Annotated in this window: 48 protein-coding genes (2 of these 48 running past the window's edge); 20 read left to right on the top strand and 28 right to left on the bottom strand. The window is 60.0% G+C overall.

Features of this window, described 5'->3' with window-relative positions; translation table 11 throughout:
- Window positions 1–562 carry the beginning of a heavy metal translocating P-type ATPase gene (locus C5F53_RS04505; RefSeq protein ID WP_105260092.1) on the bottom strand. Its footprint begins 1733 nt before the window's first position, so only the first 562 of its 2295 coding nucleotides appear in the window; it begins with the start codon at window positions 560–562; its stop codon lies beyond the left edge, outside the window.
- Between the two features lie 74 nt (window positions 563–636).
- Here C5F53_RS04505 and cadR point away from each other — a divergent pair, with 74 nt between their 5' ends.
- Window positions 637–1068 (top strand): Cd(II)/Pb(II)-responsive transcriptional regulator, encoded by a 432-nt coding sequence (cadR, locus tag C5F53_RS04500; RefSeq protein WP_105260091.1) that lies wholly within the window; start codon window positions 637–639, stop codon window positions 1066–1068.
- A gap of 133 nt (window positions 1069–1201) precedes the next feature.
- Here the strand turns inward: cadR and C5F53_RS04495 are convergent, their stop codons facing one another.
- Window positions 1202–1435, bottom strand: coding sequence for a thermonuclease family protein (locus tag C5F53_RS04495; protein ID WP_201740786.1), 234 nt, complete (start codon window positions 1433–1435; stop codon window positions 1202–1204).
- A gap of 89 nt (window positions 1436–1524) precedes the next feature.
- Here C5F53_RS04495 and C5F53_RS04490 point away from each other — a divergent pair, with 89 nt between their 5' ends.
- The 3 genes from C5F53_RS04490 to C5F53_RS04480 are packed head-to-tail and all read left to right on the top strand — an operon-like array spanning window position 1525 to window position 3731.
- Window positions 1525–1965 carry a LexA family transcriptional regulator gene (locus tag C5F53_RS04490; protein WP_105260090.1) on the top strand — a complete coding sequence of 147 codons (441 nt, stop codon included), beginning with the start codon at window positions 1525–1527 and terminating at the stop codon, window positions 1963–1965.
- 37 nt (window positions 1966–2002) lie between these two features.
- Entirely contained in the window at window positions 2003–2425 is a 423-nt protein-coding gene (locus tag C5F53_RS04485; RefSeq protein WP_105260089.1) for a DUF1810 domain-containing protein, read from the top strand.
- Window positions 2426–2432: 7 nt separating this feature from the next.
- Window positions 2433–3731 carry a Y-family DNA polymerase gene (locus C5F53_RS04480; protein ID WP_105260088.1) on the top strand — a complete coding sequence of 433 codons (1299 nt, stop codon included), beginning with the start codon at window positions 2433–2435 and terminating at the stop codon, window positions 3729–3731.
- 139 nt (window positions 3732–3870) lie between these two features.
- Here C5F53_RS04480 and C5F53_RS04475 read toward each other — a convergent pair whose 3' ends face one another.
- The 5 genes from C5F53_RS04475 to C5F53_RS04460 form a co-directional block, all read right to left on the bottom strand.
- A complete protein-coding gene (locus C5F53_RS04475; RefSeq protein ID WP_105260087.1) occupies window positions 3871–4527 on the bottom strand; it encodes an inovirus Gp2 family protein in 657 nt (218 codons plus the stop codon).
- Between the two features lie 814 nt (window positions 4528–5341).
- Window positions 5342–6793: a YfjI family protein gene (locus tag C5F53_RS04470; protein ID WP_105260086.1), complete on the bottom strand. Its 1452-nt coding sequence runs from the start codon at window positions 6791–6793 to the stop codon at window positions 5342–5344.
- A 227-nt stretch (window positions 6794–7020) separates the two neighbouring features.
- Window positions 7021–7278 carry an AlpA family transcriptional regulator gene (locus C5F53_RS04465; protein WP_105260085.1) on the bottom strand — a complete coding sequence of 86 codons (258 nt, stop codon included), beginning with the start codon at window positions 7276–7278 and terminating at the stop codon, window positions 7021–7023.
- Window positions 7279–7801: 523 nt separating this feature from the next.
- On the bottom strand, window positions 7802–8647 hold the full coding sequence (locus C5F53_RS20055; RefSeq protein WP_146097293.1) for a hypothetical protein: 846 nt from the start codon (window positions 8645–8647) through the stop codon (window positions 7802–7804).
- 346 nt (window positions 8648–8993) lie between these two features.
- Window positions 8994–10250 (bottom strand): tyrosine-type recombinase/integrase, encoded by a 1257-nt coding sequence (locus tag C5F53_RS04460; protein ID WP_370446701.1) that lies wholly within the window; start codon window positions 10248–10250, stop codon window positions 8994–8996.
- 325 nt (window positions 10251–10575) lie between these two features.
- On the opposite strand from C5F53_RS04460, the gene C5F53_RS04455 reads away from it, so the two are divergent.
- A complete protein-coding gene (locus C5F53_RS04455) occupies window positions 10576–11565 on the top strand; it encodes a tripartite tricarboxylate transporter substrate binding protein (RefSeq protein ID WP_236635208.1) in 990 nt (329 codons plus the stop codon).
- Between the two features lie 71 nt (window positions 11566–11636).
- A complete protein-coding gene (locus tag C5F53_RS04450; protein ID WP_105260082.1) occupies window positions 11637–12227 on the top strand; it encodes a hypothetical protein in 591 nt (196 codons plus the stop codon).
- A 452-nt stretch (window positions 12228–12679) separates the two neighbouring features.
- Here the strand turns inward: C5F53_RS04450 and C5F53_RS04445 are convergent, their stop codons facing one another.
- The 12 genes from C5F53_RS04445 to C5F53_RS04390 all read right to left on the bottom strand — a co-directional run bounded on the left by C5F53_RS04445 (window position 12680) and on the right by C5F53_RS04390 (window position 25700).
- Entirely contained in the window at window positions 12680–13312 is a 633-nt protein-coding gene (locus C5F53_RS04445; RefSeq protein WP_105260081.1) for an FABP family protein, read from the bottom strand.
- A gap of 78 nt (window positions 13313–13390) precedes the next feature.
- On the bottom strand, window positions 13391–14695 hold the full coding sequence (locus C5F53_RS04440; RefSeq protein WP_105260080.1) for a tryptophan--tRNA ligase: 1305 nt from the start codon (window positions 14693–14695) through the stop codon (window positions 13391–13393).
- A 32-nt stretch (window positions 14696–14727) separates the two neighbouring features.
- On the bottom strand, window positions 14728–15396 hold the full coding sequence (locus C5F53_RS04435) for a site-2 protease family protein (protein WP_201740785.1): 669 nt from the start codon (window positions 15394–15396) through the stop codon (window positions 14728–14730).
- A 40-nt stretch (window positions 15397–15436) separates the two neighbouring features.
- On the bottom strand, window positions 15437–16060 hold the full coding sequence (locus C5F53_RS04430; protein ID WP_105260078.1) for an L-threonylcarbamoyladenylate synthase: 624 nt from the start codon (window positions 16058–16060) through the stop codon (window positions 15437–15439).
- 36 nt (window positions 16061–16096) lie between these two features.
- Window positions 16097–16951: a 3',5'-nucleoside bisphosphate phosphatase gene (locus C5F53_RS04425; protein WP_105260409.1), complete on the bottom strand. Its 855-nt coding sequence runs from the start codon at window positions 16949–16951 to the stop codon at window positions 16097–16099.
- A gap of 22 nt (window positions 16952–16973) precedes the next feature.
- Window positions 16974–17639, bottom strand: coding sequence for an RluA family pseudouridine synthase (locus tag C5F53_RS04420; RefSeq protein ID WP_370446700.1), 666 nt, complete (start codon window positions 17637–17639; stop codon window positions 16974–16976).
- Window positions 17623–19830: a PAS domain-containing sensor histidine kinase gene (locus C5F53_RS04415; protein WP_105260076.1), complete on the bottom strand. Its 2208-nt coding sequence runs from the start codon at window positions 19828–19830 to the stop codon at window positions 17623–17625. Before C5F53_RS04415 ends, C5F53_RS04420 begins: the two co-directional genes overlap by 17 nt.
- Window positions 19831–21465 (bottom strand): bifunctional UDP-sugar hydrolase/5'-nucleotidase UshA, encoded by a 1635-nt coding sequence (gene ushA, locus C5F53_RS04410; RefSeq protein WP_105260075.1) that lies wholly within the window; start codon window positions 21463–21465, stop codon window positions 19831–19833.
- 21 nt (window positions 21466–21486) lie between these two features.
- Window positions 21487–22797: a cytochrome c gene (locus C5F53_RS04405; protein ID WP_105260408.1), complete on the bottom strand. Its 1311-nt coding sequence runs from the start codon at window positions 22795–22797 to the stop codon at window positions 21487–21489.
- 1 nt (window position 22798) lies between these two features.
- Window positions 22799–23533 (bottom strand): c-type cytochrome, encoded by a 735-nt coding sequence (locus tag C5F53_RS04400; RefSeq protein ID WP_146097292.1) that lies wholly within the window; start codon window positions 23531–23533, stop codon window positions 22799–22801.
- 35 nt (window positions 23534–23568) lie between these two features.
- On the bottom strand, window positions 23569–25260 hold the full coding sequence (locus C5F53_RS04395; protein ID WP_105260073.1) for an AMP-binding protein: 1692 nt from the start codon (window positions 25258–25260) through the stop codon (window positions 23569–23571).
- A gap of 113 nt (window positions 25261–25373) precedes the next feature.
- On the bottom strand, window positions 25374–25700 hold the full coding sequence (locus tag C5F53_RS04390) for a 2Fe-2S iron-sulfur cluster-binding protein (protein ID WP_105260072.1): 327 nt from the start codon (window positions 25698–25700) through the stop codon (window positions 25374–25376).
- A 65-nt stretch (window positions 25701–25765) separates the two neighbouring features.
- Between C5F53_RS04390 and C5F53_RS04385 the strand changes: the two genes are divergently transcribed.
- On the top strand, window positions 25766–26311 hold the full coding sequence (locus C5F53_RS04385) for an N-acetyltransferase family protein (RefSeq protein ID WP_370446699.1): 546 nt from the start codon (window positions 25766–25768) through the stop codon (window positions 26309–26311).
- On the opposite strand, the gene C5F53_RS04380 is transcribed toward C5F53_RS04385, so the two are convergent.
- Window positions 26292–27425, bottom strand: a complete 1134-nt coding sequence (locus C5F53_RS04380; protein ID WP_105260070.1) for a beta-ketoacyl-ACP synthase III — start codon at window positions 27423–27425, stop codon at window positions 26292–26294. The two genes, C5F53_RS04385 and C5F53_RS04380, sit on opposite strands and share 20 nt — an antisense overlap.
- A gap of 167 nt (window positions 27426–27592) precedes the next feature.
- Here C5F53_RS04380 and C5F53_RS04375 point away from each other — a divergent pair, with 167 nt between their 5' ends.
- The 7 genes from C5F53_RS04375 (at window position 27593) to C5F53_RS04345 (ending at window position 42021) form a co-directional block, all read left to right on the top strand.
- Entirely contained in the window at window positions 27593–28609 is a 1017-nt protein-coding gene (locus C5F53_RS04375; RefSeq protein ID WP_105260069.1) for an NAD(P)-dependent alcohol dehydrogenase, read from the top strand.
- A 232-nt stretch (window positions 28610–28841) separates the two neighbouring features.
- Window positions 28842–29990 carry a two-component system response regulator gene (locus C5F53_RS04370; RefSeq protein ID WP_105260068.1) on the top strand — a complete coding sequence of 383 codons (1149 nt, stop codon included), beginning with the start codon at window positions 28842–28844 and terminating at the stop codon, window positions 29988–29990.
- Window positions 29991–29996: 6 nt separating this feature from the next.
- Window positions 29997–31577 carry a GAF domain-containing protein gene (locus C5F53_RS04365; RefSeq protein WP_146097291.1) on the top strand — a complete coding sequence of 527 codons (1581 nt, stop codon included), beginning with the start codon at window positions 29997–29999 and terminating at the stop codon, window positions 31575–31577.
- Complete coding sequence (locus C5F53_RS04360) at window positions 31574–37939, top strand: PAS domain S-box protein (protein WP_105260066.1); 6366 nt, start codon at window positions 31574–31576, stop codon at window positions 37937–37939. Before C5F53_RS04365 ends, C5F53_RS04360 begins: the two co-directional genes overlap by 4 nt.
- A gap of 4 nt (window positions 37940–37943) precedes the next feature.
- Complete coding sequence (locus C5F53_RS04355; protein WP_105260065.1) at window positions 37944–39557, top strand: hybrid sensor histidine kinase/response regulator; 1614 nt, start codon at window positions 37944–37946, stop codon at window positions 39555–39557.
- A gap of 1053 nt (window positions 39558–40610) precedes the next feature.
- A complete protein-coding gene (locus C5F53_RS04350) occupies window positions 40611–40973 on the top strand; it encodes a hypothetical protein (RefSeq protein ID WP_105260407.1) in 363 nt (120 codons plus the stop codon).
- A 277-nt stretch (window positions 40974–41250) separates the two neighbouring features.
- Window positions 41251–42021: an ABC transporter substrate-binding protein gene (locus C5F53_RS04345; protein ID WP_161499884.1), complete on the top strand. Its 771-nt coding sequence runs from the start codon at window positions 41251–41253 to the stop codon at window positions 42019–42021.
- A gap of 127 nt (window positions 42022–42148) precedes the next feature.
- Here C5F53_RS04345 and C5F53_RS04340 read toward each other — a convergent pair whose 3' ends face one another.
- On the bottom strand, window positions 42149–42619 hold the full coding sequence (locus tag C5F53_RS04340) for an SRPBCC family protein (RefSeq protein ID WP_105260063.1): 471 nt from the start codon (window positions 42617–42619) through the stop codon (window positions 42149–42151).
- A 93-nt stretch (window positions 42620–42712) separates the two neighbouring features.
- A complete protein-coding gene (locus C5F53_RS04335; RefSeq protein WP_105260062.1) occupies window positions 42713–43243 on the bottom strand; it encodes a hypothetical protein in 531 nt (176 codons plus the stop codon).
- A gap of 128 nt (window positions 43244–43371) precedes the next feature.
- On the opposite strand from C5F53_RS04335, the gene C5F53_RS04330 reads away from it, so the two are divergent.
- The 3 genes from C5F53_RS04330 to C5F53_RS04320 are packed head-to-tail and all read left to right on the top strand — an operon-like array spanning window position 43372 to window position 46045.
- The gene (locus tag C5F53_RS04330) at window positions 43372–44259 is read left to right on the top strand and encodes a DUF808 domain-containing protein (RefSeq protein WP_105260061.1); all 888 of its coding nucleotides are present in this window, start codon (window positions 43372–43374) and stop codon (window positions 44257–44259) included.
- Window positions 44260–44283: 24 nt separating this feature from the next.
- Window positions 44284–45228 carry a DMT family transporter gene (locus C5F53_RS04325; protein WP_105260060.1) on the top strand — a complete coding sequence of 315 codons (945 nt, stop codon included), beginning with the start codon at window positions 44284–44286 and terminating at the stop codon, window positions 45226–45228.
- A 22-nt stretch (window positions 45229–45250) separates the two neighbouring features.
- Window positions 45251–46045: an SDR family oxidoreductase gene (locus tag C5F53_RS04320; RefSeq protein ID WP_105260059.1), complete on the top strand. Its 795-nt coding sequence runs from the start codon at window positions 45251–45253 to the stop codon at window positions 46043–46045.
- Between the two features lie 438 nt (window positions 46046–46483).
- Here the strand turns inward: C5F53_RS04320 and C5F53_RS04315 are convergent, their stop codons facing one another.
- The gene (locus C5F53_RS04315) at window positions 46484–47449 is read right to left on the bottom strand and encodes a helix-turn-helix transcriptional regulator (RefSeq protein WP_201740784.1); all 966 of its coding nucleotides are present in this window, start codon (window positions 47447–47449) and stop codon (window positions 46484–46486) included.
- A gap of 172 nt (window positions 47450–47621) precedes the next feature.
- On the opposite strand from C5F53_RS04315, the gene C5F53_RS04310 reads away from it, so the two are divergent.
- The gene (locus tag C5F53_RS04310; RefSeq protein WP_105260058.1) at window positions 47622–48791 is read left to right on the top strand and encodes an MFS transporter; all 1170 of its coding nucleotides are present in this window, start codon (window positions 47622–47624) and stop codon (window positions 48789–48791) included.
- A gap of 14 nt (window positions 48792–48805) precedes the next feature.
- Here the strand turns inward: C5F53_RS04310 and C5F53_RS04305 are convergent, their stop codons facing one another.
- Window positions 48806–49708, bottom strand: coding sequence for a DMT family transporter (locus tag C5F53_RS04305; RefSeq protein ID WP_105260057.1), 903 nt, complete (start codon window positions 49706–49708; stop codon window positions 48806–48808).
- Window positions 49709–49813: 105 nt separating this feature from the next.
- Here C5F53_RS04305 and C5F53_RS04300 point away from each other — a divergent pair, with 105 nt between their 5' ends.
- The gene (locus C5F53_RS04300; protein WP_105260056.1) at window positions 49814–50809 is read left to right on the top strand and encodes a quinone oxidoreductase; all 996 of its coding nucleotides are present in this window, start codon (window positions 49814–49816) and stop codon (window positions 50807–50809) included.
- A gap of 22 nt (window positions 50810–50831) precedes the next feature.
- The gene (locus C5F53_RS04295) at window positions 50832–51743 is read left to right on the top strand and encodes an outer membrane protein (protein WP_146097290.1); all 912 of its coding nucleotides are present in this window, start codon (window positions 50832–50834) and stop codon (window positions 51741–51743) included.
- Window positions 51744–51798: 55 nt separating this feature from the next.
- Here the strand turns inward: C5F53_RS04295 and C5F53_RS04290 are convergent, their stop codons facing one another.
- The 4 genes from C5F53_RS04290 to C5F53_RS04275 form a co-directional block, all read right to left on the bottom strand.
- Window positions 51799–53457, bottom strand: coding sequence for a Na/Pi cotransporter family protein (locus tag C5F53_RS04290; protein ID WP_105260054.1), 1659 nt, complete (start codon window positions 53455–53457; stop codon window positions 51799–51801).
- Window positions 53458–53497: 40 nt separating this feature from the next.
- Entirely contained in the window at window positions 53498–54004 is a 507-nt protein-coding gene (lspA, locus tag C5F53_RS04285) for a signal peptidase II (RefSeq protein WP_105260053.1), read from the bottom strand.
- Window positions 54004–56892 (bottom strand): isoleucine--tRNA ligase, encoded by a 2889-nt coding sequence (gene ileS, locus C5F53_RS04280; protein WP_105260052.1) that lies wholly within the window; start codon window positions 56890–56892, stop codon window positions 54004–54006. The genes lspA and ileS overlap by 1 nt, the downstream gene beginning before the upstream one ends.
- Before the next feature lie 93 nt (window positions 56893–56985).
- Window positions 56986–57671: the 3' portion of a bifunctional riboflavin kinase/FAD synthetase gene (locus tag C5F53_RS04275; protein WP_105260051.1), read on the bottom strand. It continues 289 nt past the right edge of the window; only the last 686 of its 975 coding nucleotides appear in the window; its start codon lies off the right edge, out of view; it ends in the stop codon at window positions 56986–56988.

Raw genomic sequence — 57671 nt, 5'->3', positions numbered from 1 at the left:
AGGCGAGTACCGCAACTACCGCCAGAACTGCGGCCATCCAGGTGGGCAATCCTGACCACTCGACCGCCTCAGAGGAGATCGCAGCAATCCCAGCCAGTACCAATGGCCACCAAGGCTTGGCAGGCTCGGGCGTGGGCTCCTCCTGCGAGGACTCGCTGTTGGCTATTTCGGGAGTGAAACCCAACGAGCGCACTGCGGCCAGAATTGGTTCAATTTCCTTGGGAGCATGGGTCACCGTCAGTACGCGTTGCATCAGGTTGAACTCCAGCCTTGCCACACCTGGCATGCCCCCCAGCTTCTTGCGCAACAGCCCCTCTTCTGTGGGGCAGTCCATTTGCATGATGCGAATGGGCGTCTGAACACCGTCAGCACTAGTCGATGGTTTACCGAGTTGCGCCGAATGTGGAATATCCGGCGCATTATGCGTGCCGCAACAAGCGGCGACAGGGGCTGCCGATTGCGCGGGTTCAGTGGGCGAACAGCAGGAATCACTTGCATGCGCGTGGCTATGGGAATGGTCGTGGTCGTGACCATTTGAAACGTGTTTGTGGGCGTCTGACATAGGGTTTTCCGATGAAGTTGCCCAATTACACAACCTGAAGTTACTATAGAGTCAAGAGGTTTCAGGAGGTCTTTATGAAAATCGGTGAATTGGCTCTGGTTGCGCAATGCACGGTAGAAACGGTGCGCTATTACGAAAAGGCCGGACTGCTTCCTGAGCCAGCGCGCACATCGGGGAACTTTCGGGTGTACGGACCTGAGCATGTTGAACGCCTGCGTTTCATCCGCAATTGCCGGGCACTGGACATGAGCCAAGAGGAAATACACACTTTATTGGATCTGGCAGATCAGCCTGCTGACGGATGCGGTGCCATCAATGCAGTCTTTGACCAGCACATTACCCACGTTGACGAACGCATCCGCGAACTCACCCATCTAAAAAAGCAACTTAGAACACTTCGGTTGCGCTGTGTTTCAGAACAAGCTGTCGATGCCTGCGGGATCATGCAAGGCCTTGCTTCGATGGAAACTGAGGCCAAAGGTGAACGGCACACACATTTGGGTTAATTCCACGCTCTTCCTTTTCGGCCTTGCTGCTGATGTAGATTAGATGTGAAGATTTTTTACTGGGTGTGAAACACTCAGCCCAATTCAAAACTCTACTTTTTCCCTTAAAGCCTTCTTGGGCTATCTGGAATCTTTACGGAGTGATATTGCCATTCAAAACATGCGGGCCTGGATGGCCAAACGCCTGACTCTTTTCCGGTGCACCAATACCGCTGAGGCGAATCTTGTGCTGCCGTTTCGCATCATCCAACACGGTGACGGTGTCCCCATCTGTGACGCCGACGACTTTGCCGATGATGATTTCAGCGTGCGCCCATAGGCAAGTGGAAGCCAGCAAGGCGAGGAGGGCGTGTTTCCAGGTGGGCATGGTGTTGTGGGCGTTTCTCGGCTTGCTTCTATCTTGGCGCGAATGCCCCGTCATTAGGTATTCAGCAGGGATTTGAATATACTGTATTTATGTACAGTAACTGGCAGTCCTTGACCCCACTCCCTGCAACGGTCAGTTCGTTGCTGGTGCGGTTCATGGTGAACAAGGTCACTGCTGGCTTTCCATCGCCTGCAGAAGACCTGGGCGCCGAGCGCCTGGATCTGTCTGCCTTGCTGGTTCCCAATCCCCAGGCTACCTTCTTCATGCGGGCCAGTGGAGTCTCCATGGTGAACTTGGGCATCAGTGACCAGGACATTCTGGTGGTGAACAAATCCAAACGCCCGCGCCATGGCCAGATTGTGGTGGCATCGATCGATGGCGAGTTCACCGTTAAAAAGCTCTTCAAAAAGGCTGGCCGCACCAAGCTGGTAGCCGGCAACCCGACCTACCCCGACATTGTTCTCAAAGAGGAGCAAATCTTGCAAATCTGGGGCGTGGTCACCAGCGTCATCAAAGTCCTTCCCGCCTAGGGCTGGGGCGTGCAACCCACACAAAGAAAGAAGTCACATGCAACACGACCGCTTTTTAGCCGCCCAAGAACCCCTGTATGCCCACGTCCTGGAAGAGCTGCGAGCGGGGGACAAAAAAACCCACTGGATGTGGTTCATCTTCCCTCAGCTCAAAGCACTGGGTCGCAGCTCTACCGCCTTGTTCTATGGTCTGAACGACTTGGCCGATGCCAGGATGTACTTCAGCCATCCCGTTCTGGGTGCCCGCCTCAAAGAGTGCACAGCCTTGGTCCTGCAGCACCATGACAAGTCTGCCCTAGAGATCCTGCACCACCCGGACAACCTCAAGTTCCGGTCCTGCATGACCCTGTTCCAGCTAGCAGCTCCACAAGAACCCCTATTTGCTGAGGCCTTGAAGGTGTTCTTCAAGGGAGATGCCGACGACATGACCATCCAACTGGTCAACCGCATGCCGGGATGAGACTGCCATGTACGCCTTGGTCGATGGAAACAACTTCTATGTGAGTTGTGAACGGGTGTTTCGTCCCAGCCTGGAGGGTATTCCGGTGGTGATTCTGTCCAACAACGATGGCTGTGCCATTGCCCGCTCCAACGAGGCCAAGGCACTGGGTATTGCCATGGGAGCACCCTGGTTCCAGATCAAACACCTGGCAGAGCAGCACGGTCTGGTTGCTCTGTCGGCCAACTTTGAGCTCTATGGAGATATGTCCGACCGCATGATGAGCTTGGCAGCAGGCCTGGGTCATGCCCAGGAGATCTATTCCATCGATGAGTCCTTTGTGGAGCTCAGCGGGATCCGGGGGGACCTGGTGGAGAGAGCCCACAAGGTCCGGTCCCGCATCCTGCAATGGGTAGGTATTCCTTGCTGTGTAGGCATAGGCAGTACCAAGACCTTGGCCAAACTAGCCAACCACATCGGTAAAACTGCAGAGCGCAAACCCGGAAGCTATCCCAGCCATCTGGCCCAGGTCTGCAACCTCGCAGCCATGTCACCTGAAGAGCGAGACACCATATTTGCAGCCACAGCGGTTCAAGAGGTGTGGGGCGTGGGGCGCCAGATCAGCAAACAGCTGCAAGCCGGCGGTATCCAGACCGTCAAAGACCTGATCCGACTCGACCCTGCCACCATTCGCAGCCATTGGTCTGTAGTCTTGGAACGTACTGTCCGAGAGCTGCAGGGCACGTCTTGCATTGACCTGGAGCACAACCCAGCACCCAAGAAAGAGATCGCCACCACCCGGTCCTTTGGACGACCGGTCCTGGAGCTGCACCAACTGGCAGAAGCCGTCACCGAGTTCGCCTCCCGCGCTGCTGAAAAACTACGCAAACAAAGCGGACTCGCCAACCAGGTGCTGGTCTACATCCGCACCAGTCCCTTCCGACCCGATCCCCAATACAGCCGATCCATCACTACACCCCTGCGACGCCCCAGCGCTGACACTGCCTGCATTGCCAAAGCCGCATTGGACGGCCTGCAACGCATCTTCCAACCTGGCTTCAAGTACGCCAAGGCAGGCGTAATGCTCCTGGATCTCCAGCACGAAGGGCAGCAACAGTGCGAGCTGGACCTGGAGGGGGGTAGCCAGAAAGACCGCAGCACCTTGATGACAGCCCTGGACGGACTCAACCAACGCTATGGCAAAGGTACTTTGCACATGGCCAGCGCTGGGGTGGAGGGCAATAAGCGCGTCTGGTCGATGAAGCAGGAACGCAGGACGCCGCGCTACACCACCAGTTGGGAAGACTTACCGGTAGCGAAGGCGTGAATAAGGACAGATTGAAAGCTGCTATTAATATGGCATTTGGAGATAAGCCGTCTCCTAGAATCGCTGGCCCTCAGTGACCAGCTTGAGCCATTTGTGGCTGCAGCCACGCAGATCAGCTCATAGTAAATCATTCAAATAGTTAATGACGACTAGCCCCAAATCCGTGGTGGCCATCGCCAAAGCTCTTGGTGTTGACCTTGCATAGATAGCTCGCACGGTGGAAGAACGCCCCTGTGTCCGCAGGCGTATCTCTACTGAAGTGGTACACGGCGTTATCCGGAAAATGCACTATCCCACGGCAATGCTCCAGCGGCACCCTGATTGCACTTGCCCACGCTTGCTTGATGCGATGGTACATGTTCGGTAAATCAGAGTTGAAATGACCTAACCCGAAATATGCCTCGCGATTGAGTAACAGTGCTACGTGAAAATGTACGCGTCCATCGTGCCCTTGCTCACGAGTCCAGATATAGCGCACCTCCGTGTCATGAGCATATGGATTACGCAACTTAGCTCTACTTCTGTCGTGTCGAATCTTAGCCTTCATAGATTCTATAAATCGGGACATGACCTCATTACTTATTGCGTCAGGTCCAGCATACATGTTGACTGGAAAATGAAGATCAAACCGGATAGCGCAGATACGTCGGTAAGCATTCAGTGCTTGGTAGATAACTTTGTGCAACGAGGTCAAATACTGCTCAATCATATCCCCCTTGTCTCGCATTACAGGCAGACCTTGAAATGTGTCCTCGATATATAAGGACTGATTACGGTTGAATGGATTTGTGTACATGGTATTCCTTAGTAAGGGTGGAAAAGGCGAAAAGGTTATTTATCTCCTGTTTGCTTTAAAGGTACTCAAATAAAATATCGTTATACGTGTCACTAGGCACAAGATATTGCTTGTCGATAAAGTTTTTATTTATAGCGATTTGCAAATGAGCTCTAGACTTCTATTTGATAAAATATGGTTGCTTATATATAGATTCCTAATACCGAGAACGCACGTATCGATAATGATTGAATTTAGATGGGTGGTGCACCTAGAAATAGTAGGTATTGGTAAATCACTAACTCTGGAGAAATATTTATAGAGAGCACATTGGCCTTCCTTTAATTTGATCTGAATATGATGGTGATCAGTTTTTATGATGATACAAATCACTTAATTTCTCAAAAAAACTTGAAATGCTGGCATAAACATGCCGATTTAAATCAGAGCTGTACGTACTAAAAAGATGCTTGCTTTGACCCGTTCATTTACCCTCGGTGCGGGTAGTCCTTTTGGAGTCTTCACCTCTTTGTTCAAGTCGATAGAGTGGAAAGATCAACCCGGCAGTCGCGATATATCCGTAAACAGTTTCCTGTGCACGGTTGTGCTATCGTTTTCGTGACGAAGTTAAGGTGCCTCACTCGCGCCCATTTGCAGTGCAGTTCTTAGTGCCCTAAGTTTTGGGATATCTGCACAAGTCGGCATCAATACTGCTGGGACGGATTCAAAGCCTGCTGTTTCTGCTGTTAGCAGCAGAAACAGCAAGTTGGCAACGTGAGGTAATCAAAATCGCGTCGAAATAGGGCGGTTACAACATATCAAATGCCGGAATGGCTTAGCAGAAGGGAAGAGGGGGGATCGGTTGTTGTTGTAGCTGCAGGCTGCAAAAATAACTGATGACGGGTAAAATCACATCGGTTTTTCCCTGCTTTCCGATTACGACTTTTCCTGCGCTTGCAAGGGTCCAAAGCGCTCCATTGAGTCGCTCGGCATTCCGGAGTTGGTTAGGCCCGTAGGTACGAATCCGCTGCTTGGGAAGCGGAAATACGTTGTTATGTTTGCGGAATAACGTCCACAGCCAGTCTTCCAACATTTGGGCGTCGATCTGCTCTTGGGGGATCTGACTCTGACCAAACAAGTCTTTGAACTCGCAAGCGTACCAGTGGGCTATGGCACATGCGTTTTTTACGCAGTCGACCTGAATGTAATGGTCCCGACCAAGATAGTGGTGGAACAAGGCCGCGATGCGTGCGGCGTTTTCTGCGATTTTGGAGCCAAAGTCTCGTACGTCAGCGAGGTATCGGCCATCGAGCAACTCTACTTCTGTTCTATTGTAAAAATCCATCCAACAGGCATAGGCCTCTGGTGACATCTCAACTTCTTTAAACTGATTTTTACCGTTGTCAGTGCTCAGCATTTCTGAAATGCGCTCGTGAAACAATGCCAGATGCGGCATAGGAGAGGTATTTGAGCCGTAAATGAATCGAGTGCCTTGAGTGCTTGGAGGGTATGCGACAAGTTTCCGTGCCAAATACCCGATGCCGCGCGCGATTCCCCCCCTTTTTTCCATGAAGCCTAGGAATGGCTTTTCTTGGATCATGATGGATGAGGTAAGGCGAGCGTTATGGATTGCGAAACTCACACCCAGGCGGTCCTTGAAAAGGTCTCCTCCGTCCCAAAGCACATTCAGCTTGTCCATGCCTCGCATGGCATGACCACCGAATACAGTGGCACCTTCCGCAGAAATCAATAGTGCGGATGCCCAACGTTGATGAAGCCCCTCCAACATTGCCTCCATGTTGGTGTCCACATAAATGATGCGAGGTGGGCTCCACTCAACTGGCTTTTTTCCAAGATGGACTATGAGCTCCTCTTGATAGCAGTTTGCGTCCGTTCCTTCGCGGATTGCCGAGTTGATACGTGCATGAATTCCCCTATATTGAGCTTTCCAGATTGCAAGAGACGCCTCGTAACTCACCCCTTTGTTGGCAGTCGCCTCCCCAAGGCGTTTCTGATGTTGGCGATTGGCTTGCATGACTGCTCCGTCAACTGCCGTTTTGCGTTCGCCAGACTCAGCGATCAATGATAGATAGAGACTGACGGGCGATACCAAGCCCCCGCGTTTAACGTTGATGGCATGTTGGCTAGCATGGGATATCGCTGCCAAAACAGATGAGACTACCAATTCGATTGGACACTTAAATGAAAGCTGCACCTCAAACAGCACGTCGCGAAGTGGGTCAGGAAAGTTGGATGTTGGAAATGGCCGTTTATTTTTTAGAACCATAATTAATTTTTGAAAAATAAGTCGTAGTCGACTTAATTCTGATGAATAAATGCCAGTAGCTTCGATTATTGAATTTGAAGTTCTTGTACCTCTGTTTTTCTAAGATGTGTTAATCCCACCTTCGTGTTTGAATCAGAAGGAGATAGGTTTAAATGCTGTGAGTAATAAAATATGTGATATGAAATTATGGGTGAAGGGATCTAATAAATAGTTAAATTTCTGGAGGTTTAGTTTTTTGAACGATTGAGGTCAAAGGCGGGAGTTGATCTACTTGAGTTAATTCGTGACTCCAACCAAGCTTCGATTTCCGACTCGATCCAGGCCACTCGATTTGCAGAGATGCGCACCTGTTTAGGGAAGGACGGGTCGTAGTACTTGCTTGTAGAGTCCATGCGTGCGTACGTCGAGGTGCGGGAAGATGCGGTGCGCACCAAGACGGCGTTAAGTGAAAGGAGGTTGATCTTGGGTTTGATGCCGTCCGACATAGCGGCAACCAGTTGGTTACCGGCTGGGCAGCCCGCCGCATGTTGAGTAGTCACCGGATGAGGATTTGAATTTCGCATTTTTCTCCATTGCTTGCCTGATGCATGTGTGATGCGAGGCGTTGTTTCGATGGAGCGAATTCTTGAAGCGGCAACGGGGTTGCCGTCAAACGTGACCCGGGGAGCCTTGTGCCGTGGGCATTTCAGCTAAGTGGTGACAACCCCTTGTCACTGTCTACGCTGGTGCCTAGATTGGGGTCTGGTCAATGGAACGCTTGATGGGTTGGGGTTTATCTTGCCCCTTATTGCGCTGCAGTGCTTCGGTAGCTAGGCGGCAAGACCTCGAAGAGCCTTTTTGAACACTAGAGCGTTACAAGTCAGATTGCCGGCTTAGGGTAGGAGGGCGGACATTTCCCGGTGGACCGAAAGTTTGTTGATAGCTTCTCTGAACGACGTCGGGGCAAGTCTTTCCAGATCTTATCTAAAGCCTTACTAGGGCTAGTGAATAAACAACCGGTGATATGTCTCACTTGTTCGTTTGCTTATTCCAAATCTCAAAAGGACTCGTGATGATGTTCGTTGTAGGTTTTTTATTTTTATTTTGTATCGGAGCGTCGTGATTGAATTCCTCGGGTCGTGGGTTATCTTTAAATACCTGATTCATTCTAGTGACAGAGACACCAAAGTAAGCTGCCGTTTCTTTCGCTGTGGAGTTCTTCCTGTATTCACGCATTTCATTGACATTTTCAGTCGTCCAATACCTTTCACTTTTTCCCCTTGATTTTTTTGAATTAGAAATTATGAAGTCCAGTTCCAACTGCTTTAAGTATTTGCTGGCATCCTCACGAGAGACCAGAGCATTTTTTTGTGCAAAATATGGATGGAGGCTCGCACCCCGAAGTGCATTAAGGTCGGAGTCAAATAGATGAAAGTGCCCCGAATGAACTTTTAAGATGAAATTCTCGCAGTGCTTAGTTATTCGCTCGTCATAATCACGTTGCGCTTTATATCGGTCTGACGGTGTTTTGATGTCTGGTTCCCAATTAGGTCTATTTTCACTCTTGTAATATTCATCAAAAAATTTATCGATTTCTGTATCAGACATGTTGTCAGTGATCTCGGGCAATTGAGGTAGCAAGCGACTTAACTCAATTCTGTCCGCATCAGTTAATGGAACACTTCCTACTAATCCCTTCAGTCTGTAACTGGAGTCGGGCTTTTTCAGCCAGAAGTTCTTGGGTAAATATTTCCGACCTACGCAGTCAATCCCCTTTTTTATCCCGACTTGCGGCGGGAATCCCTCTATGGATTTGGCTATCTCTTCAAGTCGGTAGTGGGATTGGTCTGGTAGATATATGTGATGGTTCGACATAAATTTTTATACCTATGGACAGAAAACAAGTTTTTTTGTGATCCGCTTAAGTACTAGGTTTCTGTTTCAGAGGCGTAATAGCTTTGTTGACACTGGGGTAAAGTTCAAAAGGTGTTAGCAGTCTCATGCTTTATGTGAGAGTTTGATGAGCTTGTTAACTTGGGCCTTTTTTCGCCTGACTGTGGTCATCCGGCTTTCAAGAATCTTTGATTCTTGCACTTGTCTGTTCTTCGTTGATTAGGGGCTTTGCTCTTCGGTGGCTCAACAACTAAAGTAACTGTCAGATCCGTAAGTGGGCCAAAGTACGGATTAGCTGATTTGGCTAAGGACTAATTTCTCTTATTGCTTAAGGGTGCTTGCTTGACGTGCACTGAACTGCCCACTCTGCCATCAATGACTTTCGTTTTTCAAACTGTGTTCCCCTCTGATAGGCCCGCTCAACGGCATCGGGCAACTGGTGAGCCAGGGCGTGTTCGGCCACCTCTCTTGGGTAAGAGGTTGTTTCCGCGGTCCACATGCGGAATGTGGCCCTAAAGCCGTGCACTGTGATGCCCTTGCCAGTGGGGTCTACCCATATGGGCTTTTCTTCCTCAGCGTTCATTCTTCGAACAACGGCCGTAAGGGACATATCGGACAGGATTTGTCCTTTGCTGCCAGGAAACACATAGGGGCTGGGGTTCGGGCTTGTTCCTCGCCGGACATCAGAGACTGAATCAGCCTTCATGGTCGCAAGAATCGATAATGTTGCATCTGACAGTGGCACTTGATGCTCACGTCCAGCTTTCATGCGTTCGGCAGGGATGGTCCAAACCTTCTCGGTGAAGTCAATCTCTGACCATTGGGCGCCGCGCACTTCTCCTGATCGACAAGCAGTCAATATGGCGAACTCCATAGCGCGGGCAGCTGATCCTTCCCGTTGGTGCAGGGCTGACATGAAGTCAGAGATCTTCTGCCATGGCAGGGAAGGGTGGTTCTGAATTCTTGCGGTCTTGCTGACATTGGCCAAAAGATTTTCGAGATGCATTTTCCAGCGGGCTGGATTCTCGCCGACACGGTACCCGCTGGTAGTAGCCCATCCCAAAACAGACTCAATACGGCCGCGCAGTCGGCTCGCTGTTTCTGGGCGGGTTTGCCAGATCACGGAAAGGCTCTTCACGACCAAGGCAGTGTCCACATCAGCTACAGGGAGGTGTCCAAAAAATGGGCTCGCGTAAGCCTCGATAGTGTTGGTCCACTGTTGAATGTGTTTTTCGTTCTTCCAACCCGCTTTGTGAGCATCGATGTAGGCTTTTGCACACTGGTCGAAGGTCATGCGTTTTGCCCGCTCTAAGGCCTGAGCCTGACGTGCTTCCTTCTTAACTTCCAAGGGGTTGAGGCCATCAAGCAAAAGTTTGCGGGCTTCCAAGGCTTTCTGTCGTGCCTCGGCCAGAGAAATAGTGTGCGTTGGCCCCAGACCCATGCCGTGCGCCTTGCCGGCTAGCATGTACCGAAACAGCCAGCTCTTGGATCCACTGGGGGTGATTTGAAGGGTTAAGCCGCCGCCGTCACCGTACAAACCAGGCTTGTTAAGCTTGTTGACTTGAAGCGCGCTGAGCTTGTGCAACTGCCTCGCCATGAGTTCGAATCCCCCGTTTTTTCACTATCGATCTGACTATCAAATTGTAGTCGAATTCGATGAGATTGGGAAGTACGCCTTGGGACGAGTATAGGATCTAACTAGTTGATTTTATTTGGGAATTAGGACTTGTTGGGACTAGTTGGGAATCGTTAAATACGGACTCCTTCTCCTCCAAATAAGCAAGCCTGCATCCCGCAAAGATGCAGGCTTTTTTATTGGCACGCGTGCCAGCAAAATTTGTCATGGTGCTGCAATCTGCCTGTCGCATAGTGGCGGGCTGTATCCAATGTGTGAGGTGGTTTTTATGGTGATGGTTCGCAAACTTTCCCGCCGTGCTGCGGTGGCATCTGTGGTGGCAACGGCATTGCTGGGCACGGTGGCTTGGGCACAAAACGGCAGTGCCAGCTTTCCCGACAAACCGGTCAAGATCGTCGTGCCGTTTGCCCCAGGTGCAGGCACCGATGCCATGGGCCGCCTGATGGCCCAGAAGCTGGGTGAGGTGATGGGGGGCAGTTTTGTGGTGGAGAATCGCACCGGCGCGTCAGGCGCGATTGGCACCCAGTACGTGGCACAACAACCGGCCGACGGCTACACCTTGCTGCTGGTGGCGTCGCCGTTCACCACCGTGGCGGCCTCCTTGCCCAATGCGGGGTACGACCCACTCAAGAGCTTTGCCCCCGTGGGCATGATTGCCAGTGGCCCGCTGGTCTGGGCGACCAACCACCAGACTGGCATCCACACCATGCAGGAGCTGGTGGCCTACGCCAAACAAAAACCCGGCGTACTCAACTACGGCTCGGCCGGTGCGGGTGGGGTGAACCACCTGGTGCTGGAGCTGCTCAAGGCCAAGACCGGTACCTTCATCACCCACATTCCCTACCGCGGCGTGGCGCCAGCCGCCATGGACATGGTGTCGGGCCAGGTGCAACTGGTCACGGGCACCATTCCCGCGTTGCTGCCGTTGGTGAAAGACGGGCGCATCAAGCCGCTGGCCGTGACGAGCGCCAAGCGCTCCAGCGCCATGCCCGATGTGCCCAGCATGGCCGAGGCCGGGTTCAAGGGCTTTGACGTGTTGAACTACTTTGCGCTGGCCGCCCCTGCGGGCACCCCGGCTGCGGTGATCGACAAGCTCAATACCGCCCTCAACAAGGTGGTCCAGCTGCCCGAGGTGGTGGCCCGCTTCAAACTGGATGCGGTGGAGGCCACACCGGGCACTCCCACGGCGCAGGCGAAGTTCATCGAGTCCGATTACCACGCCTGGCGTGACGTCGTGCAGACGCAAAACCTCAAGATCGAATAAAGCCGCTTTTGGGGCCTTGTTGGCCCCTTTGTTGGCTGGCCTGCGCGGAGCCGGCGTGGAACAATGGCTGCATGCGCACCTCCATCCCTTCGTTCCTGCTACTGGCCTGCGGTCTGTGGGCGCCCTGGGCCCACGCCCAGTTGCCTGCGCGGGACCTGACGGTGGAGCTACGCCAGATCGAAGACCGGCAGGACGAGGCCAACAGCTACCGTGCGGGCCCCTCCGAGAGCACGCAAGCCCTGTCGCCCCAGAAAATCCAGGTACGCAATGGGCAGAAGGCGCAGCTGCGGATGAACCTCTCCGTCCCCATGCAGTGGGTGGAAGCCGCCCAGGCCGCGTCTGCCAACAGCGGGGCAGGCGTCAAGCAGGCGCTGCAGTGGTTTGAGGTGGGCCAGAGCGTGACCGTGACGCCGCGCTGGCCCGGTGGCAACCGTGCGGCCACGGTAGAGCTGGAAGTGCAGCAGGCCGACATGGCCACCCGCAGCAACGCCGACATGCCTAGCCAGAGCCGCAGCCAGTTCAGCAGCACGGTGACCGCGCCCCTGGCGCAGTGGGTAACGATTGCCACCACCGGCCCTGCGCCGGCCCGGCAAGGCAGTTACAGCAGTGCTGGTAGCGGCGAGGTGCGGCGTTTGTTGCAGATTCGGGTGTTGGTGCCTTAGCTGTATTTTTGCGGGCGTTGACCGCTTTTTTAACACCCACTCCCCCAACCCCTCGCCCCGTCGGCGAGGGGAGCTTTTAACAGCCCTATTTGTTTTTTTGCGCGCCGACTGCGTGGCTATTGGCGTTCGGTTGCTACCGTTGGTTCGCACCACGGCCTGCGCCTGCGGTTGTAGATACTTCGGAGATGTCGGTATGCCAACGCTGGCGGCTGCGCGCGCCAGTGGCGGAGCACCGGCCCATGCGAAGTACTACAACCTTTGGCACGGGCCGTGGCATACCCACCCGCGGGCAACCTATCTGCTGTAGCACCTTGGCCGGAGTGAAGCCACCAAATCGGCTGTTAAAGGCTCCCCTCGCCGACGGGGCGAGGGGCTGGGGGAGTGGGTGTTAAAAAAAGGCGGTGCAGCCCAGCAAAAATCTGTGCACCTAAACGGAGAAACCCCGTCAGGTCTTAACCACGCGCCAGCGGATTCGGCGTGGGTTCCGCAATCTTGGTCAGCGTATTGCGGTCGGTATGGTGAAACGGCTCATCGCGCCCCAGGATCTCCAACACCGTGTCCTCGTCGTAGCTCCAGGTTCCATCGGCGTTGATCGTCACCTTGATGCGGAACTCCGTGGTCTTGAAGGCGTGCTGCAAAAACGGTGCGGAGCAGATGCCATAGGTGTCCAGTCCGTGTGTGGCCACCAGTTCAAACTCGGTCGCGTCTGCCGTGGCCTGGCCGCCCGCCATGGCCACCTGGCCGCGCGGGATGGTCAGCGTGTGGAGGATGGCGCCCGTGGCCGGCTCCCACAGCCAGTAGCCCACCTGGTCGTGGTAGGTCTTCACCTGGTCGGGCTTGGTGATGTGCGTGTGGTAGCGCAGGCCGTAGAGCAGCTGCGGGCCATTGGTTTGTGGGTCGATCGGTTGCAGCTCGATACGTTCGTAAAACGCCTGTTTCTTCGGACCTTCGGCTTTGGGTTTCACGTCCAGGCCGCGCAGGCCTTCCCAGATGCCGGCCATGCCGCGCAATGGGCCCAGGTTGGCCAGCGTGTCCACATCCATGGGGTGGGGTTCGGTGTAAATGTCTTTGGGGTAGTCACTCATGCTGCACCTGTCATCTTGAAGTGTTTTAGGCCTCTAGCCCCCGTGGAATATGCGCGAGCAGCTAGCAAATGAATAGCGTTATTTGGCGTCTGCGGCCTCGGCCAGTGCCACGAGAGCCTGCACGGCGCTGGCGTGGGTGCTGCTGTCCAGCGCTTCGAGTTGGGCCTGCAACGCTGCCAAGCCGGCCGCGCCGTCACGCTGCAACTGGCCAATCGCCTGGCCCGCCACTTTGGGTGACTCAAAGCCCTTGCTTTGCAGAAGCACGGCACCGGCCGTGTCCACCAGCTTGAAGTAGAACAGGCCGTCTTTCTCGCGGTACTGCTTGAAGGCGGCCAGCGCCGCCTTGCTGGTTTTTTCTGCCTTGGCTTGCACCGCACTGCCCAGGCCGCGCAGGCCCACGGCGCTGCGTAGCTGCGCCATGAAGGGGGTGGCAATCGCGCGCGCCTTCTTGGCACCCGCCAGCAGCAGCGCTTCCACCTTTTCGGGGTGGGCCATGTAGTCTTCGTAGGTGGCGCGCATGGGTGCGATTTCGCGGTCGATGCGCTCGAACAGCAGGGTCTTGGCATCCCCCCAGGCAATACCCTCGGCGTAGGCCTTGCGCAGTGCGGCGGTTTCTTCTTCAGACGCAAACGCCTGGTAAATCTGGAACAGGGCCGAGCCTTCGGTGTCCTTGGGCTCACCGGGCGCGCGTGAATCGGTCTTGATGCCGGCAATCAACTTTTTGAGCTGTTCGCGGCTGCTGAAAAGCGGAATTGTGTTGTCGTAACTCTTGCTCATCTTGCGGCCATCCAGGCCGGGCAGGGTGGCGACCGATTCTTCAATCTCGGCCTGCGGCGGCACAAAGTGCTCGCCGTAGCGGTGGTTGAAGCTGGCGGCCATGTCGCGCGCCATCTCGATATGCTGGATCTGGTCGCGCCCCACGGGCACCTTGTGCGCGTTGAACATCAAAATGTCCGCGCCCATGAGCACCGGGTACATGAAGAGACCGGCGGTCACATCGGCATCCGGGTCCACACCGGCCGCGGTGTTCTTGTCTACCGAGGCCTTGTAGGCGTGGGCGCGGTTCAACACACCCTTGCCGGTCACGCAGGTCAAAAACCAGGTGAGTTCGGGAATTTCGGGCACGTCGCTCTGGCGGTAAAAGGTCACATGCGCCGGGTCCAGACCCGCGGCCAGCCAACTGGCGGCAATCTCCAGCGTGGAGCGCTGGATGCGCGCGGGCTCGTCGATCTTGATGAGCGCGTGGTAGTCGGCCAGAAAGTAAAAGCTCTCCACGCCCGGGGTCTGGCTGGCGCGCACGGACGGGCGGATCGAGCCCACGTAGTTGCCCAGGTGGGGCGTGCCGGAGGTGGTGATGCCGGTGAGGAAGCGGGTGGTGCTCATGGAAACAATAACTCAGGCAAACAGTAAAAGAATCAGCGGGTAAGCAGCGACAGGGGCGTGAGCACTAGGTCTAGCAGGCCAAAGGTCAGGGCCATGACGGGCTGCATCCACACGGTGCTCAGCACACCGGCAATCACCAGCGCCATGACGATAAAAAAGCCCAAGGGTTCGATGCGCGACACGGCCATGGCCTGCTTGAGGGGTAGCAGGCCCACCAGAATGCGGCCACCATCCAGCGGCGGCAGCGGAAAGAGGTTGAAGGCGAACATCACCACATTGACCAGCACGCCGCCCTGGCACATCTTCAAAAAGAAGGGCTCGACAACGCCCGCGCCTTGCAGCAGATATAGACCAATGCCCCAGGCCAGCGCCATGGCGAGGTTGGCGCCGGGGCCGGCCAGTGCCACCCAGATCATGTCGCGCTTGGGGTTCTTGAGGTTGCCAAAGCGCACGGGCACCGGCTTGGCGTAACCAAACAGAAATGCACCCGAGGTGGCGAAGTACAACAACAGCGGCATCAGGATGGTGCCCACCGGGTCAATGTGTTTGGCCGGGTTCAGCGTGATGCGGCCCAGGGACCAGGCGGTTTTGTCACCGAAATGCAGGGCCGCGTAGCCGTGCGCGGCCTCGTGCACCGTGATGGCAAACAGCACGGGCAGGGCGTAGATGGCAACGGTTTGGATCAGTTGTGCAATGTCCACAGGCAATTGTCTCAGAGTGAAATGGGGAAGAAACGCAAGGCTACAGTCCGATGGCGGCGAGGTCGCCCCCACCCTGGCGAATCACTTCGGGTGTGTCACCCGTCAGGTCGATCACCGTGGTGGGCTCCAGCGCGCAGGCCCCAGCGTCGATGACAGCGGCAATCTGGTGCTCGTAGCGTTCGCGAATGTCCTGCGCATCGTTGAGTGGCTCGGTCTCGCCTGATGCTATCAAAGTAGTAGCTAGTAGCGCAGACCCATGCAGGGCTAGGAGCTCCTGCAGCGTCTTGTGTTCGGGCACACGCAGGCCAATCGTCTTGCGCGAGGGGTGGCTCACGCGGCGTGGCACTTCCTTGCTGGCTTCCAGAATGAAGGTGTAGGCCCCCGGTGTGGCGGCCTTGAGCAGGCGGTACTGCGTGTTGTCCACACGCGCGTAGCTGGCCAGCTCGCTGAGGTCGCGGCACAGCAGGGTCAGGTGGTGTTTGTCGTCCACCCCGCGGATGCTGCGCAACTTGTCGGCCGCTGCTTTGTCGTCCAGGTGGCACACCAGCGCGTAGCTGGAGTCGGTAGGCACGGCCAGAATGCCGCCTTTTTCAAGCAGGCCCACGGCCTGCTTGAGCAGGCGGGGTTGTGGGTTGTGGGGGTGAACTTCGAAGTACTGCGCCATGGCACGGCAAACGCTTGCGCGCTTGTCCTCTTGTTTTTATTGGATACGGGAGCTCAGCAACTCCCACACGGGGGTCAGGCCACTGGGCAAAGCGGGCAGGGTGCCCAGCTCGGTGTGACTTTCATCGGGGCTGTGGAAGTCGCTGCCGCGCGAGGCGGCCAGGCCAAATTCCTTGGCGGTCTCGGCGTAGATCTGGTACTCGGGCACCGAATGGCTGCCCGTCACCACTTCCACACCCTGGCCGCCATAACCCTTGAATTCGGTGAACAACGCGAACTCTTCGTTGGGTGTGAACTTGTAGCGCGCCGGGTGGGCAATGATGGCCATGCCACCGGCTTGCGTGATCCAGGTCACGGCGTCCTTGAGCGTGGCCCAGCGGTGCGCCACAAAGCCGGGTTTGCCTTCGGTCAGGTACTTGCGGAACACCTCGTTGGTTTCCCGGCACACGCCGCTTTCCACCAGAAAACGGGCAAAGTGGGTGCGCGAAATCAGCTCGGGGTTGCCGACAAACTTCAGGGCGCCTTCATAGGCGCCCTGGATGCCCACTTTGGCCAAACCGTCCGACATTTCCATGGCGCGCTCTTTGCGGCCACCGCGTGTCTGGCGCAGGCCCTGGCGCAATGTTTCGTTGTCGGCATCAAAGCCCAGACCGACGATGTGCACGGTCTGGTTCAAAAAGGTGATGGAGATCTCCACGCCGGTCAGGTAGCGCATGCCCTGGGCATGGGCCGCATCGCGTGCGCGCTCCAGGCCGCCCACTTCATCGTGGTCGGTCAGTGCCCACAGTTCCACCCCATTGGTCTTGGCGCGTTCGGCCAGGGCTTCGGGCGTCAGAGTGCCATCGGACACCACAGAGTGGCAATGGAGGTCGGCGTTGAGTAGGGTAGTCACCAAACCATTTTAGGCCCAGGCACTAAAACGCCGGGACGACGGTGTATTCGTGCGCCTCACCCGTCACCGGGTGCGGAAAACTCAAGAGGCCCGAGTGCAGCAGCAAGCGGTCGGCCTGGGCTTGCACCTCGGGCGGTGCGTACAGCGTGTCGCCCACCATGGGGTGACCGATGGCCTGCATGTGCACGCGCAACTGGTGGGTGCGCCCGGTCACGGGTTCCAGCTCCACACGCGAGGTGTTGGCGGCGGCGTCCACGGCCGTGCAGCGCCAGCGCGTGAGGGCGCTTTGACCTTCGGCGTGGTTGATGGTGCGCTTGGGGCGGTTGGGCCAGTCCACCAGCATGGGCAGGTCAATCTCTTTCCATTGGCCGTCCAGGGCAAGCAGCCCCGTGACCACGGCGGTGTAACGCTTGTCCACGCGGCGTTGTTCAAACGCGAGGTTGAGCACGCGTTGGGCTGGCAGGCCGCGCGCCAGCACCACCAGGCCCGAGGTGTCACGGTCCAGCCGGTGCACGATCAGCGCGTCGGGGTAACGCGCTTGCACGCGTTTGCTCAGGCAGTCCGCCTTCTCGGGGCCACGGCCCGGCACGGTCAGCAGGCCCGAGGGTTTGTTGAGCACCACGATGGCATCGTCGGCAAACACCACCTCCAGTGGCAGGGCGGCAAAGTCTTCAGTGGACAACATCATGGTGGGACAACAGCCGCTGCACGGTTTCGCACAGCTCGTTCACATCGTTGGGTTTGTAGATCAGGGCACTGGCACCCTCCTGCAGCGCGCGTTGCTCAATTTCCGGGGTGACATAACCCGACGCCAGCGCCACCGGCAGGTCTGGCCGAATGAGCTTGGCCTGCCGCAACAGGTCCACGCCGCTGAAGCCGGGCATGTTGTAGTCCGTAACCAACAGGTCGCAACCCATGGGGTTGGCGTGCAGCGCCGCCTGGGCTTCATGTGGGTCAGTGAAGGTGGTCACGGCAAAGCCCTTGCGCGTGAGCACACGCGACACCAGGAACACCAGTGCCGGGTCATCGTCCACGTACATGACATGCAGGCCGCGGCCCTTTACCTCCTGCACCGGGTCCGGCTCTGCCACGCCCAGCGGCATTTGCTCGGTGGCCGGGAAGTACAGGGTGAACACGCTGCCATGCCCGACCTCGCTGTGCACGTCGATCGCGCCCAGGTGGGTCTGCATGATGCCGTGCACCACCGACAGCCCTAGGCCTGTGCCCTGGCCCACCTGGCGCGTGGTGAAGAAGGGTTCAAAAATGCGCTGCATGGTGGCTTCGCTCATGCCGCCCCCGGTGTCGCGTACCCGCACGGTCACATAGTGGCCCGCTGGGACACCCAGACGGTCACTAAAGGGCAGTTCGATCTCGGCCTGCCCGAGCTCAATGGTGACCGAACCCTTGGTGTTGCCAATCGCCAGAATGCCGTTGGTGCAGAGGTTGAGCAGGGCCTGCTCCACCTGGGTGGCATCCGCCAGTACCGAGGGAATGCCATCGGGCACCAGCAGCTGCAGCTCCACGGCAGGTGGGAGCGCGACTTTGACCAGGCGTGCGGTTTCTTGCACCACTTCGGCCAGCTGAATCGGCGTGCGCTTGGGCGGTTCGTTGCGGCTGAAGGTGAGAATCTGCCGCACCAGGTCGCGCGCGCGGCGACCGGCTTTGTCGATTTCCTGGAGGCTTACCAATGCACTCGCATCGGGTGCAGTATCTTGTTTGGCCAGTTCCACATTGCCCAGAATGGCGCTCAGGATGTTGTTGAAATCATGCGCAATGCCACCGGCCATGGTGCCCATGGCCTGCATTTTTTGCGACTCGCGCAGTTGGGTTTCGAGTGCGGTGCGCTGGGCCTCGGCCAGTTTTTTGGCCGTCAGGTCGCGCGCAAAAATGGTCGTGACTGCGCCGTGTGCGCTGTGCTGGCCGCGCCGGGCGACCGGGTCGCTGTCCAGCGAACGCAGCGGCGCACGGGTGCGCAGGCGCCGCTCCAGCGAGACGCTGATTTCCACATAAATCTGCTGGCCCCGCAGCGTTGTGGCCGTGAACTCTCCCAGCATGGCCTGGGCCGGCACATTGCCGCTTTCCAGCGCGCGCTCCACATCGGGCAGAAAGCGGCCCAGGCGGGCGCCAAAGGCTTGGTCGGCCGGGCATTCAAACAATGCGGTGGCGGCCGGGTTAAAGACCGTGATGCACTGCTTTTCGTCAATGCACAAAATGGCGTCCAACGATGAGTTGATGATGGCCGCCATGCGGTTTTCGCTCAGCAACAGGTCTTCGTTGCGCTGGCGCAGCACGGCGGCACTTTCTTGCAGGGCCTGGCGTTCTGCCAGCAAAGGGCCCTGGTCGATGATGGCGCAGATAAAGTGCGCCAGCTCATCCAGCGGGTTCTCGATCCGTGCAATATGCAGGTCCCCGGTGAGTTTGCCGCGCGAGCCAGCCAGAAACTCCACCTCGTGGACCTCACTGGTGCCTTCCTGCCGGGCACTAGAAAAAGCCACCGCCACTTCGTCCGTATGGTCCTGCCCCACAAAGGGCAGCAAAAAGTTCAGCGGCGCATCACTCTCCAGCGGCTGGAATAGGCGCAGCGCCATGGCATTGCTGGCCAGCACCAGGCCTTCTTCGTCCACCACCATCAGGGCTAGCGGCACGTTGGAGAATAGCGTGGCAAAACGCTCCGAAGCGCCCTCGGCTTCTTGTTGGGAATAACGCAGGGCCTTGTTCTGGATTTCCAGTTCGGCCTGGTACTTGCGCAAGTCTTCGATCATCTGCGACGGGGCGTAGCCGTCGATGATCATGTGTTGCCCGGCACGCCCCTGGCGTGTGGGCACGGAGGCTTGGCGCGGGGCGAGTGGTTTGGCTTTGCGGCGTGAGAGTTGGGCCATTTACCGTCGCACGACGCTGTTGCCAGGCGCATAGGCCTGGGACCTGAGGGGGCTGTTGGCCGCAATGTAGGCGCGCAGCACGTCAGCGTCCACAAAACCGGTGTCTACATAACCCGGGTGGGTGCTGAGTTTGGGGTAACCATCGCCGCCTGCAGCGACAAAGTTGTTGATGGCCATGCGGTAGGTCTTGGCAGGGTCAATGTCCTGCCCGGCCACCTTGGCACTCATCACCTGTCCGGCTTCCATCACCAGTTGGATACCGGCAAATTGTGCAAACGCGCCCGAGCCCGCCGTCATCTTGGCGGCGGCTGCGAGGTAGTCCCGCACTTCTTTGCCATTCAGGGACACCACCACCACGGTGTTGCCAAAGGGGTGCACGGTCAGCACGTCTTTGTAGGTGATCTTGCCTGCGGGCAGTGAGTCGCGCACACCGCCAGCGTTGACGATGGCGAAGTCGGCTTGGGTCTTGTCCATCATGGATTTGCCAATCATCACGCCCAACGCTGTGGGTTGGCTGCGCACCACGCTGCGGTCACCTTCGAGCTTACCGTCGCTGCTGCCCACTTCGACCAGCAATTTCTGCTGGCCAAAGTCTTGGAACGGTTTGAGCAGTTGCAGCATCTCGGGCGACTCTGCAATCTCGGGGGCGTAGGTTTGCATCACCGTCTTGCCGTCGGCGGTTTTCACGGCCTTCTTGAGGTTGATGGGAACCAGCGTGTACTTCACCAGCGTGAATTCACCGTTGCGGTAGCTGAAGTCGGCGCGGCCCACGTACTTGCCCCACTCGTGGGCTTGCACGATCCAGGTGCCATTCTGGCGGTCAGGTTTGCATTCGGTGCCCGGCACGTAGGCCCGGTCCAGCACATTCTCGGCTTTCATGCAGGCCGGGTTTTGGGAGTGGCCGCCCACAATCATGTCTAGGCCTTTCACGGCGCGGGCCAGTTCCACATCGCCCGGCGCCTGCACGCCGTGTTTGCCATCTTCGTAGTGGCCCATGTGGGTGGCGGCAATCACCACGTCAGCTTTCTGGCGCAGCTCGGGGAGCAGCTTGGTGGTTTCGGTTTGCACATTGGCAAAGGTCACGCCGCGCACGTTGTCCGGGTGCACCATCTTCTGCGTGTCTTCGGTGGTCAGGCCCATCACGCCTACACGCACGCCACCCAGGTTGAACACCTTGTAGGGGGCAAACATGCGGCTGCCATCTTTGTAAATGTTGGCCGATAACATGGGGAAGGTGGCGAGATCGCGTTGCATTTGCAACACCACCGGCGGCTTGTCGAACTCGTGGTTGCCGACGGCCATGGCGTCATAACCCAGCAGGTTCATGCCCCGAAAGTCGGGTACGGCATCTTGCAGGTCGGACTCGGGCACCCCAGTGTTCACATCACCACCGTCGAGCAGCAGGCTGTAACCACCGGCCGTCTTCACTTCCTGGCGGATTTGGTCGATCACAGTCTTGCGCGCAGCCATGCCGTACTCGCCATCGCGGTTCTTCCAGAAACGGCCATGGTGGTCGTTGGTGTGCAGGATGGTGATGGCGTAGGTCTTGTCTTTGTCCGGGCCCGGGCCGCCCCACTGGGCGCAGCCCGCAAGGGCCAGCACGGTAACACTGAGAAGAAGGGCAGAGGTGCGCATGGTGGCGGTTCCAGGAGGGCTTTAAGGGGCTTGGAGGTTGCGAAACTTGTTTATATCAAACTCGCTCAAGGCCGGGGCCTGATTGCCCCAGGCATTGCGGATGTAACTTAGCACCGAGGCCAGCTCGGCATCGCTCAGGGTGAGCACAAACGGTGGCATGCCGTGCGGCTGCGGGCGGCCCTGGGTGGCCGGCCCATAGCCGCCTTGCAATACCGTCAACACCAGGTTGTTGCTGGGAGTCATTTGCACCGCGCGGTTCCCGGCCAGGGCCGGGTAGGCATCGGCTTGGCCCTCGCCCTGTTTCCCGTGGCATTGGGCACATTGGGCCTCGTACAGGCGTGCACCCAGTGTCAGGTTGGCTGCCACTGTGTTGTAGGGGGTGGCCGCGGCACGGGGCGTTTCGGGCAGCTGGGCCAGGTAACGGGCCAGGGCCTCTGCATCGGCTGCCTGCAGGTACTGGGTGCTGTGGTGCACCACTTCGGCCATGGGGCCGCTGGTGGTGGCGTGGCGGTTGGCCCCGGTGGTGAGCAGGGCCACGGTGTCATCCAACGTCCAGCCCGCCACGCTGCCTTCGTTGGCCGCGCGCAGTGAGGGGGCGTACCACAGGCTTTGTGGCAGTGTGGCGCCGGACAGTGTCTGGCGCAGGTCCGGTGCGCCCCACACATTGCGCGCGCCATGGCACTCGTTGCAGTGCCCCAGGCCGTTAACTAGGTAGGCGCCGCGCAGCAGGGGCTCCGTCTGCGCTGGCGCTTGGGCCACCGGCTCTGCAGGTGCAAAGTTCACGGCCCGCCACACGGCCAGCGCCCACTGGCTGCTGTAGGGCCAGCGCAGGGCATGGGGCTGGTTGGGTTGGTCTGCGGCTGGCAAGGTTTGCAAAAAGGCCAGCAGGGCATCGCTGTCTTCACGGGCCAGCTGGGTGAAGCTGGTGTAGGGGAAGGCGGGGTAGAGCAGATGCCCGTCGCGCGAGCGACCGTTGTGCATGGCCTGCCAGAAGTCCTCGGCCGACCAGCGGCCCAGCCCTGCGTCCGGGTGGGGTGTGAGGTTGCTGGTGTAGACCGTGCCAAAGGGTGTGGGAATGCCTTTGCCGCCGGCGTAACTGGCGCCACCCGGTGCGGTGTGGCACAACGCGCAGTTGCCAATGCGTGCCAGGTAGGCACCGCGTTGTACGGCTTCCATGGCCGGTACCGTGGGGGTGTTCCGCGGGGTGCTGGCCGCCTGGGGGGCGCGAAACTGCGTGAGGGCCACATAAGCCAGCAGCAGGCCTGCAAGGACCAGCCCGCCGAGCCCTGTCCACACCACGCGTCTGCGCCAGGATGACGATGGGGTGGGCATGTCAGGGCGCGCTTCCACACGGTGGCAGCGCAAGCGCGCCGGGCAATGCCGCCGGCCGCTGCGCGGCGGGTTTGGTGCTGGTTGGCAGTGTTTGGGAGGACAGCCATTGGGTGGCCGCATTCACGTCATCGACACTGAGTTTGCGTGCAATGTCAGCCATGCAGTCGGGGGCGTGGGCTTTGCGCTGGCCGGTTTGCCAGCCACCCAGTTGGGCGTTGAGGTAGTCACGCGGCAGGCCCAGCAGGCCAGGGGTATTGGGTTGTACACCGGTCAAGGTGGCGCCGTGGCACGCCACACAGGCCGGAATGCCCAGCGCCTGGTCACCCTGCAGCACCAGGCTTTTGCCACGCGCCAGTACGGCCGTGGGTGCGCCGCTGCGGGCTGGGGCCGGGTAGGGCACGTCCAGCTCCGAAAAATAGGTGGCCATGTCACGCAGGTAGTCCGGCCCCAGGGGCGCCAGCAGGCCGGCCATCAGCGTGTAATGGCGCCGGCTTTCCTGAAAGTTGCGCAACTGGTTGTACAGGTAACCCGCGGGTTTGCCGGCCAGGCGGGGGTAGTAACCATCGGGGCCGGCCTTGCCCAGCGTGCCGTGGCAGGCGGTGCAGGCGGCGGTGCGCTCGGCCATGGGGTGGGGCGCATCGGCCGCGCCCGCTGTGGCAAAGGCCAGCAGCAGGCCAATGGCCAGCCCGGTGGCACACCGGCTGCGCCACACAACAGAGTAACTCCAAGCAAACATGCTGCGAGCTTACCGCAGCAGGTGGGTGGGCTGCCTTAGCTGGCGTCGGCCCAGACTACGGGTCGGCCTTGCGCCAGCCAGCTGGCAAAGTGGGGCGCATACACCTCTTCCACTTTGTTGCGTTTGACCTTGAGCGTGGGTGTGACAAAGCCGTTTTCGGGGGTCCAGGCGGTGGTCACTGCGGCCAGGCAGTCGAGCTTCTCGTGCGGTTCCAGCATGGCGTTGACGGCCTGCAGGTGCAACTGCAGCGAGGTGCTCAGGGTCTGGCGGCCCTCACTGCTTTGGCTGCGGGCCACAGCGTCGGGTGACAGCATCACCAAAGCCAGCGGTTGTGCCAAGTTGGCACCGGTGACCGCGCAGGCTTCGATGTCGGGGTGCAGCACCAGCCGGTCTTCAATGGGGGCGGGCGCCACGTACTTGCCCTTGCTGGTTTTGAAGATGTCTTTCACGCGGCCGGTAATGCTCAGGAAACCTTGCGCATCGATCTGCCCCTTGTCGCCGGTGCGCAGCCAGCCGTCTGTCGTGAATGCCTCTGCGGTCTGGGCTTCTTCGCGGTAGTAAGCTTTCATAAGGGCCGGACAGCGCATCTGGATCTCGCCGGTTTCGACGTCCACCCGGCTTTCCACACCGGTGTAGGGCAGGCCTACCGATCCGGTCTGGCGCGAGCCCGGCAGGGTGGAGTGCGACACACCGCTGTTTTCGGTCATGCCATACACCTCAATCAAATCGAGCCCGAGGTTGCGGTACCACTGCAACACGTCGGCCGGCATGGGCGCGGCACCACCGGCCGCAATGCGGCACTGGTCCAGGCCCAGGCCTTTGAGGATTTTTTTGCGCACCAAGTTGCCAATCAGCGGCAGACCCAGCAGGCGTTTGAGTTTGGGCGCCGGAATCTTGCCGTGGATGCCCTGCTGGAACTTGACCCACAGGCGCGGTACCGAGAAAAAGATGGTGGGCCGGGCGCGCTGCAGATCCATTAAGAAGGTGTCCAGCGATTCGGCAAAAAAGATGCGCCCGCCGTAACGCAGCGAGGCTTGCTCCACTAGCATGCGTTCGGCCACGTGGGCCAGCGGCAGGTAGGAGATGTAGCGGTCGTTCACATCCATGCGCACGCGGTGTGTGGCGCTGGACACACCCCAGGCCATGGTGTTGAAGGTGTGCACCACTCCCTTGGGTTTGCCGGTGGTACCCGAGGTGTAAATGATGGTGCTGGTCTGATCCCCATCGGCCACTGGCTGGCCACTCAGGGGGGCGTTGTTCTTGACCAAATCTGCCCATTGCAGCGCCGCCAAGGCGGGGGCCAGCGGCAGTGCCACCAATGGCAAACCTGAGGGGACGCCGTTTTTGATGTTGGCGGTGTCGTCCATCTTGCCCACAAACAAGGCCTTGGCCTCGCTGTGTGCCAGGATGTAGGCCAGCGCTTCGGCATTGAAGGTCGGGTAGATGGGTACCGACACATAGCCCGCCATCACGATGGCCAGGTCCGCCAGGATCCAGTGCGCGCTGTTTTTGCCGATGATGGCCACGCGGCTGCCTTGCGGCCAACCCTGCGACTGTAGCCAGCCCGCCATACAACGCACCTGCTGCGCGGCTTGTGCCCAGGTGATGTCCAGCACCGCACCGCCGCCGGTGGGCTGGGTCAGGTAGACCTGCGGGCCACGCTCCTTTTCCCAGCGGTACAGGCATTGCAAAGGCAAATCGCCGGGCGAGACGGTGATGGTGGTCATGGACACTTCCCTGTGGATGGAAAGACCATTCTTGGGGCTCGCCAAGCCACCGACAATGGTGTTGACCCTAGGTGACGTGGCTCCGCGAGCTTGGTGTTTTTACGGTGTGGGCATCACGGTGCGGTGGACCATGCCATGGGTTGCTCCACCACCAGGTCGCTGCGGGCCTGGGCCACACAGGGCAAAAACCAGCCCTCGGCTTTTTCATCGGCACTCACACCGGGCCAGTCAATGGCATAGGCCACCTCGCCCTGCACCAGCCTGCACAGGCAGGTACGGCAGGTGCCGTTGCGGCACGAGCTCTCCAGCTCCACGCCCGCGGCCAACCCGGCTTGCAACACGCTCTGCGCGGGTGTGGCTGCAAACACCCAACCATCGGGTGCGATGCGCACCTGAAAAACCGCAGGCAGTGGCGTGGAAGAGGGGTTGGAATCGGGCATCAAAGTGGGGGAGGGGAGGGTTTCTACGAATGCTGCGACAATCACGCTCTTTTTTTCAATTTTGCGTGAGTTTGCGTTTAGACATGTCCGATACGACTACTTTCAAGGTTCGCCCCGCCACCCTGCGCGATGCCAAAGCCATCGCCGAGCTCCACAACTCCACCGTGCGCGAAGCTTTTAAGAGCATGCTGGCCGATACCCCGGTGCCCACCGTGCCCCTGGAAAAACGCCAGGCTTACTGGCGTGAGGCCATCGAATACGCCGAGCCCCAGGTGCAAGTTGCCTTGGACGACGACAAGATCGTTGGCTTTGTGGGCTTCGACCGTTCGCGGGACAAGGGTACGCCACCCACCATGGGTGAGCTCTGGGCCATCTATGTGGCTTCCAGCCATTGGGACAAGGGCGTGGGCCTGGCCCTGTGGGATGCGGCCCGCGAAGGCCTGCAAGACGAAGGCTGCACCCACGTGAGCGTGTGGTTACCCATTGCCAACGAGCGCGCCATGCGCTTCCACGAGTTGGCGGGTTTCAAACGTGAAATGTCCACTGCCAAGACCGTGCCCATCGGCACCGTCAAGATCGAGGAAATCCGCCTCAAGCGCCCGCTGAACTGAGGCGTTTGACCACCACGCTGCCGATCGAATAGCCCGCCCCAAACGAGCAGATCACCCCCACCTCACCCGCCGCAATGTCGGCGTGGTGGCGGTGGAAGGCGATGATGGAGCCGGCTGACGCGGTGTTGGCAAACTCGTCCAGAATCACCGGCGCATCGTCCAGCGTGGCTTCGCGGCCCAGCAGCTTCTTCGCAATCAGTTGGTTCATGCCCAGGTTGGCCTGGTGCAGCCAGAAACGGCGCACGTTCTGTGGCGTCATCCCCAAACTCTCCAAGTGGCTTTCCATGTGCTCTGCGGCCATGGGGCACACCTCTTTGAACACCTTGCGGCCTTCCTGGCGGAACAGTTGGTCGCGGTCGTCCGGGTTGCGGTCTTCGGCGCGCCACATGAAGCCGTGGTTGTTGCGGATGTTGTTGCTGAAGGTGCTCAGCAGCTTGGTGCCCAGCACCTCAAACGCGCCTGCGGGCGCCAGGTCCAGCCGCTCCACCAAAATGGCGGTGCACACATCGCCAAAGATGAAGTGGCAATCGCGGTCTATCCAGGCCTGGTGGGCCGAGGTGATTTCGGGGTTCACCACCAGCACGGCGCGCGCCGTGCCGCAGCGCACCGCGTTCACTGCTTGTTCCAGTGCAAAGGTGGCCGACGAGCAGGCCACATTCATGTCAAAACCATAACCCTGCACACCCAACGCGGTCTGAATCTCCACCGCCATGGCGGGGTAGGGGCGCTGCATATTGGCGGCGGCGCAGATCACACCATCCACATCGGCGGCGGTTTTGCCGGCGGCCTGCAGTGCGTCCTGGCAGGCCTTGACGGCAATCTCGGCCATCAGCGAAATCTCGGTGTCGGGGCGGGGCGTGAAGTGCGGGCGCATGCGCGTGGGGTCCAGCACACCGGTCTTCTCCATCACATAACGGCGCTGAATGCCTGAGGCCTTCTCGATGAACTCCACGCTGGAGTCGGTCAGCGCTGTGTGCGTGCCCGCCGCAATCGCGTCGGCATGCTGGGCGTTTTGCAGCGCGGCGTAGGCGTTGTAGGCCGCTACCAGTTCGGCATTGGTGATGACGTCGGGCGGGGTAAACAGGCCTGTACTGCTAATGGCGACACGGTGCATGGTGAACTTCTTGGTCGGTTAGGCGCGCCCGCGGATTGCCGGCGCCGGCGGATTATCCGCCGAAGTGCGGGCAGTCCCGGGGGTTACAAGCCCTCTGTTCGCGGGGCCGCCAAGGCGCTAGGCTTGGCACTTGGCTGGCCGTTGGCGCCGGCGTGCAGGAGACTTTGATGACCCCATTTCGCGGCTGGGCCGCCCACAGCAGCGGCGCCGCTTTAGAACGCCTGGACTTTGACCCCGGTGCCCTGGACGCCGAAGACGTGGAGATTGCCGTGGAGTACTGCGGTGTTTGCCACTCCGACCTGGCCATGGTGGACAGCGAGTGGTTTCCCACCAGCTACCCCGTAGTCCCTGGGCACGAGGTGGTGGGCACCATCACCGCCGTGGGGCCCAACGCCAAGGGCCGCAGCGTAGGCCAGCGCGTGGGCCTGGGCTGGCACAGCAAGAGCTGTTTGCACTGCAACTTTTGTGTGGGTGGTGAGCAAAACCTGTGCAACACGCGCCAGCCCACCATCATCGGCCGCCATGGCGGCTTTGCCGACAAGGTGCGTGCGCATTGGAGTTGGGCCCTGCCCATCCCCGCGGGGCTGGACCCTGCGGTGGCCGGCCCGCTCATGTGTGGCGGCGGCACGGCCTTTCTGCCCTTTGTGATCCATGACATCAAACCGACCGACAAGGTGGGTGTGGTCGGCATCGGTGGCCTGGGCCACCTGGCGGTCAAGTTTGCCAAGGCCTGGGGCTGTGATGTGACAGCCTTCACCTCCAGCCCGTCCAAGCGGGAAGAAGCGCTGCTGCTGGGCGCGCACCGCACCGTGTCCAGTGTGGATGTGAAAGAGCTCAAAGCCTATGCCGGCCAGCTGGACTTTTTGCTGGTGACGGTGGGCGCCAGCCTGGAGTGGGATGCGCTGATTGGCACGCTGGCCCCCAAGGGCCGCCTGCACATGGTGGGTGTGGTGACCGAGGCCATGAAGGTGCGCACCAGCGGCCTGCTGTCCTGGCAGCGCAGCATCTCGGCATCGCCCACGCCATCGCCTGTCACGCTGATCAAGATGATGGACTTCTGCGCCCGCCATGGCATTGCGCCGCAGGTGGAGCATTTCCCCATGTCCCAGGTGAACGACGCGCTGGACCACATGCGCAGCGGCAAGGCACGCTACCGCGTAGTGCTGGATGCGGACTTTGCCTGAGTTGTGAATGAAATGGGCTGCTAGCGCTTATGAATATTGCGCTAGCAGCTATAAATTTTATAGCGATTAATTTTGCGATCAGAAAGGTGGTCGTTGCACCTGTGGTGATTTGCGTGGGCATGGCGCGCTGATTGGCGGAATTTCCATGCGCTGAACTGGTGAATTAGCGTGGCGCGGGATGCGCCGATGCTATGCTGGAGTGGCTATACAGCAACCACTGGGGAGTGATTTGATGGACGCACTGGACTTCACCGAAAAACCTACTGTACTGGTCGTGGACGACACGCCTGACAACCTGTCCCTGATGGCCGGGCTGCTCAAAGACCACTACCGAGTTGTGCTGGCCAACCATGGCGAAAAGGCACTCAAGCTGGCCCGGGCCGAAGATCCCCCGGACCTCATCCTGCTGGACATCATGATGCCTGGCCTGTCGGGCTATGACGTGTGCAAAATCCTCAAGGACGATCCCGCCACCCAGCACATCCCCATCATTTTCCTGACTGCCATGACGGCAGCCGAAGAGGAAAAAAAGGGGCTGGAGATGGGCGCGGTGGATTTCATCACCAAGCCCGTCAATCCGCCCATCATGCTGGCGCGGGTGTCCACCCAGTTGCAGGTCAAGGCTGCAGCGGACTTCCTGCGGGACAAAAATGATTACCTGGAAACCGAGGTGCAGCGCCGCGGCCGGGAGCTGGCGGCGATTCAGGATGTCACCATTCTGGCCATGGCCTCCTTGGCGGAGACCCGCGACAACGACACCGGCAACCACATCCGCCGCACGCAGCACTACCTGCGTCTGCTGGCCAACCAGTTGCGCCGGCATCCGCGCTTTTCCCGTTTTTTGGACGAGCGCACGATCGATATCTTGTTCAAGTCTGCCCCCCTGCACGACATTGGCAAAGTCGGCATTCCAGACCGCATCCTGCTCAAGCCCGGCCGCTTCGAGCCCCACGAGTTCGAGATCATGAAGACGCACTGCAAGCTGGGGCGCGATGCGATTCAGCATGCAGAGGACCAGTTGGGACTGGAAGTCGAATTTCTGCACTACGCCAAAGAAATTGCCTACAGCCACCAGGAAAAGTGGGATGGCAGCGGCTACCCCGAAGGTTGGGCCGGCGATGCGATTCCCATCTCGGCACGCCTGATGGCCGTGGCCGATGTCTACGATGCGCTGATCAGCCGACGCGTCTACAAACAAAGCATGTCGCATGAAAAAGCGGTGGCCATCATCGCCGACGGACGAGGCAGCCATTTCGATCCCGATATCGTCGATGCCTTTCTGGAGCTGACGGAGCAGTTCCGCGCAGTGGCCCTCGAATATGCCGACAGTGATGAGGTGATGGCCGAAAAAGCCAAGAGCCTGAAGGTGATTACAGGCTGATACGCCGTGAAACGGCTCTCTGCCTATTTGGCGCAAAACGCGCATGCTGCCTGGGCACTGAATGCGGGTGTGGCACTGGTTCTGGCCGCCGGCGCCTACTGGCTCGACGTAGAGATACGCACCCAGCAGCGCCAACATCTGTTGCAGACTGAGGCACAGCGCAGTGGCCTGGAGCTGATGTCCACCACCCTGAACGGCAACCTGATGGGCTCGGTCACCCTGCTGGGTCTGCTGGATGGGGACATCAAGCAGGAGGCCTCCAACGGGCTTGCGGCGGACGACTCCAATGTCCCCGTAACGATGTCCATCGTGGGTAATGCCTTTGCCGCAGAGGGCGTATTTGTGGTGGGGGTGGACGGTATCGTCAAATCGTCCTGGGACCGTGCCAACAAACCTTCCACCGGTTTGGATGTACGGTTCAGACCGTATTTCCAGATGGCCATGCGCGGGCAATCCAACGTTTACGCCGCCGTCAGCATGGCGCGGGGGGACCGTTCACTCTACTTCACCGCCCCCATCTTCCCCGAGCACGCGCGCTCCACCGTAGGGGGTGGGGCCGTTGTAGCGCGCACTACGCTGGACCGCGTGGATGCCCTGCTGCGTGACAAGTACGACCTTGCATTGCTGCTGTCTCCGCAAGGGGTGGTGTTTGCGGGTAACCGGAACGACTGGACGGGCCGGTTGGCGGGCGTGGCCACACCGGCGCGCCTGCAGGCCATCCGGGAGCTCAAACAGTTTGGCGCCATGTTCGAAAACCAGCCCCCGCTTGCCTTGCCGCTGGAGCCCGTGCAGGGCGTCCAGCGGGTAGACCAGCAGTCCTATGCCGTCGCACTGGCCCCTGTAAGTTGGAACGACCCGGCAGGTGATTGGCAACTGATCGTTGCGGAAGACCTGGGCCGCACCGTGCCCATGGCTGCCTCTGCCGGGCTCGCCATGGGTGTGGCGCTTCTGGTGTTGCTGCTGGGCTGGCTGTGGCTGCGCTTGCTGCGTGTACGTTACGCACAGAGCCTGGCGTCCACACAGCTGCAGGTCTATGCAGACGAGCAGGAGGCGCAGGTGCATTGGCGAACCCAGTTGGGCGCCCTGTCGCTGCGGCTGCAGCACTGCGATGACTGGGAGCAGTTTGCAACCACCTTTTTTCGGAGCGCTCGCGAGATGGTCGGTGCATTGCAAGGTGTTTTGTACGTGGCGAACGGTGAGCCCGACGACGACACACTGATACTGGCCGGCAGCGCTGCTTGTTCCCAGGCGCCAGAGGCGTTGTTGCAACCCGGCGTAGGGTTGCTGGGCCAATGTGCCGTGGAGCGGCGTAGCCAGCTGATCGAGACGCCACCCGACGGCATCTGGAACGTACGTTCGGGCCTGGGGGGCGCCCGGGCCGGCGCACTGCTGCTGGTTCCACTGGTCATGCAAGACCATTTGATTGGTGTGCTGGAGCTGGCTTTGCTCCGGGCCCCGGACGGACGCGTCCAGCGGCAACTGGATGAGTTGGTGTTCCTGCTGCAAAACCACCTGGAAATTCACCGCCGAACCCTGCAATTGCAGGCCCATGCACAGCACGGGGACAATGTTGAGGTAACTACATGAACCGATTCGCACGCTCATTGGAGCAATGGACCTTGGGCAAAAAACTGGCTTCAGGGTTCATCTTGCTGATGTTGTTTGCGATTGGCGTGGGCCTGATCAACTTGCAGGCACAGCGGACCCTGATCGAACACATCCAGCAACTCAATGACAAGGAACTGCTGGGTGTGTCTGCCGCTCGTACGGCGCAGGTCCAGTACTCCACGATCGGACGCGAGTTGCGCCAGGCCTTGCTGGCCGGCTCTGGCCCCGAGCGGGTCATCGCCTTGAAGGAGATCGATGAAGCCGAGAGCGGTCTGCGCAACATGATCAACGAATTGCGCGGAACGCTCCACCAGAGCGCCAACCTGCAGCGCCTGCAGACCTTTGAAGCAGAACTGGCGGTCTACAAGGCCAACAGGGACAAAGTACTGGAGTTGATGCGCGTGGGGCAGGATGAGGCCGCCCGTGTCTACCTGACATCGGCCGAATTCCGCGCCCCCGGCGTCGCTGCCAATACTGCCATCACCGAGCTGGCCGAAGCCAAGGAAAAGCAAGCCCGTGATGGCGTGGACCGGGCTATCGCCGAAGCGGGCCACATGGTGCGCATCGCGGTGATGTTGCTGACTGTCGGCGCACTGCTCAGCGCGCTGATCGCGCTGCTGGTGGCTCGCTCCATCCGCAACCCGATTTCCAGCATCCGGCGGGCCGTCCAAAAGCTCGCCGACGGCGAGCTCAGCGCCGAGGTGCCCTGCACCGACTACAACAATGAAGTCGGCGAGGTTGCACGCTCTGTCCAGGTACTGCAGCAAGGGGCGGCTGCGATGGACAACATGAGTTGGGTCAAGGGAAATCTGGCCGAGTTGGCCAATGCCTTGCAAACGGTCAACAGTTTTGCCGAGCTCTCGCAGGTGTTGTTCAGCCAATTGGGGCCTTTGCTGCATATCGGCCATGGTGCTTTCTATATCCATGAGGAAGAGGAGCACCGCGTTCGTCTGCTGGGTGGGTATGCCCTGCGGGAGCGCAAGGAGCTGAACCAGTATTTCGCCATGGGTCAGGGCCTGGTAGGTCAGTGTGCGATGGAGCGTGCGCCCATCGTGCTGACCCAGCCACCGCCCGACTACGTGCGCATTGGTTCCAGCCTGGGCGATGCCGTGCCGGTTGCCATTGTGGTGTTGCCGGTCTTGCGCAATGAGCGGCTGCTGGGGGTGCTGGAAATCGCCACGTTCGAGCCGCTCTCGGCGCGCGAGGAGTCTTTGCTGGACGGCGTCATGCCCACGCTGGCCATGAACCTGGAGATTCTCGAGCGCAGCGTGCGTACCAACAAACTGCTGCAGGAAACACAACGTCAAGCGCAGGCCATGCAGCTGCAAGCAGCCACGCTGGAAGAGCAAGCCGTGGAGCTGGAAGCGCAGAAAGATTCCATTGCGGCCACCGAGGCCTGGTACCGCGGCATTATTGAATCCGCACCCGATGGGCTGCTGGTCACCGACGCGCAGGGCACCATCACCATGGTCAACCCGCGGATGCAGGACCTGTTTGGTTATGCGGACCACGAACTCGTGGGCCAGCCCATGGAAATATTGGTGCCCACCGCCATACGCGCCAAACATCCAGGTCTGCGCGAGGGGTTTGTGCAAGACGGGCGATCTCGCAATATGGGTAGTACTGACGGAAGCCTGAGGGGGGTGCGCAAAGACGGCACGGAGTTCCCGGTGGAGGTGGGCCTGTCGCGCCTGCCCGCCATGGGTGGCCGGGGCGTCTGTGTGTGTGCCTCGGTGCGCGACGTGACCGAGCGCAATCGGGTGGAACAGGAAGTCCGCAATAGCCAGCGCCAGATCCGCACGCTGGTGGACAGCATTGGTTCCATCATCACCCTCAAAGACCGCGAAGGCCGTTACCAGCTGATGAACGCCACTTATGCCAAGTACATGGGCGTCGGCGAGCATGATGTCCTCGGCAAGAGCGCCTATGACTTCCTGCCCAAGGACGTGGCTGACAAGATTGCAGCGGTGGAGCGCCGGGTCCTGGACAACGGCGAAGTAGTGACCTACGAGGAGGTCATTCCCTCTGCCGATCGGTCAGAGCTGCGCACATTCATGACCACCAAGACACCGCTCATCAACGAGGCGGGGGAAATTTTTGGCATCTGCGGCATCGCTACCGACATTACGGAGCGCCAGAAAACCCAAGAGGCCATGCGCATCGCGAATGCCGAGCAGAGTGCCATGTTCGAGGCCACTACGCTGGGTATTGCCTTTATCAAGGATAGGACCATTGTGCGTAGCAACCGCAAACTGGATCTGTTGTTTGGAACCCCGGACGGTACACAGATTGGTCAGACCACACGCGCTTGGTATGCCACGGACGAGGACTTCGTCCAGGGTGGAGATGCCGTCTACGCGCAGCTCGCACGCGGTGAAATGCACCAGCGCGAGCAGGAACTGGTGCGCGCCGACGGCACGCGCTTTTGGTGCCAACTGAGTGGCGCGGCCATTGACCCTAGCGATCTGTCCAAAGGCACGGTGTGGATGCTGAATGATGTGACCGAGCGCAAAGCGGCGGAACAGGCACTCACTGACGAGCGCAGACACCTTCAAAATATTCTGGAGAACAGCCCGGTCGCTGTCTGCATCGCAGCCGCAGATGGTCGCCCCATTTTCGCGAACCAGCAGATGCTGCAGATGATGGGTCTGAGCATGGAGGAGTTGCTCAAGCTGGGTAGCACCCTGTCGATGTGGAAGAACCCGCAAAGCCGTGCAGAGCTGGTCGAAATATTACGCCGCGACGGCGTCGTCAAGGATTTTGAAACTGAGACGGTGCGACCTGATGGTGAATCGATCAGTGTGCTGATCAGCGCCAACATGATGAAGCAGGGGGAGTCTCTGCAGATGATCAGCTGGATGTACGACGTGACGGAGCGCCAGAAGGCCCAGGAGGCCATGCGCACCGCCAATGCCGAGCAGACCGCCATGTTCGAGGCCACCACGCTGGGCATCGCCTTCGTCAAGGAGCGCGTGATTGTGCGTGGCAACCGGCAGCTCGATGTGTTGTTCAAAACCGGCGAAGGTGGGCTGATCGGAAAATCCCCCCGCTCCTGGTACGCCACCGACGAGGAGTTTGCGAAGGGACTGGACGAGATTTATGCACAGCTTTCCCGTGGCGAGAAACACCAGCGCGAGGAGGAGTTGATCCGTGCCGATGGCACACGCTTCTGGTGCCAGCTCAATGGTGCTGCCATTGATCCCCACGATTTGAGTAAGGGCACGGTGTGGATGCTGCTGGATGTGACCGAGCGAAAGCTGGCAGAACAGGAGATACAGCGCAATCGCCAGTTCATGGAAGCCGTACTGGAGAACATCAACTCCGCCATTTATGTCAAGGACGTGCATGGTGTTTACACCTTTGTGAACTCCGACTGGGAGCAGGCCACCGGCCTGACACGCGCTGAAGTATTGGGGCGCTCTACCCTCGAAGTGGATCACCTGGGTCGTGGCCAGCTGTACCACGAGCTGGACATGCAGGCCATCAATGCTGGGCAGTTGGTGGTGACCGAGGAAGTGGCCGGTCAAGGGGATGGGGAGCGCTTCTTCCAGGTCACCAAAGTGCCCATGAGACAAGGCGATGAGATTTCGGGTCTTTGCAGCATCGCCTTTGACGTGACGGAGCGCAAACGCATGGAGGCAGAAATCCAGCGTACCAATTTCCTGGCCGACGTTGCGCTGGAACTGACGGACAGCGGCTACTGGTATGTGGACTACAGTGACCCGGACTATTACTTCCAGTCCGAGCGTGCGGCGCGCATTTTGGGAGAACCTATCAAGCCAGATGGTCGCTACAAGCTCGATAGCGAGTGGTTTTCGCGCCTGGAAGTCGCCAACAAGGAAACGGCTGCTGCGACGGCGGAGCGGTATCAGGGAGCGGTAGACGGCAAGTACGACCAATACGACTCCATTTACGCGTACAAACGCCCGATCGATGGCGAGATCATCTGGGTCCACGCGGCTGGGAAGGTGGTGCGTGACGAGGCGTCCAACAAGATTACGTTCATGTATGGGGCCTACCAGGACATCACGCAGCAGAAAAAAACCGAGGCCGAGATTTTGCGGGCGCGTGAGCAAGCTATGGAGGCCACCAAGGCCAAGAGCGACTTCCTGGCCAATATGAGCCATGAAATCCGCACGCCCATGAACGCCATCATCGGCATGAGCCATCTGGCCTTGCAGACCGGCTTGGACAAGAAACAGCGCAACTACATCGAAAAAGTGCACCGCTCTGGCGAAAACCTGCTGGGCATCATCAACGACATCCTCGACTTTTCCAAGATTGAGGCCGGCAAGATGTCCATGGAGACGATTGATTTCCGGCTGGAAGACGTGATGGACAACCTGGCCAACCTGGTGGGCATGAAGGCCGAAGACAAAGGCCTGGAACTGCTGTTCCAGGCCGCCCCCGATGTGCCCACGGCCTTGCAGGGCGACCCCTTGCGCTTGGGCCAGATCCTCATCAATCTGGGTAACAACGCGGTCAAGTTCACCGACAAGGGGGAAATTGTTGTTGGCATTGAAAAAATTTCTGAAGACCCATCGGGTGTGCAACTGCACTTCTGGGTCCAAGACAGTGGCATCGGCATGACACCAGAGCAGTGCAGCAAGATGTTCCAGAGTTTCAGCCAGGCCGATGCATCCACCACCCGCAAATACGGGGGGACCGGTTTGGGGCTCGCCATTTCCAAGAATCTGGTGGAACTGATGCAAGGGCGCATCTGGGTGGACAGTGAACCAGGCAAAGGCTCCGTGTTCCATTTCAATGCGCGTTTTGGCGTGCAGGATATGCCCAGTGCACGGCGCATGTTCCGTGCCGATGAATTGCTGGGGGTGCGCGTGCTGGTTGTGGATGACAATGCCGCGGCTCGTGAAATTCTGGCCTCCATGGCCAAGTCCTTTGGTCTGGAGGTCGATGTCGCCTGGAACGGGCAAGAGGCGCTGCGCATGGCGGCGCAGGCAGATCAGCAGGGTTTGCAGTACGACCTGGTGTTGATGGACTGGAAGATGCCGGTGATGGATGGTGTGGAAACCATGCAGCGCCTGCAGGCTGAGAAACTGACCCAGGTGCCCATGGTCATCATGGTCACGGCCTATGGCCGCGAAGAGGCCATAGGTTCTGCCCAGCAACGCGGTGTACGTCTCCATTCTGTGCTGACCAAGCCGGTCAATGCATCGACATTGCTGGAGGCCATTGGGGAGGCCCTTGGCAAGGGCGGACTGGTCGAAACCCGGGCCACCGCAAAGTCCGAAATTCATTCGGATGCCATGGCGCAATTGGCCGGTGCACGCCTCCTGCTGGTGGAAGACAACGACATGAACCAGGAGCTGGCGCTGGAGTTGTTGCGCAATGCCCAGGTAGAAGTTGTGATTGCCAACCACGGGCAGGAAGCGCTGGACATTCTGTCTTCCGACACGGCCTTTGACGGTGTGCTCATGGACTGCCAAATGCCTGTCATGGATGGCTACACCGCAACGCGCGAGATTCGCAAGAACCCAGCGTTCCAGCATTTGCCCATCATCGCCATGACGGCCAATGCCATGGCGGGCGACAGAGAGAAGGTACTGGAAGCTGGCATGTGGGACCACATAGCCAAACCCTTGAACGTAGAGGCCATGTTCAACACCATCGCGCGGTGGGTGCATCCTGCCGCAAGCAAGGAGGCTACCGCTTTGGCAGGCACCGCGTCGAACACCTCTGCAAACACCGCCCCTGTCGCGGCAGAGTTGCCACCCTTGCCAGGCATCGACACGGCGGCTGGGCTGGCCACCACCATGCAGAACGCGAAGCTGTATGCGCGTTTGCTGGTGAAATTTCGGGACAGCCAGGGGCATTTCGCCCAGTTGTTTGAAGCCGCATGTGGGGATGCGGACACCACCGCCCCGGCACGGGTGGCGCACACCCTAAAGGGCACTGCGGGCAATATTGGCGCCCTGGAGGTGCAGGCCGCGGCCGCGGCCTTGGAGAAAGCCTGCCATGAAGGTGCTGGCGAAACAATCCGGAGTGCTTTGCGGGACGCCGTGGTGCGCACCCTGGAGCCCGTTATTGCGGGGTTGCAAGCACTCACGGACGGTACGGTGCCCCCGGCGGTGGTGACGGTCGCGGTGGCGGACCTGCTGGAAACACTACAACCCGATCTGCACAAACTCGAAAGACTGCTGACGCGCAGTGACGGCGAGGCCGCGGATGTGCTGGAGCAACTTCAGCAACGCGCTGAAGGCACAGCGCTAGGCAGGGAGTTGGCCGCTGTGGAGGCAGCCCTGAACGTTTTTGACTTTGATGAGGCGCTGGTCCCGTTACGGCGGGTGCTCGCCCAATTGCCATCCCAAGCTACGGAGTAACGCCATGCCACTCGTCGAAGAACGTAGTTTTTTTCAATTGGACAATCGCAAAACCTATCTGGTGGTCGACGACTATGACACGATGCGCCGTGTCACGGTGAACCAGCTCAAACTGTTGGGCGCAGAAAACATACTCACCGCGAACGACGGCATGCAGGCCCTGCGAATTTTGCGCAGCCAACACGTGGACATGGTCCTCTCCGACTGGAACATGCCCGTCATGACCGGAATCGAGTTACTCAGGACGGTCCGGGCCGATGAGCGTCTGTTCACCTTGCCTTTCATCATGATCACGGCGGAAGCAGAACGGCATCACGTCGAACAAGCGGTCTCCAGCGGTGTCAGTGCCATGTTGCTCAAACCCTATTCTCCCAACCAGTTGGGACACCGCCTGGAGCGGGCCGTGGCAGCCAAGCACCGCCGGATGACGGCGGTGGCAGTTTCAGAAACCTCGGCATCTATAGGCAAAGTCCAAAGCGGTCGTCCGCCGGATACCAGCAGCAAAACTGTGCGCGGAAACGCCGACCGCTTGACGGTTTTGGTGGTGGACGACACGCCGGACAATTTGACGCTGCTGAGTCACTTGCTCAAAGATGAGTACAGCGTGCGGTTGGCATCCAGCGGCCACAAGGCGCTGGAGATCTGCAGCTCGGATGAACCTCCAGACCTGGTTCTGCTGGACGTCATGATGCCGGAGATGGATGGTTTTGAAGTCGCAAAACGTATGCGAGAGCATCCCAATTCGGAGTCCACACCGGTGATTTTTATCACTGCACTCACCACCAGTGACGCCCGCATGCAAGGCATGGAGCTGGGGGCGGTGGACTTTATTACCAAACCGGTGGATCCCGCATTGCTCAAACCCCGTGTGCGCAACTTCATGCGGTATGTGCAACTGCGCAAGTCCATGCAGGCGGACTTCGATCAGATGGTGGAAACTGCACGCCTGCGTGAGCAGGTGGAGCACATCACGCGGCACGACATCAAAGGCCCGCTTGCCGGGGTGATGGGATTGCTGCAGGGCATGATCGCAGATGAAAATACCACCCGGCGCCAGGCCGAGATGCTGACCCTGGTGGAAGAGACCGCCATGACGATCATGAACATCGTCAATATGTCGTCGGAACTTCTGAAAATGGAGACCGGGCGCTTCGAGCTGAAAGCCGCACCGGTGGAGCTGGCCTCCGTCCTGCACCGCGTGGCTGAGTTGAACCGGCAGACTTTTTCTGGCAAGGAGATCACAATTTCCGTCGATGTTGATGTTCCCGTGGGCAGCGAGCCGCCGCGTGCCATGGGGGAGAGCACCCTGTGTTATTCGCTGTTCCAGAACCTTGCCAAGAATGCGTGCGAAGCCGCGCCTGAGGGCAGTAAGGTCAGCATCACCCTGGTCGACGAGGACCCGCTGCGTATCGTGGTGCGCAATGTGGGGGCGGTTCCTGCGGTCATCCGCGAGCGGTTTTTTGACAAATTTGTGACCTCTGGAAAACAGGGGGGAACGGGCTTGGGGACTTACTCCGCCAAGCTGCTCAGCGAGGCCCAGAAGGGTGGCATCAGCCTTGCGGTGGACGACAGCAGCAATACGACGTCTATTACTGTGACACTGCCTCGCTATGCATGAGCCGTTGGGTAACAAAGTTTAAGTCGGCGGATTCAAGTACAAAGCGCAACACAATGCAGTGTAAGAGGTCTGATGGGTAGGTTGTAAAACACCTCGTGGAGAGCGCAATAGCCCAGGCACTGGCGAGGCCAGTGATTGAGCAAGTACGCCGCCTCATTGACCTGAGCTTTGGGGACCTTGAGTAAATTGCGCCTCTTGGGGAAGAACTGGTGCAAGAGCCCATTGGTAAAGTCACAAGCCAATCTATTTTGAAAACGAATCGAAATTTGCCGGACTCTAGGAGTTCGCCCATGAAATGGGCTGCTAGGCCAATTAGATATTGCGCTAGAAGCTATTAATTTAATAGCAAGCCGTGGCCACTGGGGATTCCGCATTTGGCGTGTCTTGCTGGGCCACTAGGGTTTCGAATACGGGTATACCCTTGTGTGGCGGTGGGACTAGTTGGCTTGCAAACGCAAAATTTGTTGACGCCGCTACCATTGAAAACCATTTCAATCACAGCTGGCATCGCGAATCCTTGGTTCTTTCATAAGGCCCTTGCGAGGTGTTTTGTGCAAGGCAACCATGGCGCAACCTACTGTTACCGTTCTTGATCTCACCGCGAGCCTAGGGCTCCACGCGCTCACGCAGCTCGGCGTAGCCCATACCTCCGGGCCAGGGTTTTGGCCCCAAATTGCGTTGGGCAGTGGCACCACCCCGCTGCGCTTGGATTGGCACCGCCCAGAGAACAATCTGGACTTCACCGCCCAAGCTGCAGACACTGCAGCCGTCATTCTTCTTATCGGTCCTGGCTCCATCAACCGGCTGCGCGCCGTGCTGGAGTCGCTGGCAGCTTTGGAACTGCCCAAAATTTGGGCTTTCCTCATGCCCAATGCGCTCATGGAAGACGCGGTGTTCAAGGCGCTCCCCCCTGCGCAAGCAAAACGTATCCAGGTCTACAAGCTGCCGGACAGCAGCCCGCAGACCTTGTGGTTCATCTTGATGGAGCAACTGGGCAAGCTCGACTTCAAGGATTTTCTGACCCTTCAACCTTCCCCTTCCCCGAGAGACGATATGAGTTCCAATTTGAAGCAATGCATGATCGACACCATGACCATTGATGGCGCCCTGGCGGCCGCCCTGGTCGACTACCGCAGCGGCATGTGCCTGGCGCAAGCGGGTGGCGGCATGAATCTGGAACTGGCAGCCGCCGGCAACAGCCAGGTCGTGAAAGCCAAGCTTGCCACCATGGAGTCGCTGGGCCTGCGCCGCGGCATCGAAGACATCTTGATCACCCTGGGCGACCAGTACCACCTGATCCGCCTGGTGCCCAACAACGCGGGCCTGTTTTTGTACCTGGTGCTGGACAAAGCCAAGGGCAACCTGGCCTTGGCGCGCTACAAGCTCACGGATATCGAGCGCACACTCAAGGTGTGAGTGGCTGGCGGCCATTTGCGCGTCAAATGGGGCTCTAGCCCACGTAGGTATTGCGCTAGCAGCTACTGATTGCATAGCAAAAAGTTCTGCTGGTGACGCCACAGGCCGTGGAGTCGGCCCACGGTGTCGCATGGCGATTGACCGGCTTGGTCTCCCATACCAAAATGGGTGTGTTGGTTCTGCCCGAGGTGTCGGGTGCAGGAGGCGTCTCTCAACGGGGCCTCCAGGGCCGATGCGAGACTGGGTCTCGCTTTGGTCGACCACGCACACTTCCCCCATGGCCCCAAACGACGTCTACAACGAAAGAAGAATCGCCTTGCTCGGCCTGATGCTGCTGTCATCGGGGGCTTCTGCGCCGCTGTGGGCCGATGAAAAGAAACTCAGCGTTGTGACCGAGGAGTGGGCCCCGTACAACTTTCTCGAAGATGGTGTGCTCAAAGGATTTTCGGTCGAGGTGGTGCAGAACATCATTGAGCGGCTGAATTTGAAGATCGCGATTGAGATGTATCCGAGCATGCGGACCACATTGATGCTCGGCAGCGTGCCCGGGACCATGATGATCACCATGCTGAGGACACCGGAGCGTGAGGGAAAATACAAATGGATTGGACCCTTGGGGGATGGCGCCATTTATTTCTACAAGAAGAGCGGCAGTCCCTTGGAGATTGTCAGCTTGGACGATGCTAAAAAGGTCAAACTGATCGGGTGCCGGCATGCCGGACTTGTCTTCAACACGCTGAAGTCAGCCGGCTTTACGAACCTGGACCCAACCTCTACGGACGGGGAGTCCGTCTACAAAAAACTGCTGCTGGATCGGTGTGACTTGGCCATCAGCGATACGCCCCTGGGGGTGAAGCATGTGCTGAAGAAGTTGGCGGTGCCGGCCAACGCCCTGGTCCAGACCTCGGTCAAATTGGTGGGGGCACCGTTGTACATCGCGTGCAGCACAGACATTGCAGACCGTGACATTGCGCTTTGGCAAAAGGCGCTGGACGGATTGAAAGCGTCTGGCGTGTTCGCAGCCATACAAAAGAAGTACAGCGAATAACCTGACGTTCACGCAGCGACGTCGCAATCCCGAGTAAAAAGAGCCGCTAGCCCACATCGATAGTGCGCTAGCAGCTCCTTATTTCATAGCGCATTTTTGCGCCGTGCAGAATTTCTAAAACGGAAACTCAGGCCTCCCCGCCAAACCGCTTGGTGAGGTTGTCGATGTACTGCTCCACCATCTTTTCAAACTCGGCTTCGGCCACGGGGCCGGCCACCATCTTCATGAGGCCGGGCAGGGGCAGGGTCAGTTCGCCCTGAATCTCCAGCTCCAGCTTGGTGGACTTTTTGTTGTCGGTGATCTTCCAGCTGCCGGACACCAGTGCGTTGCCTTCGCCCTTCACCGGGGTCCACACCACGGTGCCCTTGGCCTTGTTGGACACATATTTGGACGCATATACCGTTTGCAGGCTGATGGAAGCGATGCCGATTTTTTCCATCTCCCAGCGGTAGGCGCCGCCGCCCAGGTCCACCAGTTGGTCGACCTTGGGGAAGTGGCTGGCCGAGGTGGGCACGTCGGACAACACCTCAAACACGTCGGCCGCCTTGGCCTTCACTTCAAATTCGTACCCCAGGTTGATCTCTACGGTAACGGCCATGGTGTCTGTCTCCTTGTTGTAAATGGTGGTCGGCGCATGTTACTGCGCCTGCCCGCAGCCGGGCTGGAGCTGGCTGTCTAGAACACGCACGTGTCAGTGGGGGCCGCGCAGGCGTTGCAGCGTGAGTTGCAGCAGGCGCGCGTCGGAGCTGGCGCGGTGGCGCTGGGTGCCACGTTCGCTGGCAATCTGCGCCTTGACGTCGTGCCACTGGTCGGCTTCCTGTTCGGTCAGCAGGCTGCGCAGGTTTTCCAGCTTGAAGCGGGGTGTCATCTCGGCCGCCTCAAACAGGGCCGAAAGCCAGGTGTAGTCATTGGCCCAACCGTCCGAATAGACGGTCTGGCCGGCCAACTGTTCGTTCAGGCGGCGCGCCACGTCTTTGGCGGGCAGGCCACGGGCCTGCAGCAGGTCGCGGGTGATGCGGTGCAGGGCGGCGGCACTTTCGTCCCAGTGGGTCCAGTCAACTTCGGGTTGCACCAGGGTGCAGTAGGCGTGGCCGTCGGGCAGCACATAGCCCACCTCAATCGGGTAGCTGCTGCGGCCCAGGCCAGAGGCTTCGATGTCCAGCACGGTGGGCGCGGTAGAGGGGAGGGGGGGATTGGGGTGGGCCAAAGGGGAGGGGTGCATGGGTAGGCGGTGCCTGCTGTTTGCCATTCTCCAGCAAGCTCTGCGCCAAACCTGTACGGGTAAGCACTAAGGCGCATACGCCAAACGGGTGACAATGGGCGCCTCTTTCACTTCTACCCCCACACGCCATGGCCAGCAGCCTTCTTGCCCTCCTTGACGACATTGCCACCATCCTCGACGACGTGGCCATCCTCACCAAAGTGGCCGCCAAAAAGACGGCCGGCGTGCTGGGCGATGACCTGGCGCTGAACGCCCAGCAGGTGGCCGGTGTGCGCGCTGACCGCGAGCTGCCCGTGGTGTGGGCGGTGTGCAAGGGCTCGTTGGTCAACAAGCTGATTTTGGTACCCGCGGCGCTGGCCATCAGTGCCGTGGCGCCTTGGCTGGTGACGCCGCTTTTGATGGTGGGCGGGGCCTTTTTATGTTTTGAAGGGTTTGAGAAGCTGGCGCACAAGTTTTTGCACCGCGCCGAAGACGACCAGGCCCACGAGGCGGAGCTGATGCAAGCGCTAGCCAATCCCGAGGTGGACATGCTGGCGCTGGAGAAAGACAAGATCAAGGGCGCCATCCGCACCGACTTCATCCTCTCGGCCGAGATCATTGCCATCACCCTGGGCACGGTGCAAGCCAGCCCGTTTGTCACCCAGTTCACCGTGTTGGCTGGCGTGGCCTTGTTGATGACGGTGGGTGTGTATGGCCTGGTGGCTGGCATCGTGAAAATCGACGACGCGGGCCTGTACCTGAGCCGACAATCCGGCAGCGGTTTGCAAGCGGTTGGCCGCGGCCTGCTGCGTACGGCCCCTGTCTTGATGAAGGTGCTGTCGGTGGCGGGCACGGCGGCCATGTTCCTGGTGGGCGGCGGCATTCTGGTGCACGGCCTGCCGTTTTTGCACCACCTGCTTGAAGGCCTGCCGCTGGGATTTTTGTGGGAAGGCGCCGTGGGCGTGGTGGCTGGCGCGCTGGTGCTGCTGGGGGTGATCGCGGTGCAGCGTGGGGTCAAGATCTTTAAACCGAAATAACAGTAAAAAGTGCCTTCAGCCCTCATGCCCAGTGCGCAAGCAGCTCCTAAATCCATAGCAACCGGTCTGTTTCTGGCCATCGCAGGGGCGATTGCCTTCAGCGGCAAGGCCATCATCGTCAAGCTGGCCTACCGCTACGGGGTGGACGCAGTCACGCTGATCATGCTGCGCATGCTGATGGCGCTGCCCTTCTTTTTGGCCATTGTGTGGTGGACTGGGCGCAAGGCGCGCCTGTCGGGCGTTGCCCTGCCGCGGCTGACCACCCACGACAAGTGGGGCATTCTGGGCCTGGGCATCACCGGGTATTACCTGGCCAGCTTTCTGGACTTTGCCGGGCTGGCCTACATTTCGGCCTCGCTGGAGCGGCTCATCCTCTACCTCAACCCCACGCTGGTGGTGTTGCTAGGGGTGGCGCTGTACGGCAGGCGCGTGACGGCGCCGCAGGCGCTCGGCATGGCCATCAGTTACAGCGGCGTGCTGCTGGTGTTTGGCCATGAGGTCACGTTGGCCGGGGGTGACGTGGCGCTGGGTGCGCTGCTGGTGCTGGGCAGTGCCATCAGTTATGCGCTGTACCTGTCGTACAGCGGCGAGCTGGTCAAGCGCCTGGGCTCACTGCGCCTGGTGGGTCTGGCTACCAGCGTGGCTTGTGTGTTGTGCATTGCACAGTTTGTGGTGCTGCGCCCGCTCAACACCGCCTTTGCGGTGGCGCCCGAGGTGCTGTGGCTGTCCCTGCTCAACGCCACCGCCTGCACCGTGGTGCCGGTGCTGATGGTCATGATGGCGATTGAACGTATTGGCGCCGGCCTGGCCGCGCAAGTAGGCATGGTGGGCCCCATGTCCACCATTGCCATGGGCGTGCTGCTGCTGGATGAACCCATGAACGCTTGGGTGGTGGGCGGCACGGTGCTGGTGCTGCTGGGGGTGTACGTGGTGAGCCGCCAGCGTGCCGTGGCACCGGTGACCGACTGATTTATTTTCTGGAGACAACACAATGGACTTGGGAATCAAAGGCAAATGGGCGCTGGTGTGTGGCGCCAGCAAGGGGCTGGGCCTGGGCTGCGCGCAGGCGCTGGTGGCCGAGGGTGTGAACGTGCTGATCGTGGCGCGTGGCGCCGAAGCGCTGGAACGCAGTGCTATGAATTTGGAAGCTGCTTACGCAGTATCCACGGGGGCTGAGGTGTTGTTTTGTGCCCAAGACATCACCACCGAGGCCGGCCGTGCGGCGGTGTTTGCCATCCGCAAAGACTTCGACATCGTGGTTACCAACGCGGGCGGCCCGCCGCCCGGCGACTTCCGCGACTGGGATCGCGAGGCCTGGATCAAGGCGGTGGACGCCAACATGCTCACCCCCATCGAACTCATCAAGGCCACAGTGGACGGCATGGCCGCGCGCGGCTTCGGGCGCATCGTCAACATCACGTCCAGCTCGGTCAAATCACCCATCGATATTCTGGGTCTGTCCAACGGTGCGCGCAGCGGGCTCACGGGCTTTGTGGCGGGCGTGGCACGCAGCAGCCTGGCGGCCAAGGGTGTGACCATCAACAACCTCTTGCCCGGCAAGTTTGACACCGACCGCATTGCGACCACGGTGAAGGCCGCAGCGGCCAAGACAGGCAAGTCGGTGGATGACATTCGTGCGGCGCAGCAGGCGCAGATTCCGATGGGGCGGTATGGCACGGCGGAGGAGTTTGGGCAGGTCTGTGCGTTTTTGTGCAGCCAGCAGGCGGGGTATATGACGGGGCAGAATGTGTTGCTGGATGGGGGCGCCTACCCTGGGACTTACTAGTTTTTTTGTACGGCTACACCGCTTTTTTGGACACCCACTCCCCCAGCCCCTCGCCCCGTCGGCGAGGGGAGCTTTTAACAGCCGATTTGGTGACTTTGCTCCGGCCAAGGTGCTACAGCAGATAGGCTGCCAGCGGGTGGGTATTCAACGGCCCGTGCCAACGGTTGTGGTGAATGGGAAAGTCCAGGCGCGGAACCACTGGCGTGCGCAGCCGCCAGCTTTGGCAAACACACCCCGCCGAGGTATCCGCAACCGTTGGCGCAGGCCGTGGAACGAACTAACAGTGGCAACCTCCCCCCGCTAGCCCGTCCCCGGCGTGCAGCCACAAAATATGGCTGTTAAAAGCTCCCCTCGCCGACGGGGCGAGGGGCTGGGGGAGTGGGTGTTAAAAAACGGTGCAGCCGCGCCAAAAAAGCACCGCAAGTAAGCCAAAAGAAGTCAAGACACCCCAGCCTGCGCCTGCGCCCGAAACACCTTGGGCGTGAGCCCAAACTGCTGCTTGAAGCTGCGAATGAAATAACTCGCGCTGGCAAAGCCGCAACACCAGGCCACCTCCTTGATCGCCGAACCATCTTCCGCCAACAACCGGGCCGCCCGCGCCAAACGCTGACGCAACACCACCTGCCACAGGTGTTCCCCCGTGCTGCGGCTGTACAGGTGCGACAGGTAGTCCGCCGTGCAGCCCAGTTCGTCTGCCAGGCTCGCCACCGTCAGGTCCACCTCGCCCAGGCGGTTTTGCACCAGCACACGCAGCTGGCCCAGCAGTGCAGGTTCGCTGGAGACAGTTTTTTGTGGCGCATCGAGCAGGCGCGAGACAGCGGATAAGGCAGTCAGCACCAGCGCGCGTTGCTGCACCTCCCACAGGCCGTGCGCGTCCTGCGCGGGTGGCTTGGCGGCGTCACCCAGCCAGCCTTCAATGCGAGCAGCCTCCACATGCGGGTACACCTCCAGGTACAGGTTGGCCGGGTGTCCCGGCCGGTCCTCGTGCGCCAGGTGGCACGACAGGGCTTGGTGGTCGGCATAAATCACCAGGTTGGAAAACGCCTGTGCGCCGTCTCCGGCCACCCACTCGTCGTGCAGCAACTTGGGTGGCATCAGCAGGGCCTCGCCAGCGCGTAGGGTCACTTCGCCCTCGGGGAAGCGGAACGTAGTGTGCCCCTGCACCTGCAAAAACAGCTCGGGGTTCAGGTGCAGGTGCCCGGCGCCGCGGGTGGTCCAGCCGCTTTGTGCGGGGGGCGACACCAGCCGCAGACGGCCGTCGGCCGCCCGGTGGATGAAGTCGTTCAGCACCGCCCGCATTTGCTGCGCATGTGCCGGGGCGGTCGGGTCATCGGGCGAGATGGCGGCCACGCAGCTGCAATCGGGTAGTGCCGGTGTTTCAAAGAATTTTGCTACTTTTGACATTTTGCTGGTATGGATAGACGTTGCCCTATGCGCCGCTAGTTCGTACGCTACCGCAGGAGTATTGCTTTCATTCTCCTGTGTTTCCAGAACCCCTGTTATTTCTCATGCCAACCAAGATTCCTCGTATCCATTCCCGGTTTTTTGCTACCCACTGCGTTCCCGGGAGCGTCACATGAGCGCTGCCGCCGTACACGGCACACCCGCCCAAATCCGCCAGGCCACCTGGGCCACACGTTCGCTGTTTGCCGCCTTGGGCGTACTCAGTGCGGCCTGGGGGGTGCACATTCCTTCGGTCAAGGCGCACTACGGCTTGGGCGAGGGCGCGCTTTCGCTGGTGCTGGTGGCGGCGGCCAGTGGCGCCGTGCTGGCCCTGTTTTTTGCGGGCCGGGTGATTGGCTGGCTGGGCGCGCGCAATGCGGCGGCGCTGTGTGCGCTGGTCATGGCGTTTTCTTTGGGCATGGCACTGCAGTGGCCCAGTTTTGCGCTGTTGTTGCTGTCTATGGTGGTGTTCGGGTCGTCCCTTAGCGTGTACGACGTGGCCATCAACACCGAAGGTTCGGCGCTGGAGTCTGCCGGTGGGCGACCCATCATGGGGGGCTTGCACGGCATGTTCAGTGTGGGCGGCATGGCCGGTGCCGCGCTGGCGGCCGGTTTGCTGCGTGGCGGCGTACCCGCCCCCTGGCAACTGACGGCCGTGGGGGTGGGCATAGCGGCTTGGGTGCTGGTGGGTTCGCGCTGGATGCTGCCCACTGCACCAGACACCGAAACCAGTGCCCAGAAGCCACACTTTGCCTGGCCGCGTGGTGCGCTGTTGGTCATTGGCCTGCTGATTTTTGCTGGCATGAGTGCTGAAGGTGTGATGTACGACTGGTGTGTGTTGTACCTGCAGCAGGAAGTGGACATGCCCCAAGCGCAGTCGGCCCTGGGTTACGCCGCGTTTTCTGGCGCCATGGCCACCATGCGTTTTGTGGCCGACAGCTTGCGCGCCCGTTTCAGCGAGCAGCGCCTGCTGCGCGCCAGCGGCACCACCACGGCGCTGGCCATGGCGGTGGTGCTGCTCAGTGGCAGCCCTTGGGTGTCACTGCTGGGTTACGCCTTCATCGGTGCTGGCTTGGCCATGGTGGTGCCCATTCTGTATGGCGCGGCCAGCCGTGTGCCGGGCACTACACCCGCGGCGGCCATTGCCGCGGTGTCGTCCATCGGCTACAGCGGCTTCATGATCGGGCCCCCGCTGATTGGCGGCATTGCCCAGCACGCCTCCCTCACCCTGGCCATGGGCGTGGTGGTGGTGGCAGCCACCATCCTGGCGCTCAGTGCCCACCGGGTGCCCGAGAAGGTGTGATTCGCGCTGGAGGGCTATTTGCGTGAGGACAGCACAATGCCCGAGACGATGAGCACAAAGGCCAGCGCGTGGTACAGCTTGGGTGTCTCGCCCAGGAAGGCCGATGACAGCACGGCGGTGAACAGCGGCGTGAGGTTGATGAAAAACCCGGCCACCGCGGGCCCGGCGCGTGACACACCGGCGCCCCACGACCCATATGCAATAACAGCCGGGCCCACGGCAATAAAAGCCAGGGCCGCAGCCAGCGGCCAGCTCCAGTCGATATGCGCCGGGGTTAGCGCCCACTCGCCCGCCGTGAATAGTGCCGACCAGCCCAGGCCAAACACCATTTGCCCCAGCAGAAACTGCGCCCAGTCGGCACGGATGGTGGCGGATTCCGGGGTGGGGTGGGCCAGCAGCCAGCTGTAGAAAGCCCAGGCCACCGAGGCCAGCAGCACATACAGGTCACCCGGCACCAGGCGCAGGTGGGTGATCACCTCCCAGTCGCCCCGGCCCAGCACCAGCACCACGCCGGCCATGGACAAGGCGGCCCCCAGCAGCTGGCGGCGTGTCACCGCCACCTTGAAAAACAGGCGTCCAATCAGCAGCATCCACACCGGCGTGCTGGCGCCCACCAGCGTCACGTTGATGGCCGTAGACGTGTTGAGCGCGAGGTACAGCAGCGCGTTGTAGCCGCCAATGCTGAACAGGCTGAGCCAGGCAAAACGCCGCCACTGCGGCCACAGGCCGCTGCCCGACCGCAGCACGGCACCAGCCAGTGGCAGCAGCAACAGAAAGGCAATGCCCCAGCGCAGCAGGTTCAGTGTCATAGGCGACACCATGGGTGCCACCAGGCGGCCCACCACGGCGTTGCCCGACCACATGAGGGGCGGGATGACGAGCAACGCAATCGCGGTGGGGGTAAGGCCTTTGTGCATGCGGGCGACTGTAGCAAGCCGGGCATGGCCTCGCTTGCGAGCGGCTGACGCGGGTTTCTGGCACCATCTGCGCCCACAAGCCCATCACCACTTTGGAGACTTCCCATGACTGCCATTTCTTCCCGCGCCATTCACATCGCCCAACACGGCGGCCCCGAGCAGCTGCAACTGGTGCAGGTGACGGTGGGCGAGCCCGGCCCTGGCGAAGTGCGCATCCGCCACCACGCGGTGGGCTTGAACTTCATTGATGTGTACCAGCGCACCGGCCTGTACCCGCAGCAGCTGCCCGTGCAATTGGGCATGGAGGCCGCAGGCGTGGTGGAGGCCGTGGGCGAGGGCGTGACGCACCTGAAAGTGGGCGACCGCGCGGCCTATGCCAGCAACCCGCCCGGCGCCTACTGCGAGGTGCGGGTGCTGCCCGCCAAGTGTGTGTGCAAGCTGCCCGATGCCATCAGTTTTGAGACCGGCGCGGCCATGATGCTCAAAGGCCTGACCGCGCAGTATTTGCTGAAGCGCACCTTGCCCCAGGGCGGGCTCAACCCCGGCGACTTTGTGTTGTTCCATGCCGCGGCCGGTGGTGTAGGCCTGATTGCCTGCCAGTGGGCCAAAGCCCTGGGCCTGCGCCTCATTGGCACCGCGGGTTCCGATGCCAAATGTGCTCTGGCGCTTGCCAATGGTGCGGAGTTTGCTATCAATTACGCAGCAGATGACTTTGCGGCGCGGGTCAAGGAGATCACCGGCGGCAAGGGCGTGAAGGTGGTGTATGACTCGGTGGGCAAGGACACTTGGGACAAGTCGCTGGACTGTCTGGCACCGTTTGGGCTGATGGCGAGTTTTGGCAATGCCTCCGGTCCGGTGGCCCCATTTGCGCCCGGCATGCTGGGCGCCAAGGGCTCCATCTACGTGACGCGCCAGACCCTGTTCACCCACATCGCTACGCGCGAGGCCACGCAGGCCATGGCGGACGACCTGTTTGCCGTGGTGCAAAGTGGAGCGGTGAAGATCCACATTGCCCAGCGTTACACGCTGGAAAACGTGCAGCAGGCGCATAAAGACCTTGAGGCACGTCAAACAACCGGCTGTACCATTCTGACCCTTTAGTCAGTAAGGATAAAATCCCGGCATGACATTGACTTCCTCGGCGCTCCTGCGCAAATCCTTTCTTTGCGCAGTGGGCCTGGTGGCCGCGGCTGCTTCGCATGGCCAAACGTCTTCGGTGGTGCTGGCACAAGCCCAGCCCGCTGCCGCCACCCCGGCACCTGCCGCCGTTGATAAGACTGCAGCCCAGATCGATGCCGAAAACAGCCGGCGCTGGTCGATCTACTGGGGCTGGAACCGCTCCAACTATTCCAACAGCACCATCCACTTCAAAGGCTCTGACCACGACTTCACCCTGAAGGACGTAAAGGCCACCGATCTGCAGACCAATACCGGTCTGTCTGACATCTTCAAGTACTACCTGAACCCGGCCGAGATCACCATCCCGCAAACCAACCTGCGGGTGGCTTACCAGCTCGATGGTGACACCGCCATTGCGCTGAACTTGGACCACATGAAATACGTGGTGGTGCAAGACCAGTCAGTAGAAATGTCCGGTTGTTACAAAAACGGAGCAGCGCCGCAGGTGTGCAACAACGGCCAACAGGTGATTGGCGACCAGTGGCTGAATTTCGAGCACACCGACGGGCTGAACATTTTGAGCATTGAGCTGGAGAAGCAGAAGAAAGTGGATTGGTTCGGCGCAGACCGCGCCAAGGTGTTTGGGCTGGTGGGTGTGGGCATTGTGATCCCCAAGACCAATGCGACCATGCATATGATTGGCCAGACCCGCAATGACCAGTTCTACGTGTCGGGTTGGAGTGTGGGCGCTGGTGCCGGCCTGGAAGTGGACCTGACCAAGTCGGTGTTCCTGCGCTCGGCCTACAAGTTTGGGTATGTGGACCTACCCGACGTGGTGACCAGCGCGCGTGGTGACAAGGCCTCGCACAGCTTCACCTACAACGAATTGCTGATTGCCGTGGGTTACCGCTTCTAAGCTTTACGCTTTCTCCGTTGTATCCAAAAAAGGCTGGTGGTAACACCGGCCTTTTTTATTTGCCGCTGGACTCCACGTTCATGCGCAGCCGGTTGGGTACCAGCTCTCCCGCCGAGTCGAGGATGGGGTAGGCAATCGAGCAGATGTGCGAGTTGATGCGTTTGAGGTCGCTGATCAGGTCCAGGTGCAGCGAACTGGTTTCGATGCTGGACAGGGTGTTGTCGCTCAGGCGTTCGATGTGGGTGGCGGCGTATTCGCGCTCCAGATCGCGAAAGCGGGTTTTCTCTTCCAGCAGGCGGCGTGCATCGCGCACATTGCCGTTCAAAAACACGCTCATTCCCAGGCGCAGGTTGTCTACAAGGCGGGCATGCAGCTCGCAGATTTCCGCCATGCCGGCGTCCGAAAACTCGCGCCCTTTATTAATCTTCTTGTCTTCCACATCCTGGACCACACGTTCAATGATGTCGCCAATCTGCTCCATGTTGATGGTGAAGCTGATGATGTCGGTCCAGCGCTTGGCCTCGTTTTCACCCAGGGCTTCGCGCGAGATTTTGGTCAGGTAGTACTTGATGTCGCTGTACAACTCGTCCACCGTGTCGTCCATGGTGCGCAGCTGTTTGGCCAGGGTCAGGTCGTTGTCGCGCATCACGGCCAGGGTGCCCAGCAGCATGGACTCCACCACATCGGCCTGGTGCATCGCTTCGCGCACAGCGCACGAAATCGCCAGCGAGGGCGTGGCCAGTGCCGATGGGTCCAAGTGGCGCTGGCGGCCGGCCACCGTGGTTTTTTGGGGTTTGGGCAACCAGTGCTCCACCCAGCGCGCCACCACTTGGGTAAAGCCGATCAGGGCCACGCCCACACCCAGGTTGAAGGCGAGGTGAAAACCCACCACCAGCGTGGCCTCATCAGTGAGGTAGGGGCTGGCATAACGCATCCAGACGCCCGAAAACGGCAACACGGCCGCTACGCCCAGCACCTTGAACACCAGGTTGCCCAGCGGCACCTGGCGTGTCTCTACGTTGGCGTTCATGGTCGTTAGTACGGCCAGTGCACCACTGCCCAGGTTGGCACCCAGTACCAGTCCGAGCGCCACGTCTACCGGAATCACGCCGGAGGTGGCCAGCGTGGCGGTCAACAGCACGATGGCCAGGCTGGAGTAAGACACCAGCGCCAGCGTGGCGCCCACCAAAATCTCTAGCAGCATGTCGCTGGTCAGCGTACCCAGCAGGGTTTTGACAGCGGCCGATTGGGTAAGCACCGTGGCCGATTGGGTGACCAGGCGCAGCGCCAGCAGCATCAGGCCCAGGCCAATCAGCACCCGGCCTACACGGCCTACTGTGGTGGAGGGGCGCGCAATAAACAGCACCACACCAATAAAAATGAACAGCGGGGAGAGCCAAGACAGGTCGCGCGAGAACACCACGGCCATGAGGCTGGTGCCAATGTCGGCACCCAGCATCACGGCCAGGGCCGAGGGCAGGCTCATGAGCCCTTGGCCCACAAACGCCGACACGATGAGCGCAGTGGCGGTGCTGGACTGCACCACGGCCGTGACCCCAATGCCCGACACCACGGCGGTGAAACGGTTGCTGGTGCTGTGCGCGAGGATGCTGCGCAGATTGGCGCCAAACACGCGCAGGATACCGGTACGGACCAGGTGCGTGCCCCACACCAGCAGGGCAATCGCGGCAAACAGATTCAGCAAATGCGTCACAAACAATCCTTCATCTGCTGCGCTGTGGGGTGTCCCTGTTTCAGCGGGTTTTGCGCACGCGCAGCAGTTCGTCCAGTATCAGGCAAACAGCGCCCACCGAAATCGCGCTGTCGGCCACATTAAAGGCGGGGAAATGCATGCCCCGCCAGTGGAAGTCCAAAAAGTCCACCACATACCCGTAGGCCAGGCGGTCAATCACGTTGCCAATGGCGCCACCCAGAATACAGGCCATGGCAAAACTGAACAGCTTTTGCCCGGGGTGGGACTTGAGCATCCAGATGATGATCACCGCCGCCACCAGGCCCAGCACCGTGAAGAACCAACGCTGCCAGCCCGAGGCGCCCGCCAAGAAGGAGAACGCCGCCCCGGTGTTGTGCACCCGCACCACGTTAAAAAAGCTCGTCACGTAGGTGCTGTCGCCCAACTGGTAGTAGCCCAGGATCAGGATTTTGGTGAACTGGTCTGCCAGTAGCAAGATAAAGGCCAAGCCCAGCCATTGCCACAAGGCGCCGTTGCCGCTGCCAGCGGGTTTGAAACCGCGGGCCATCAGGCAAACGTCCGGGTTTCACCGGCGCCATACAGGTTGCTGGTGCAGCGGCCACACAGGGTGGGGTGCGCAGCATCTACACCAATATCGCTGCGGTAATGCCAGCAGCGTTCGCATTTTGTGCCATTTGAGGCTGTAACGCTGATGGATTGTTTGCTACCAGCTACCAAAGTGATAGCAGAGGTGATGAACACAAACTTCAGGTCTTCGCCCAGGCTGCTCAGGAGTGCGAACTCTTCGGCAGGTATGGTGAGCGTCACTTCGGCTTGCAACGATGCGCCCACCTGGCCGGCAGCGCGCAGGGTTTCGATGTCCTTGTTGACCGCTTCACGCACGGCACGGATGCGGTCCCACTTGGCCAGCAGGGCTTCATCCGCCGCAGCCAGCTTCACATAACCATCCATGAAGATGGACAGCTTGGTGGCCGCAGGCGTCTTGCCCTCGGCACCCAGCACGGCCCAGGCCTCTTCGGCGGTGAAGCTCAGGAACGGTGCCATCCAGCGCAACATGGCCTGGGTGATGGTCCACAACGTGGTTTGCGCGGAGCGGCGGGCCAGGCTATTGGCGCCGGTGGTGTAGAGGCGGTCCTTCAGGATGTCCAGATAAAACGCGCCCAGGTCTTCGCTACAGTAGACCTGCAGCTTGGAGACCACGGGGTGGAACTCATAGACCTTGTAGTGCGCCAGGATGTCGGCTTGCAGCTGCGCCGCACGGCTCAGGGCGTAGCGGTCGATCTCCAGCAGCTGGTCGGCGGGCACGGCGTCCTTGGCCGGGTCAAAGTCGGAGACGTTGGCCAGCAAGAACTTGAGCGTATTGCGCACACGGCGGTAGGTGTCCACCACGCGGGCCAGGATCTTGTCGTCGATGTTGAGGTCGCCCGAGTAGTCGGTGCTGGCCACCCACAGGCGTGCGATTTCAGCGCCCAGCTTGCTGGTCACGGTTTGCGGGTCCACCGTGTTGCCCAGGCTCTTGCTCATCTTGCGGCCCTGGCCGTCGGTGGCAAAGCCGTGGGTCAGCAGGCCGCGGTAGGGCGCGCGGTCGTACAGCGCGCAACCCAACAGCAGCGAGCTGTGGAACCAGCCGCGGTGCTGGTCGTGGCCTTCGAGGTAGAGGTCGGCCTCGGGCCCTTCGGTGTGGAAAGGCACGCGGTCGTACGCGTCCTTGTGGCTGCCGCGCAGCACGTGCTGGAAGGTCGAACCCGAGTCGAACCAGACTTCCAGAATGTCGGTGCTCTTGGTGTAGCTGGGCGCGTCGGCGGCGCCGAGGATCTCTTCCACGGTCACGCGGCTCCAGGCCTCGATACCGCCTTTTTCGACGATGTCGGCCGCCTGGTCCAGGATTTCCATGGTGCGCGGGTGCAGCTCGCCACTGTCCTTGTGCAGGAAGAAGGGCACGGGCACCCCCCAGCTGCGCTGGCGGCTGATACACCAATCAGGGCGGTTCGCGATCATGTCGCGCAGGCGGGTTTTGCCGTTCTCGGGGTAGAACTGGGTTTGCTCGATGGCGTCCAGCGCTAGCTGGCGCAGGGTTTTGGGCGCCTTGTCTTTGGTGAAAACGCCAACGCCTTCATCCATGCGCACAAACCACTGAGCGGCTGCGCGGTAGATCACCGGCGTCTTGTGGCGCCAGCAGTGGGGGTAGCTGTGGGTGATGCCCACGGTCGCCATCAGGCGGCCGTGTTCGCGCAGGGTGTCGATGACGTTGGCACAGGCCTTCCAGATATGCTGGCCGCTGAACAGGGGCAGCTCTTCTGCGTACACGCCGTTGCCCAGCACGGGGTTGAGGATCTGGTCGTACTTCAGGCCATTGGCCACGCAGCTGTTGAAGTCGTCCACACCATAGGCGGGCGAGGAGTGCACGATGCCGGTGCCGTCACCATCGCTCACATAGTCGGCCAGGTACAGCGGCGACAGGCGCTTGTAGCTGTATTCGCCGCCGCTCTCTGGCAGGTCAAACAAGGGGTGGCGGAACACCTGGCCGCGCAGGGCTTCGCCCTTGGCAGTCGCCAGCACCGTGCCGGTCAGGCCGAAGCGCTCTAGGCACTTCTCGACCAGGTTGGCACCGAGTAGCAGCACGCCCTTGGGCGTGTCCACCAGCGCGTACTCCAGCTCGGGGTGGGCATTGAGCGCCTGGTTGGCGGGGATGGTCCAGGCGGTGGTGGTCCAGATGACGGCAAAGGCCTGCTTGCCGGCAGGCAGGGCGCTCAGGCCGAAGGCATGTGCCAAACCGACGGCGTCGTTGGACTCAAACGCCACGTCGAGCGTGTCGCTCTTCTTGTCGGCGTATTCGATTTCAAACTCGGCCAGACTGGAGCCACAGTCAAAACACCAGTACACGGGCTTCAGGCCGCGGTACACAAAGCCACGTTCGATCACGCGCTTGAAGGCGCGGATTTCGCCCGCCTCGTTGGCCGGGTTCATGGTTTTGTAAGGGCGTTCCCAGTCGCCCAGCACGCCCAGCCGCTTGAAATCTTCGCGCTGTTGGTCGATTTGTTCGGTGGCAAACGCGCGGCTCTTGGCCTGCATGTCGTCGCGGCTCAGGTTGCGGCCGTGCAGTTTTTCGATGGCGTTTTCGATCGGCAGGCCGTGGCAGTCCCAGCCGGGGATGTACTGCGCGTCAAAGCCGGCGAGCTGCTTGCTCTTGACGATCATGTCCTTCAGCACCTTGTTCAGCGCGTGGCCGATGTGCAGCTTGCCGTTGGCGTAGGGCGGGCCGTCGTGCAGCACGAACAAGGGGGCACCGTGGCGGGCGTCACGCAGCTTTTTGTAGAGGCCTTCTTCGTTCCAGGTCTTCACCCAGGCCGGTTCGCGCTTGGGCAGGTCGCCGCGCATGGGGAAGGAGCTGTCGGGCAGGTTCAGGGTGCTGCGGTAATCAACTTTGTCAGTCATGGCGAAATCTCAATGGGAGTTGAACGGCCTGCGGTGGTCGCCACGGCAGGCGGTGGGGGCAAGACGCGGGGCAAGGTGCGTCGGGCGGCCCCGTCAAATTCGGGCGGCGAGCCAAGCACGTGCGTCATCGCGGTCTTTTTGAATGCCCTGGGTGAGGGCGTCCAGACCGTCGTACTTGAGTTCGTCGTGCAGTTTGTGTAGCAGTTCCACGCGGATGATTTTACCGTAGGCCCCCTCGGCCCCCAGCGCGTCGGGCCAGTCCAGGCAATGGGTTTCCAGCAGTACCCGCCCGCCGTTCACATCGGTGGGGTCCAGCGAGGGGCGTACGCCCAGGTTGGCCACACCCTGTAGCGGCTTGCTTGAGAGACCATGCACCAGCACCACAAAGATGCCGCTGGCGGCCGGTTTCCAGTGGGCAAAGCGTAGATTGAGCGTTTTGAAGCCCAGCGTGCGGCCCAGTTTGCGCCCGTGCACCACGTGGCCTGAGATGCAATAGGGCCGGCCCAACAGGCGCGCCGCATCCTGCATGCGGCCCTGGCCCAGCGCCTCGCGCACGGCGGAGCTGGAGACGCGCAGGCCGTGGACTTCGTAGCTGTTCATACGGGCCACATCGAAGCCTTGGGCGTCACCGGCGGCATCCAGCAGCGCGTAGTCGCCTGCCCGTGCCTTGCCAAAACGGAAGTCGTCGCCCACCAGCACATAACGTGCGCCCAGGCCGCCCAGCAGCACCTGGTCAATGAACTCCTGGGGGCTCTGGTTGGCCAACCGGGCGTCAAAGG

It is taken from the genome of Rhodoferax sp. TS-BS-61-7 (assembly GCF_002943465.1).
Classification (GTDB): domain Bacteria; phylum Pseudomonadota; class Gammaproteobacteria; order Burkholderiales; family Burkholderiaceae_C; genus Allorhodoferax.
The sequence above is the reverse complement of the archived record's forward strand: the minus strand, read 5'-3'. Positions and strand labels throughout refer to the sequence as shown.

What these genes read in the sequence shown, in the direction of transcription:
- C5F53_RS04475 (WP_105260087.1), bottom strand. Translation starts at nt 4,527, where the DNA reads ATGTACACAAATCCATTCAACCGTAATCAGTCCTTATATATCGAGGAC.
- C5F53_RS04455 (WP_236635208.1), top strand. Translation starts at nt 10,576, where the DNA reads ATGGTTCGCAAACTTTCCCGCCGTGCTGCGGTGGCATCTGTGGTGGCA.
- C5F53_RS04375 (WP_105260069.1), top strand. Translation starts at nt 27,593, where the DNA reads ATGACCCCATTTCGCGGCTGGGCCGCCCACAGCAGCGGCGCCGCTTTA.
- C5F53_RS04295 (WP_146097290.1), top strand. Translation starts at nt 50,832, where the DNA reads ATGACATTGACTTCCTCGGCGCTCCTGCGCAAATCCTTTCTTTGCGCA.
- C5F53_RS04315 (WP_201740784.1), bottom strand. Translation starts at nt 47,449, where the DNA reads ATGTCAAAAGTAGCAAAATTCTTTGAAACACCGGCACTACCCGATTGC.
- C5F53_RS04340 (WP_105260063.1), bottom strand. Translation starts at nt 42,619, where the DNA reads ATGGCCGTTACCGTAGAGATCAACCTGGGGTACGAATTTGAAGTGAAG.
- C5F53_RS04305 (WP_105260057.1), bottom strand. Translation starts at nt 49,708, where the DNA reads ATGCACAAAGGCCTTACCCCCACCGCGATTGCGTTGCTCGTCATCCCG.
- C5F53_RS04325 (WP_105260060.1), top strand. Translation starts at nt 44,284, where the DNA reads ATGCCCAGTGCGCAAGCAGCTCCTAAATCCATAGCAACCGGTCTGTTT.
- cadR (WP_105260091.1), top strand. Translation starts at nt 637, where the DNA reads ATGAAAATCGGTGAATTGGCTCTGGTTGCGCAATGCACGGTAGAAACG.
- C5F53_RS04355 (WP_105260065.1), top strand. Translation starts at nt 37,944, where the DNA reads ATGCCACTCGTCGAAGAACGTAGTTTTTTTCAATTGGACAATCGCAAA.
- C5F53_RS04470 (WP_105260086.1), bottom strand. Translation starts at nt 6,793, where the DNA reads ATGGTTCTAAAAAATAAACGGCCATTTCCAACATCCAACTTTCCTGAC.
- C5F53_RS04320 (WP_105260059.1), top strand. Translation starts at nt 45,251, where the DNA reads ATGGACTTGGGAATCAAAGGCAAATGGGCGCTGGTGTGTGGCGCCAGC.
- C5F53_RS04430 (WP_105260078.1), bottom strand. Translation starts at nt 16,060, where the DNA reads ATGGCGCAGTACTTCGAAGTTCACCCCCACAACCCACAACCCCGCCTG.
- C5F53_RS04310 (WP_105260058.1), top strand. Translation starts at nt 47,622, where the DNA reads ATGAGCGCTGCCGCCGTACACGGCACACCCGCCCAAATCCGCCAGGCC.
- C5F53_RS04445 (WP_105260081.1), bottom strand. Translation starts at nt 13,312, where the DNA reads ATGAGTGACTACCCCAAAGACATTTACACCGAACCCCACCCCATGGAT.
- C5F53_RS04465 (WP_105260085.1), bottom strand. Translation starts at nt 7,278, where the DNA reads ATGTCGGACGGCATCAAACCCAAGATCAACCTCCTTTCACTTAACGCC.
- C5F53_RS04330 (WP_105260061.1), top strand. Translation starts at nt 43,372, where the DNA reads ATGGCCAGCAGCCTTCTTGCCCTCCTTGACGACATTGCCACCATCCTC.
- C5F53_RS04380 (WP_105260070.1), bottom strand. Translation starts at nt 27,425, where the DNA reads ATGCACCGTGTCGCCATTAGCAGTACAGGCCTGTTTACCCCGCCCGAC.
- C5F53_RS04405 (WP_105260408.1), bottom strand. Translation starts at nt 22,797, where the DNA reads ATGCCCACCCCATCGTCATCCTGGCGCAGACGCGTGGTGTGGACAGGG.
- C5F53_RS04490 (WP_105260090.1), top strand. Translation starts at nt 1,525, where the DNA reads ATGTACAGTAACTGGCAGTCCTTGACCCCACTCCCTGCAACGGTCAGT.
- ileS (WP_105260052.1), bottom strand. Translation starts at nt 56,892, where the DNA reads ATGACTGACAAAGTTGATTACCGCAGCACCCTGAACCTGCCCGACAGC.
- C5F53_RS04400 (WP_146097292.1), bottom strand. Translation starts at nt 23,533, where the DNA reads ATGTTTGCTTGGAGTTACTCTGTTGTGTGGCGCAGCCGGTGTGCCACC.
- C5F53_RS20055 (WP_146097293.1), bottom strand. Translation starts at nt 8,647, where the DNA reads ATGTCGAACCATCACATATATCTACCAGACCAATCCCACTACCGACTT.
- C5F53_RS04420 (WP_370446700.1), bottom strand. Translation starts at nt 17,639, where the DNA reads ATGATGTTGTCCACTGAAGACTTTGCCGCCCTGCCACTGGAGGTGGTG.
- C5F53_RS04345 (WP_161499884.1), top strand. Translation starts at nt 41,251, where the DNA reads ATGGCCCCAAACGACGTCTACAACGAAAGAAGAATCGCCTTGCTCGGC.
- C5F53_RS04335 (WP_105260062.1), bottom strand. Translation starts at nt 43,243, where the DNA reads ATGCACCCCTCCCCTTTGGCCCACCCCAATCCCCCCCTCCCCTCTACC.
- C5F53_RS04495 (WP_201740786.1), bottom strand. Translation starts at nt 1,435, where the DNA reads ATGCCCACCTGGAAACACGCCCTCCTCGCCTTGCTGGCTTCCACTTGC.
- C5F53_RS04300 (WP_105260056.1), top strand. Translation starts at nt 49,814, where the DNA reads ATGACTGCCATTTCTTCCCGCGCCATTCACATCGCCCAACACGGCGGC.
- C5F53_RS04360 (WP_105260066.1), top strand. Translation starts at nt 31,574, where the DNA reads ATGAACCGATTCGCACGCTCATTGGAGCAATGGACCTTGGGCAAAAAA.
- C5F53_RS04450 (WP_105260082.1), top strand. Translation starts at nt 11,637, where the DNA reads ATGCGCACCTCCATCCCTTCGTTCCTGCTACTGGCCTGCGGTCTGTGG.
- C5F53_RS04370 (WP_105260068.1), top strand. Translation starts at nt 28,842, where the DNA reads ATGGACGCACTGGACTTCACCGAAAAACCTACTGTACTGGTCGTGGAC.
- C5F53_RS04390 (WP_105260072.1), bottom strand. Translation starts at nt 25,700, where the DNA reads ATGCCCGATTCCAACCCCTCTTCCACGCCACTGCCTGCGGTTTTTCAG.
- C5F53_RS04440 (WP_105260080.1), bottom strand. Translation starts at nt 14,695, where the DNA reads ATGAGCACCACCCGCTTCCTCACCGGCATCACCACCTCCGGCACGCCC.
- C5F53_RS04480 (WP_105260088.1), top strand. Translation starts at nt 2,433, where the DNA reads ATGTACGCCTTGGTCGATGGAAACAACTTCTATGTGAGTTGTGAACGG.
- C5F53_RS04485 (WP_105260089.1), top strand. Translation starts at nt 2,003, where the DNA reads ATGCAACACGACCGCTTTTTAGCCGCCCAAGAACCCCTGTATGCCCAC.
- C5F53_RS04395 (WP_105260073.1), bottom strand. Translation starts at nt 25,260, where the DNA reads ATGACCACCATCACCGTCTCGCCCGGCGATTTGCCTTTGCAATGCCTG.
- lspA (WP_105260053.1), bottom strand. Translation starts at nt 54,004, where the DNA reads ATGGCCCGCGGTTTCAAACCCGCTGGCAGCGGCAACGGCGCCTTGTGG.
- ushA (WP_105260075.1), bottom strand. Translation starts at nt 21,465, where the DNA reads ATGCGCACCTCTGCCCTTCTTCTCAGTGTTACCGTGCTGGCCCTTGCG.
- C5F53_RS04415 (WP_105260076.1), bottom strand. Translation starts at nt 19,830, where the DNA reads ATGGCCCAACTCTCACGCCGCAAAGCCAAACCACTCGCCCCGCGCCAA.
- C5F53_RS04350 (WP_105260407.1), top strand. Translation starts at nt 40,611, where the DNA reads ATGAGTTCCAATTTGAAGCAATGCATGATCGACACCATGACCATTGAT.